General features: G+C 68.9%; 50 protein-coding genes (2 of these 50 cut by a window edge). 21 read left to right on the forward strand and 29 right to left on the reverse strand.

What is annotated here, in order from left to right; all coding sequences use genetic code 11:
- The 8 genes from U9J39_RS23810 to U9J39_RS23845 form a co-directional block, all read right to left on the reverse strand.
- On the reverse strand, positions 1-698 hold the 5' portion of the coding sequence (locus U9J39_RS23810; protein ID WP_326348254.1) for an acetate/propionate family kinase. 493 nt of this gene lie to the left of the window's left edge; only the first 698 of its 1,191 coding nucleotides appear in the window; it begins with the start codon at positions 696-698; the stop codon falls past the left edge of the window.
- A gap of 4 nt (positions 699-702) precedes the next feature.
- Entirely contained in the window at positions 703-1,641 is a 939-nt protein-coding gene (locus U9J39_RS23815) for a phosphate acetyltransferase (RefSeq protein WP_115713697.1), read from the reverse strand.
- A 75-nt stretch (positions 1,642-1,716) separates the two neighbouring features.
- On the reverse strand, positions 1,717-4,032 hold the full coding sequence (locus U9J39_RS23820; RefSeq protein ID WP_116314120.1) for a DUF3141 domain-containing protein: 2,316 nt from the start codon (positions 4,030-4,032) through the stop codon (positions 1,717-1,719).
- Positions 4,033-4,335: 303 nt separating this feature from the next.
- The gene (phaZ, locus tag U9J39_RS23825) at positions 4,336-5,169 is read right to left on the reverse strand and encodes a poly(3-hydroxyalkanoate) depolymerase (protein WP_116314761.1); all 834 of its coding nucleotides are present in this window, start codon (positions 5,167-5,169) and stop codon (positions 4,336-4,338) included.
- Positions 5,170-5,232: 63 nt separating this feature from the next.
- Positions 5,233-5,673 (reverse strand): phasin family protein, encoded by a 441-nt coding sequence (locus U9J39_RS23830; protein ID WP_116380529.1) that lies wholly within the window; start codon positions 5,671-5,673, stop codon positions 5,233-5,235.
- Between the two features lie 84 nt (positions 5,674-5,757).
- A complete protein-coding gene (locus U9J39_RS23835; RefSeq protein WP_326348285.1) occupies positions 5,758-7,476 on the reverse strand; it encodes an alpha/beta fold hydrolase in 1,719 nt (572 codons plus the stop codon).
- A 125-nt stretch (positions 7,477-7,601) separates the two neighbouring features.
- Positions 7,602-8,066 (reverse strand): MaoC family dehydratase, encoded by a 465-nt coding sequence (locus U9J39_RS23840; protein WP_115701686.1) that lies wholly within the window; start codon positions 8,064-8,066, stop codon positions 7,602-7,604.
- Between the two features lie 263 nt (positions 8,067-8,329).
- The gene (locus U9J39_RS23845) at positions 8,330-9,349 is read right to left on the reverse strand and encodes an AraC family transcriptional regulator (RefSeq protein WP_326348286.1); all 1,020 of its coding nucleotides are present in this window, start codon (positions 9,347-9,349) and stop codon (positions 8,330-8,332) included.
- A gap of 248 nt (positions 9,350-9,597) precedes the next feature.
- On the opposite strand from U9J39_RS23845, the gene U9J39_RS23850 reads away from it, so the two are divergent.
- On the forward strand, positions 9,598-10,356 hold the full coding sequence (locus U9J39_RS23850) for a DsbA family oxidoreductase (RefSeq protein ID WP_326348255.1): 759 nt from the start codon (positions 9,598-9,600) through the stop codon (positions 10,354-10,356).
- A gap of 105 nt (positions 10,357-10,461) precedes the next feature.
- Here U9J39_RS23850 and U9J39_RS23855 read toward each other — a convergent pair whose 3' ends face one another.
- Positions 10,462-12,213, reverse strand: coding sequence for a SulP family inorganic anion transporter (locus U9J39_RS23855; protein WP_326348256.1), 1,752 nt, complete (start codon positions 12,211-12,213; stop codon positions 10,462-10,464).
- A 221-nt stretch (positions 12,214-12,434) separates the two neighbouring features.
- Here U9J39_RS23855 and U9J39_RS23860 point away from each other — a divergent pair, with 221 nt between their 5' ends.
- Positions 12,435-12,782: a hypothetical protein gene (locus U9J39_RS23860; RefSeq protein ID WP_116314759.1), complete on the forward strand. Its 348-nt coding sequence runs from the start codon at positions 12,435-12,437 to the stop codon at positions 12,780-12,782.
- 46 nt (positions 12,783-12,828) lie between these two features.
- Here the strand turns inward: U9J39_RS23860 and U9J39_RS23865 are convergent, their stop codons facing one another.
- The 3 genes from U9J39_RS23865 to U9J39_RS23875 are packed head-to-tail and all read right to left on the reverse strand — an operon-like array spanning position 12,829 to position 15,554.
- Positions 12,829-13,227 (reverse strand): hypothetical protein, encoded by a 399-nt coding sequence (locus tag U9J39_RS23865; RefSeq protein ID WP_240991358.1) that lies wholly within the window; start codon positions 13,225-13,227, stop codon positions 12,829-12,831.
- A 20-nt stretch (positions 13,228-13,247) separates the two neighbouring features.
- Positions 13,248-14,165, reverse strand: coding sequence for a DUF2950 domain-containing protein (locus U9J39_RS23870; protein ID WP_326348257.1), 918 nt, complete (start codon positions 14,163-14,165; stop codon positions 13,248-13,250).
- 18 nt (positions 14,166-14,183) lie between these two features.
- The gene (locus U9J39_RS23875; RefSeq protein ID WP_116314116.1) at positions 14,184-15,554 is read right to left on the reverse strand and encodes a DUF3300 domain-containing protein; all 1,371 of its coding nucleotides are present in this window, start codon (positions 15,552-15,554) and stop codon (positions 14,184-14,186) included.
- Positions 15,555-15,892: 338 nt separating this feature from the next.
- Between U9J39_RS23875 and ppk2 the strand changes: the two genes are divergently transcribed.
- Positions 15,893-16,804 carry a polyphosphate kinase 2 gene (ppk2, locus tag U9J39_RS23880; RefSeq protein WP_115713706.1) on the forward strand — a complete coding sequence of 304 codons (912 nt, stop codon included), beginning with the start codon at positions 15,893-15,895 and terminating at the stop codon, positions 16,802-16,804.
- Positions 16,805-16,838: 34 nt separating this feature from the next.
- Here ppk2 and U9J39_RS23885 read toward each other — a convergent pair whose 3' ends face one another.
- Both U9J39_RS23885 and U9J39_RS23890 read right to left on the reverse strand, forming a co-directional pair.
- A complete protein-coding gene (locus tag U9J39_RS23885) occupies positions 16,839-17,225 on the reverse strand; it encodes a hypothetical protein (RefSeq protein ID WP_326348258.1) in 387 nt (128 codons plus the stop codon).
- A 9-nt stretch (positions 17,226-17,234) separates the two neighbouring features.
- Positions 17,235-17,489 (reverse strand): RNA-binding protein, encoded by a 255-nt coding sequence (locus tag U9J39_RS23890; RefSeq protein WP_111516891.1) that lies wholly within the window; start codon positions 17,487-17,489, stop codon positions 17,235-17,237.
- Between the two features lie 300 nt (positions 17,490-17,789).
- On the opposite strand from U9J39_RS23890, the gene U9J39_RS23895 reads away from it, so the two are divergent.
- Positions 17,790-18,812 carry a hypothetical protein gene (locus U9J39_RS23895; protein ID WP_115713708.1) on the forward strand — a complete coding sequence of 341 codons (1,023 nt, stop codon included), beginning with the start codon at positions 17,790-17,792 and terminating at the stop codon, positions 18,810-18,812.
- 33 nt (positions 18,813-18,845) lie between these two features.
- Here the strand turns inward: U9J39_RS23895 and U9J39_RS23900 are convergent, their stop codons facing one another.
- From U9J39_RS23900 to U9J39_RS23910, 3 genes are all read right to left on the reverse strand, one after another.
- Positions 18,846-19,358 carry a GAF domain-containing protein gene (locus U9J39_RS23900; RefSeq protein WP_326348259.1) on the reverse strand — a complete coding sequence of 171 codons (513 nt, stop codon included), beginning with the start codon at positions 19,356-19,358 and terminating at the stop codon, positions 18,846-18,848.
- 1 nt (position 19,359) lies between these two features.
- Positions 19,360-20,304 (reverse strand): Bug family tripartite tricarboxylate transporter substrate binding protein, encoded by a 945-nt coding sequence (locus tag U9J39_RS23905; protein ID WP_373429596.1) that lies wholly within the window; start codon positions 20,302-20,304, stop codon positions 19,360-19,362.
- An 89-nt stretch (positions 20,305-20,393) separates the two neighbouring features.
- On the reverse strand, positions 20,394-22,223 hold the full coding sequence (locus U9J39_RS23910) for a gamma-glutamyltransferase family protein (RefSeq protein ID WP_326348260.1): 1,830 nt from the start codon (positions 22,221-22,223) through the stop codon (positions 20,394-20,396).
- 126 nt (positions 22,224-22,349) lie between these two features.
- Here U9J39_RS23910 and U9J39_RS23915 point away from each other — a divergent pair, with 126 nt between their 5' ends.
- Positions 22,350-23,300, forward strand: coding sequence for a LysR family transcriptional regulator (locus tag U9J39_RS23915; RefSeq protein ID WP_115683436.1), 951 nt, complete (start codon positions 22,350-22,352; stop codon positions 23,298-23,300).
- Between the two features lie 48 nt (positions 23,301-23,348).
- Here U9J39_RS23915 and U9J39_RS23920 read toward each other — a convergent pair whose 3' ends face one another.
- The gene (locus tag U9J39_RS23920) at positions 23,349-25,559 is read right to left on the reverse strand and encodes an amylo-alpha-1,6-glucosidase (RefSeq protein ID WP_326348261.1); all 2,211 of its coding nucleotides are present in this window, start codon (positions 25,557-25,559) and stop codon (positions 23,349-23,351) included.
- Between the two features lie 32 nt (positions 25,560-25,591).
- Positions 25,592-26,671: a glycosyltransferase family 4 protein gene (locus tag U9J39_RS23925; protein WP_326348262.1), complete on the reverse strand. Its 1,080-nt coding sequence runs from the start codon at positions 26,669-26,671 to the stop codon at positions 25,592-25,594.
- A 374-nt stretch (positions 26,672-27,045) separates the two neighbouring features.
- Here U9J39_RS23925 and U9J39_RS23930 point away from each other — a divergent pair, with 374 nt between their 5' ends.
- From U9J39_RS23930 to U9J39_RS23955, 6 genes are all read left to right on the forward strand, one after another.
- A complete protein-coding gene (locus U9J39_RS23930; RefSeq protein WP_277343545.1) occupies positions 27,046-27,177 on the forward strand; it encodes a hypothetical protein in 132 nt (43 codons plus the stop codon).
- A gap of 111 nt (positions 27,178-27,288) precedes the next feature.
- Complete coding sequence (locus tag U9J39_RS23935) at positions 27,289-28,152, forward strand: branched-chain amino acid ABC transporter permease (protein ID WP_111516884.1); 864 nt, start codon at positions 27,289-27,291, stop codon at positions 28,150-28,152.
- A gap of 10 nt (positions 28,153-28,162) precedes the next feature.
- Positions 28,163-29,194 carry a branched-chain amino acid ABC transporter permease gene (locus U9J39_RS23940; protein ID WP_326348263.1) on the forward strand — a complete coding sequence of 344 codons (1,032 nt, stop codon included), beginning with the start codon at positions 28,163-28,165 and terminating at the stop codon, positions 29,192-29,194.
- Positions 29,187-29,951, forward strand: a complete 765-nt coding sequence (locus U9J39_RS23945; RefSeq protein WP_012356559.1) for an ABC transporter ATP-binding protein — start codon at positions 29,187-29,189, stop codon at positions 29,949-29,951. The genes U9J39_RS23940 and U9J39_RS23945 overlap by 8 nt, the downstream gene beginning before the upstream one ends.
- Positions 29,938-30,645, forward strand: coding sequence for an ABC transporter ATP-binding protein (locus tag U9J39_RS23950; protein WP_115713715.1), 708 nt, complete (start codon positions 29,938-29,940; stop codon positions 30,643-30,645). The genes U9J39_RS23945 and U9J39_RS23950 overlap by 14 nt, the downstream gene beginning before the upstream one ends.
- A gap of 217 nt (positions 30,646-30,862) precedes the next feature.
- Entirely contained in the window at positions 30,863-32,035 is a 1,173-nt protein-coding gene (locus U9J39_RS23955; RefSeq protein ID WP_326348264.1) for an ABC transporter substrate-binding protein, read from the forward strand.
- 94 nt (positions 32,036-32,129) lie between these two features.
- Here U9J39_RS23955 and U9J39_RS23960 read toward each other — a convergent pair whose 3' ends face one another.
- Together U9J39_RS23960 and U9J39_RS23965 are read right to left on the reverse strand one after the other, a co-directional pair.
- Positions 32,130-34,760 (reverse strand): DUF6600 domain-containing protein, encoded by a 2,631-nt coding sequence (locus U9J39_RS23960; protein WP_326348265.1) that lies wholly within the window; start codon positions 34,758-34,760, stop codon positions 32,130-32,132.
- A gap of 286 nt (positions 34,761-35,046) precedes the next feature.
- A complete protein-coding gene (locus U9J39_RS23965) occupies positions 35,047-36,375 on the reverse strand; it encodes a putative bifunctional diguanylate cyclase/phosphodiesterase (protein ID WP_116314108.1) in 1,329 nt (442 codons plus the stop codon).
- 210 nt (positions 36,376-36,585) lie between these two features.
- On the opposite strand from U9J39_RS23965, the gene U9J39_RS23970 reads away from it, so the two are divergent.
- From U9J39_RS23970 to U9J39_RS24005, 8 genes are all read left to right on the forward strand, one after another.
- Complete coding sequence (locus tag U9J39_RS23970) at positions 36,586-38,280, forward strand: methyl-accepting chemotaxis protein (protein ID WP_115713718.1); 1,695 nt, start codon at positions 36,586-36,588, stop codon at positions 38,278-38,280.
- 38 nt (positions 38,281-38,318) lie between these two features.
- Positions 38,319-38,792 carry a chemotaxis protein CheW gene (locus tag U9J39_RS23975; protein ID WP_115683445.1) on the forward strand — a complete coding sequence of 158 codons (474 nt, stop codon included), beginning with the start codon at positions 38,319-38,321 and terminating at the stop codon, positions 38,790-38,792.
- Positions 38,789-40,102: a CheR family methyltransferase gene (locus U9J39_RS23980; RefSeq protein ID WP_326348266.1), complete on the forward strand. Its 1,314-nt coding sequence runs from the start codon at positions 38,789-38,791 to the stop codon at positions 40,100-40,102. The genes U9J39_RS23975 and U9J39_RS23980 overlap by 4 nt, the downstream gene beginning before the upstream one ends.
- A complete protein-coding gene (locus tag U9J39_RS23985; protein ID WP_116314106.1) occupies positions 40,095-40,805 on the forward strand; it encodes a chemotaxis protein CheW in 711 nt (236 codons plus the stop codon). Before U9J39_RS23980 ends, U9J39_RS23985 begins: the two co-directional genes overlap by 8 nt.
- A complete protein-coding gene (locus U9J39_RS23990; protein WP_326348267.1) occupies positions 40,802-43,123 on the forward strand; it encodes a hybrid sensor histidine kinase/response regulator in 2,322 nt (773 codons plus the stop codon). The genes U9J39_RS23985 and U9J39_RS23990 overlap by 4 nt, the downstream gene beginning before the upstream one ends.
- Positions 43,120-44,157 carry a chemotaxis response regulator protein-glutamate methylesterase gene (locus tag U9J39_RS23995; protein WP_116314104.1) on the forward strand — a complete coding sequence of 346 codons (1,038 nt, stop codon included), beginning with the start codon at positions 43,120-43,122 and terminating at the stop codon, positions 44,155-44,157. Before U9J39_RS23990 ends, U9J39_RS23995 begins: the two co-directional genes overlap by 4 nt.
- A 53-nt stretch (positions 44,158-44,210) precedes the next feature.
- Positions 44,211-45,236 carry a diguanylate cyclase gene (locus U9J39_RS24000; RefSeq protein ID WP_414248659.1) on the forward strand — a complete coding sequence of 342 codons (1,026 nt, stop codon included), beginning with the start codon at positions 44,211-44,213 and terminating at the stop codon, positions 45,234-45,236.
- Positions 45,237-45,573: 337 nt separating this feature from the next.
- Entirely contained in the window at positions 45,574-46,356 is a 783-nt protein-coding gene (locus U9J39_RS24005; protein WP_115683450.1) for a DUF4397 domain-containing protein, read from the forward strand.
- A gap of 74 nt (positions 46,357-46,430) precedes the next feature.
- Here U9J39_RS24005 and U9J39_RS24010 read toward each other — a convergent pair whose 3' ends face one another.
- From U9J39_RS24010 to U9J39_RS24025, 4 genes are all read right to left on the reverse strand, one after another.
- On the reverse strand, positions 46,431-46,757 hold the full coding sequence (locus tag U9J39_RS24010) for a helix-turn-helix transcriptional regulator (protein ID WP_115713724.1): 327 nt from the start codon (positions 46,755-46,757) through the stop codon (positions 46,431-46,433).
- Positions 46,758-46,977: 220 nt separating this feature from the next.
- Positions 46,978-48,480 (reverse strand): tripartite tricarboxylate transporter permease, encoded by a 1,503-nt coding sequence (locus U9J39_RS24015; RefSeq protein ID WP_092310851.1) that lies wholly within the window; start codon positions 48,478-48,480, stop codon positions 46,978-46,980.
- Positions 48,481-48,493: 13 nt separating this feature from the next.
- Complete coding sequence (locus tag U9J39_RS24020) at positions 48,494-48,955, reverse strand: tripartite tricarboxylate transporter TctB family protein (protein ID WP_115713725.1); 462 nt, start codon at positions 48,953-48,955, stop codon at positions 48,494-48,496.
- Positions 48,956-49,389: 434 nt separating this feature from the next.
- Entirely contained in the window at positions 49,390-50,880 is a 1,491-nt protein-coding gene (locus U9J39_RS24025; RefSeq protein ID WP_326348268.1) for an MATE family efflux transporter, read from the reverse strand.
- Between the two features lie 297 nt (positions 50,881-51,177).
- On the opposite strand from U9J39_RS24025, the gene U9J39_RS24030 reads away from it, so the two are divergent.
- Together U9J39_RS24030 and U9J39_RS24035 are read left to right on the forward strand one after the other, a co-directional pair.
- Positions 51,178-51,972, forward strand: coding sequence for an MHYT domain-containing protein (locus U9J39_RS24030; RefSeq protein ID WP_326348269.1), 795 nt, complete (start codon positions 51,178-51,180; stop codon positions 51,970-51,972).
- Between the two features lie 138 nt (positions 51,973-52,110).
- Positions 52,111-53,538: an NAD-dependent succinate-semialdehyde dehydrogenase gene (locus tag U9J39_RS24035; RefSeq protein WP_018008347.1), complete on the forward strand. Its 1,428-nt coding sequence runs from the start codon at positions 52,111-52,113 to the stop codon at positions 53,536-53,538.
- Between the two features lie 66 nt (positions 53,539-53,604).
- On the opposite strand, the gene U9J39_RS24040 is transcribed toward U9J39_RS24035, so the two are convergent.
- The 4 genes in view from U9J39_RS24040 to ctaD are tightly spaced (at most 23 nt apart) and all read right to left on the reverse strand, a layout consistent with a single transcriptional unit that may run on beyond the window.
- Positions 53,605-53,979, reverse strand: coding sequence for a cytochrome C oxidase subunit IV family protein (locus U9J39_RS24040; protein WP_111516868.1), 375 nt, complete (start codon positions 53,977-53,979; stop codon positions 53,605-53,607).
- An 8-nt stretch (positions 53,980-53,987) separates the two neighbouring features.
- Entirely contained in the window at positions 53,988-54,695 is a 708-nt protein-coding gene (locus tag U9J39_RS24045) for a heme-copper oxidase subunit III family protein (protein ID WP_115683456.1), read from the reverse strand.
- A 23-nt stretch (positions 54,696-54,718) separates the two neighbouring features.
- Positions 54,719-55,366, reverse strand: a complete 648-nt coding sequence (locus tag U9J39_RS24050) for a bb3-type cytochrome oxidase subunit III (RefSeq protein WP_115713728.1) — start codon at positions 55,364-55,366, stop codon at positions 54,719-54,721.
- On the reverse strand, positions 55,363-56,758 hold the 3' portion of the coding sequence (gene ctaD, locus U9J39_RS24055) for a cytochrome c oxidase subunit I (protein ID WP_115713729.1). It continues 362 nt past the right edge of the window; only the last 1,396 of its 1,758 coding nucleotides appear in the window; its start codon lies off the right edge, out of view; the stop codon is at positions 55,363-55,365. Before ctaD ends, U9J39_RS24050 begins: the two co-directional genes overlap by 4 nt.

Raw genomic sequence — 56,758 nt, forward strand, 5'->3', positions numbered from 1 at the left:
ACGGCGGTGAAGCCCATGGTGCTGGCCACGCTGCGCCCCGCCACCAGTGCGCACATGCTGCTGCCATTGCCGAGATGGGCGACGACGGTGCGGCCCGCGGCCGCGGCGGCGTCGATGCGCGGCAGGACGCTGGCAATGTACTCGTAGGACAATCCATGGAAGCCATAGCGCCTGACGCCGCGTCCGGTAATCTCCACCGGCAGCGCGAACGCCTGCGCCGCTTCGGGCTGCGCGCGGTGGAAGGCGGTGTCGAAACACGCCACTTGCGGCAAGGCCGGACGCCGCTGCGCGAGAATGCGGATGGCTTTGAGATTGTGCGGCTGGTGCAACGGCGCGAGCGGGCAAAGCGTGTCGAGCTCCGCCAGCAGCGCATCGGTCACCCTTGCCGGCTGCGTGAAGCGCACGCCGCCGTGCACCACCCGGTGCCCCACCGCGGCGAGCGTATGCCCTTCCCCATGGCCGCGCAGGAAATCCGCCAGGTAGGCGATAGCGCCTTCGTGCCCGAGCTGGGTGCCGGCATCCCACTGCCTGGCTTCGACTTCGGCGCCGGCCGCATCGGCCGCGCGAAACGCCGGAGCGGTGTAAAGCCCTTCGATGCTGCCGCGCAGTACCAGCCTCAGTGCGTTGTCATGGACATCGTAGGCGCGGTACTTGAGGCTTGACGAGCCTGCGTTCAGGACCAGGATGATCTCTGCCATGACGTCACCCCGCCACCTGGGTGGACTCTCGCCGCGCCTTGGCGACCAGGGCAGCCACCGCGCACGACGCCAGCCGCGTCGTCACCGTGTCGGCACGGCTGGTCAGGATGATGGGCACGCGCGCGCCCAGCACGATGCCGGCGGCATCCGCGCCGGCAAGGAACGTCAGGCTCTTGGCGAGCATGTTGCCGGCGTCCAGGTCGGGCACCAGCAAGACGTTGGCGCGCCCGGCCACCGGCGAATCGATCTTCTTGATGCGTGCCGCATCCAGGTTGATGGCATTGTCCAGCGCGAGCGGGCCGTCGACCACCGCGCCGGTGATCTGGTGGCGGTCGACCATCTTGCACAGCGCGGCGGCTTCGATGGTGGATGGCACCTTGGGATTGATGGTCTCCATGGCCGACAGGATCGCCACGCGGACTTCCTTCAGTTGCAGGGCGTGGGCCAGGTCGATCGCGTTCTGGAGGATATCGGCCTTTTCGGACAGGGTCGGGGCGATATTGACGGCGGCGTCGGTCACGATCAACGCGTCCTCGTGCCCGGGCACGTCCATCACGAAGCAGTGGCTGATGCGCCGGGCGGTGCGCAGGCCGCTGTCGGCCCCGACCACCGCCCCCATCAGCTCGTCGGTGTGCAGGCTGCCCTTCATGATGGCCTCGGCCTTGCCTTCGCGCACCAGTTGCACCGCGGCCGCAGCCGCCGCGTGGCTGTGCGGCGCATCGACGATCGGGTACGCGCCGAGGTCGATGCCGCTGGCACGCGCGGCGTCCTCGATGCGGCTGCGCGGCCCGACCAGGATCGGCGCGATCAGGCCCATGCGGGCCGCCTCGGCTGCGCCTTCCAGCGACGCGTGATCGCATGGATGCGCCACCGCGGTCGGGGTGGGCGGGATGGTCTTGCAATAGTCGATCAGCCGCTGGTACTTCTCATGTCTGGCGTTCACGGCATGCTCCTGCTCTGGTTTCAGCGTGGTCGGCGGGCGGCGCTGGGTACCCACGTGGTCTCGTACCGCATCGCCCTAGGACGCACGGGTGAGCGGTGCGCCCGCGGCGCGGCCGCGCTCGGGTTTCGGCGCCAGCACCGCGCGGATCCGCCCCAGCATTGCAGCCTGCTCCGCCGTGGGGCTGGTGCCAAGCAGGCGCTCGTCGGTGCGCAGTTTTTCGGCCAGCGCATGCAGCCGCTGGCGGTCAGCCTGGTGCCTGAGCAAGGCCGGCAGCGTCTCCAGCGCCTGCTCGGGCGCGTACCGGGTGATCAGCTCCTGCTGGCCCCGGGTCTTGCGCCAGGCGTCAGGGGGCAGTTCGGGCAGGAAGTCCGCGTAGTCCGTCACCAGCTCCTTGCGCAGTTCCAGCCGGGACAGCGGCAACGGCTCGCCCTTGCGATTGAGCAGGCAGGCCAGCCGGGCAATCGCCTCGGTGTAGCCGCCCTCGCCGACCGAGGCCAGCGCGGCCCTGACTTCCGGCGGTTCCTGCGGTGCCATGGCTGCCGGCGCGGAAGGCTTGTCCAGCGACAGGAACGAGAACAGGTTGGCGTACAGGTTGAAGAACGATGCCTCCGTCATCGCGTCGCGCACGGCGCGGTAAGCGTCGAGGCCGGCACTGAGCATTTCCGCCCCCGCCTGTTCCTGCTGCCTCAGCGGATGGTCATCCGCCATGGCCTGGCGGTTCGCCCTGACCGCCTCGGCCGCGGGCTTCAGCCAGGCCATCCAGGGATTCAGGTCCGAGAACGCCCAGTTCTGCACCCGCAGCGGATGGAACTCGCGCAGCATCCGTGCCGACGCCTCGTTCGACATGGCCTGGACCAACGGTTGCGCGAACAGTTCATAGGCGCGCTGGTTGAAGTCCGACAGCGCGGCAACGGCCTCGAACGGTTTCTCGTCGGCCCGCTCGAAGCGGTTGAGCCGGCCGGCGAGCTCCTCCAGCGAATGTTCCTCGAACTCGACCTCGTATTCGATGCCATCGCCGCGCTTGTGTTCATGGATGACCATGCCGTAGAGGCCCGGGGGCAGCAGTTCGATGCTCTTGAGCACCGAAACGATCTGGGCATGCTCCTTCTTTGCGACCTTGCCGGAGACGAAGATGCCAAGATGGCCCACGCTCCGGTGCATCATCCCGACGATCACCTGGCCGCGCGCCTTGATTTCATCGGTACTGCCATAGACGTCAACGACCCAGTTGAAGGCCTGCTGCGGCGGCGTGATGTTGTCGCCCATCGAGGCAAACAGAACGATCGGCGCCCGGATCTCGCGCAGGTCGAAGCCCTTGCCGCCTGCCGCCTTGACGTCGCCGCTCCACAGCTTGTTGCCGACGAACAGGTTGCGCGTGATCCATTCGATCTCCTCGCGGTTCATCAGGTAGTAGCCGCCCCACCAGCGCTCGAACTCGAGGAAGCGCGGCGGCTCGGTGTCGGCCTTGCGGTACAGGTTGTAGTACTTGTCCCACAGGCTGTTGGCCGGGTTCAGGTTCTCGAAGTTCTGGACCAGCCAGGCGCCGTCGAACTTGCCGTTGCCGAGGTCCGCCGTAAGCGATGCCAGCCAGGTGCCGCCCAGCAGGCCGCCGGAATAGCGCATCGGGTTGTCGCCCTCGCCCGCGCTCCAGGCACCGCTCCAGTACGACATCGGCGCACCGTTGATGACGATCGGGCCGGTGTCGTCCGGGTCCGATGCACCGAGCATCATCGCGGCCCAGCCCCCCTGGCAATTGCCGATGATGGCCGGCTTGGCGCTGTCCGGATGCAGGGCGCGCACCTTGCGGATGAACTGTTGCTCCGCCTCGCATACGTCGAGCAGCGTCTGCCCCGGCTCCGGGTCACGGAAGAAGATAACAAAGTAGACCGGGTGGCCGGCACGCATCGCCACGCCCACCTGCGAATCGTCCTTGAACCCGCCGATACCCGGGCCATGCCCGGCACGCGGATCGATGATGACATAGGGACGGCGGCTGTCATCGATGGTCACGCCTTCGGGCGGCGTGATTTTCAGCAGTGCGTAGTTGACTGGCCGCGCGAACTGGCGCCCATCCATCACGGTTTCGTAGTCGAAGTGCAGGACCGGCTTGAGGCCGTGCGTAGCGTTTTCCACAAAGTGGTTGCCCCGCTCCCTGAGCGTGTCCCAGAACAGGATGGCACGCTGCATGCTGTCGACCGCGTAGGCATAGCCGTTCATCGGATCGAGGCCGGCGGTCCACTTTGCCGGCGCGGGGGCCGCGTTGTCCTCGCCCATGGCCTGCTGCACACGATGTATGTAGGCCTCCTGCGCGTTCCTCAGCCGCTTTTGCAGCACGACGCCCGTCTTGACGCCCACTTCACGCGCGTGAGCCAGTTGCTTGCCTGCATCCATGCCGTCCTCCGCCAGGAATCCTGCAATATCCAGTGCCTATGGTGGATACACCCCCTCCAGCCTGCCCGGGTTGTGCCGCCACACCCTGGACCGGCCCCGCGGGTGTATCCCGGGTGCCTACATATTCTTGCTCTGACCAACTTTAATGGGAGCCGGTCCCGCGGCAGAGATGAAATTTTTCCAAATGCGAGATAAGTAAAACCGCCCACCCGACAGGGTGATGCCCAGCTCACGAATCACACCATGCGCCCCCCATCCGGGGGGGCGTGCTGCGTGCGTCAAGGCGTGCGCTGAAGCGGTTGACTATGCGCGCAGGAAGCGGCCGATGGTTCTGGCCGCGCTGTCGGCGCCGGTCACAAGAAAGAGGTGGCCGTCGTCGACCAGCTGCAGCGCCGCGTGGGGAATGGCCGCGGCCAGGATCCTGGCATTGACCGGCGGCACGATCGGGTCGTCGGTCCCGTGCATCACCAGCGTAGGCTGCTTCAGCGCGCCCAGCCAGGGCAGGCTGCTCCAGCCCCAGGCCGCCAGCAGCTGGTAGAGGTAGCCGCGTCCGCGCGGCGGCTGCATGTGCCGGCCGTGCTGGTCGAGCCATGCGGGGTCATGGCGCAAGGCGCCGCCATACAGGTCGGCGCCAACGCGGCGCAGGTACTGCGGATCGGTATAGCGGCGCAGGCCGATCATCTTGGTCAGCACTGACAGCCTGCCGGGCACCATGATGACGCCGGGCGAGGTCGCCGCCAGGACCAGGCGCCTGCAACGGTGGGCCTGAAGCCGGGCAAACTCCTGCGCCAGCGCTCCGCCCCACGACACGCCCAGCGCATCGACCTGGCCATCGTAGCCAAGGCGCGACAGCAGCCGGTCGGCCAGCACGCAGAGACTGGAGAAGCGGTAAGGCATCAGCGGCGCGGGCGAGCCGCCCACGCCGGGAACGTCGAAGAGAATCACTTCGATGTCGGGCAGTGCGTCGACAAAGGGCCTGAGCAGTTCGAAGTTGGCGCCGATGCCGTTGAAGACCAGCAGCGGCGGGCCTGCGTCCCGGCCCGGCCGGATGCCGGCCCGCAGTACCTGGCCGTCCAGGTCCACGGTCCGGACCCGGAGCTTGTGGCCGGCTGGCGTGCCGGCATTGATGGTTGTCATCGGTTCGTCCTGGAGACGTTGGCGCGCGGGCATGGCCGGCGCGCCGGCCTTGCCCGCCTGCGTTCATGCCTTGGGGCGCAGGATGCCCTTGACCTCCTCGACGTTCTCCGCGATGCGCCGGCCGACCGTGGCGATGCTGTCCGCCTGGGTCTTGTAGAGCGTATCGCTCAGCCCGCGCAGGCCGGCCACGGCCTTGTGCAGCGAGCGCGGCAGCGCTTGCGCCACCGTGGCGGAAGCCTTGCCCTCGGCGGCCTGGCCGCCGCGCGCCAGCGCCTGCAGGTCGGCGGCGGTGTCGCACAGGTACTCGGCCTGCAGGCGCACCACCGATTGCAGGCCGCTCAGCAGCGTGATGTTGATGCTGGCCAGCGCCTCGATGTCCTTGCGGCGCGACTCGAGGATCGCGGCCGGGTCCAGGCGATTGTGCCGGACGAAGTCAAGCAGCTTGCGGTGCGGGGCCTGGGACGCCTGCCGGGCGGCGGCGTCCGCGGTGTTGGTCGATTCCATCTGGGTATCTCCTCACGGTTGGGTTGCAAAAATCGAAACTTGGGTTGGCCGCTGCGGCATGGGCCGGCGTCCATGGGCTGCGCATCACGCTTCGGTCACATAGCGTCCGGGCGCATCGCCACAGGGTGCGAATTGCGCGCTGCCGGGAACGTCGGGCGCGCGGCGCTTTGGTCCCGAGCGCGCCTGCAGCCACTGGCTCCAGTGTTCCCACCACGAGTCCTGCACGGCGGTCGCGTCGTCAAGCCAGGCCTGCGGATCGGCGGCCGGCGCGCCGCCGCGGAAGAACTTCGCCTTCGGGTTGCCGGGGGGATTGACCAGGCTCTGCACGTGGCCGCTGGAACTCAGCACGAACTCGGTGCGCCCGCCAAAGGCGCGCATCGACCGGTAAACCGCCTTCCATGGCGTGATGTGGTCGGTCATGCCGGCCAGCACATACTTGTCGCAGGTCACGTCCGACAGCGTGATGGCGTGGCCCAGCACGTGCAGCGTGCGCGGCGTGGCGAGCTGGTTCAGCGTGAGCATGTCGAGGAACTGGCCGTGCAGGCCGGCGGGCAGCCGCGTGGTGTCGTTGTTCCAGTAGAGGACATCGAAGGCCGGCGGCGCATTGCCGAGCAGGTAGTTGTTGACCCAGTAATTCCACACCAGGTCGTTCGGCCGCAGCCAGGCAAAAATGCGTCCCAGCGCCGCGCCGTCGAGCACGCCGAGCGCCTGGCTGCCCTGCCGCGCTGCGGTGACGGCCTCGGGCGTGCTGAACAGCCCGAGCTGCGACTGCGCATCGAGTCCGAACACCGATACCATCAGCGTCGCGGCATGCACCAGCTTTTCGCCGCTGGCGGCGCAATAACCCATCAGCGCCGCCATGGTCATCGCACCGGAGCAGGCGCCATGCAGGTTGACGTCGGCACTGCCGGTGATGTCGCGGATCGCCCCGATCGCCTCGATCAGCGCGCTGACATAGGTATCCAGGTTCCAGTCGCGCTGCGCCGCGGTGGGATTGCGCCAGCTGACGATGAATACCTGCAGCTCCCGCGCCAGCAGGTACTCCACCATGCTCTTGCCGGGGGCCAGGTCGAACACGTAGAACTTGTTGACCTGCGGCGGCACGATCAGCTGCGGCCGCGCATGCACGCGGGCCGTGGACGGCGCGTACTGGATCAGTTCCAGCAGTTCGTTGCGGAACACCACCGCGCCCGGCGTCGTCGCCAGGTTCTGGCCGACGCTGAAGGCTTCCTTGTCCACCTGGGCCGGCATGCCGCCGTTGCCCAGGGTATCGGCAACCAGGTTGGCCAGCCCGCTGACCAGGTTCATCCCGCACGACTCCACCGTCTTTCTCAGCGCGGCGGGGTTGCCTAGCAGGGTATTGGTCGGGGCCAGCGCATCGATCACCAGCTCGGTGAAGTACTGCGCGCGGTGCTTGCTGCGCGCGTCCATCACCGAGCGCCGCACCAAGCCGCCCAGTGCGTCTCGCCAGGCCTGGTAGCCCTGCAGCGACATCCGGTACAACGGGTTGTCGCGCCAGGCGGCATCGCCAAAGCGCCGGTCCCGCGCCGACGGCAACGGCGCCGAACCATCCAGGACGCTGACGAGATCGTGCGCCAGTTGCGCCTGCTGCTCGAGCACGAGCACCGGCTCCTGTACGCACTGGGCGCCGATCTGCTGCGCGGCGCTGACGAAGTCCTCCGGCCTCAGGCCGACGAATGGATTGGGACCGGCCAGCGCCGGGTTCGCGTCGATGGCTTCGACGGCTTCGACGGCTTCGACGGCTTCAATGGCTTCGATGGCCCCGGCCGCGGTGGCGGCCATCACCGTCGCGGCCTGCCGGTTCCTGCCGGCTTTGCTGGCCGGCGCGCGCGCCCTGGATGCGGTTGTCATGTTGCTGCTCCTGCCTCTGCCTTGTTTTCTGCCCTGTTCCGGTGTCGTGTCCCGCTTCATGCCATGACAAGCGCGAGGGCTTCCGCCACCATTGCCGGCCTGGCTTCACCCTCGACTTCCATCGTGTTCTCCATGCGCAACAGCACGCGGCCGTCGCCCTTGTCATCGACGGCCAACAGCCTGACGCGGTTGCGCACGCGCCCGCCTGCCCTGACCGGCGCCAGGAAGCGGGTCTTCTCCAGGCCGTAGTTCACCGCGGCGCGCGCGTCGCCCGGCACCACGCCCATGCCGGTCAGCTTTCCCGCCAGCAGCGACAGCGTCAGGTAGCCATGGGCGATGGTGCCGCCGAACGGGCTTTCCTTGCGGGCGCGCTCGACGTCAACGTGGATCCACTGGCGGTCCTCCGTGCATTCCGCGAACGCGTTGATGCGCGCCTGGTCCACTTCCATCCACTCGGACACGCCGAGTTCCTTGCCGACGAACGCGCAGAGCGTTGCCATGCTGTAGCCTTCGATTGCCATATGTCCCCTCGCTTGATTCGGTGCCGCGCGTTGGCCCGCGCGGATCTGATGCCGGCATCGTAGTGGCGGCGCGCGCCAGCGCGGCTACCAAATCCGGCCCAATCGCTGACAAAACCTGCCGCTTTGCGCGCGTGTGCCGCGGCAGCCGCGCAATGCGCTCGCGAAGCCGCCCGTGATGGCGGAAACGGTCAGTCGCCGGCCGGCATAGTCGGCACATTGCCTGGCTGCGATACTCGGCTGTGATACGCGGCTGTGATACGCGGCTACGGCGCGCGGCGGTAGGCATTCGGCGTGCTGCCGGTCCAGTGGCGAAAGGCACGATGGAACGCGGTGGGATTGTCGAAGCCCACGTCGAAGGCAATGGCCGCGATCGGATCCGCCGAGCGTGTCAGGCGCTGAATGGCGATATCGCGCCGGACATCGTCCTTGATGGCCTGGAAGGTGGTGCCTTCCGCGGCAAGGCGGCGGCACAGCGTGCGCACCGAACAATGCAGCGCCAGCGCCGCGGCCTCGATCGTGGGCGGTTCCGGCAGGCGCTCGGCCACGTACTGCCGCACGCGATGACAGGTCATCTGCTCGTCGAACGAGACAAAGATCCAGTCCTCGGGCGCGCGCGCCAGGAATTTCTCCAGATCCGGCTTGCGTTGGCGCACCGGCATGTCGAGGTAAGCCGCGTCAAAGATCATGCGGGTCCGCTGGCAGCCGAAATGCACCGGACCGGGAAACAGGTAGAGATGGTCGCTGGCCAGCGGCGGCCGGCCGGATGGCAGTTCCACCGCCTGCAGCGCAATCTCCTTGCGAACCAGCCACGACGTGACGCCATGCACCAGCTTCAGCATCAGTTCGCGGCCCAGCATGCTCACGGCGGGCGACGCCGGATACTCCATCAGCTCCACATAGCCCGAAGCCCCATCGCGCCGCGACTCGACGCGGAAATCGTCGAGGATCAGGTGGAAGAACTGCCCGAACCGGTGCAGCGCCACTTCCAGCCTTGGCGCATCCAGCAAGCTCAGGCACAGGTACTTGAGCGTGCCATTGCGCAGCGGGCGGCTGAAGATGCCCGGCATTTCATCGTCGTGTTCGTGCGCGAGCAGCCGGTACAACGTGGCGAACTGCTCTTGCGTCACGCGCGCCGCCGGCTCCGCCAGCAGTTCGGCCGCAATGCCGGAGCGCTCCGCCAGCCGCGCGATCGCCATGGGGTTGGCGCCGCAAAGAAAGCCGTTGACGACGGAGATGGGGACGGTAGGAGACAAAGCGTTCACGCTAGCGCGCCGGCAATGCATGCCGCGGGAAATAGGTCGGCGCATTCTGCGGCTGCCGCCGGCGAACGCGCAAGCTGCCACGGGCCCGCCGGACATCGTGTTTTCCCTGCCTGTCACGAAATGTCAATTGATCGTCCCGTATTGTCAAAAATTCGTCGGACCCCTGGACCAAACTCCGTGCTCACCGCAGACGGCAACAAAAGCCGCCGGACCGCGCCGCCGGAGACCCGGCAGGCGCGCGCACCGATGACATGATCAGGAGCCAACGCATGCAATGCCCCGACAATTCCCCACACCCCGACAACGGTTCCAGGCGCCAGTCGTTTGCCCTGGAACAACCGGCGACGCTTTCGGTCGAGGCCTATTTCGACCTGATCTGCCCCTGGTGCCTGATCGGCAAGAAGCACCTGGAAACCGCCATCGATTGGCTTGGCCGCGAGCGCCCGGACGTCGCCGTGCAGGTGGCGTGGCGTTCTTATCCGCTGATCCCCACGACCCCGCCTGCCGGCCTGCCGTACCGCGAGTTCTACCTGGCGCGGCTGGGCAGCCCCGAGGCCGTGGCGATGCGCCAGGCGCAGGTGCGTGCCGCGGCAAAGGATGCCGGCCTCACGCTGGCACTGGAGCGCATCGAAACCTTCCCGAACACGCTGCTGGCCCACCGGCTGGTGCGCCATGCGCGCCAGCAGGCGGGCGCTGGCGTGGCTGGCTTGCTGATCGAAGAACTGTTCCAGCGCTACTTCATTCGCGCCGAAAATATCGGCGACCCGCAGGTACTGCGGCAGGCCGCGGCTTCGTGCGGCATCGCCTTGCCGGAGCATGCCGACAGCACCGGCGCGCATGACCTGGACTGGCTGCCATCGGTGCACGGCCCGCTCGACCCGCCGGCGCGCCCCGGTCTCGGCGTTCCCTGTTTTATGTTCAACGGCACGCACAGCGTGTCGGGTGCGCGGCCGCCCGAGGTGCTGCTCCAAACCATGCACCAGGCGCTGGCACGTGCCAAACGGCGCGCCACGTTGGCGGCCGGCTAAGGACTTGAGCGCTGGCCGCAAGGCCAAGGCCCGACAAATCCTCCCACCCCTGATACGCGAAGACACCCGGAAAAGCGGCGCACCTCGTTGCCGAACGGCCGCGGCTCACCCCGCGCCGGCCGCAGGCGCCCTGCCCTTGCCGACGTAGTCATCCACCGCGCCGCCGACGGTGGCGTGGAAGTTCTTCTCGCCGATCAGCTCCAGCAGCTCGAAGCGCTTCAGCTTGTCGCGCACCGGATCCTTCATCTCGGCCAGGTGCACCGCGATGCCACGCTCGTGCAGCGTCCGGATCAGCTCGCGCAGCATGTCGGCCGAGGTCACGTCCACGCTGGTGACAGGCTCGGCGGCCACCACCACGCGGCGCACCGGCGTGGGCGAGTCCTCCACCGCCTCCATGAGCCGCTCCTGGAACAGCTCGGCATTGGCAAAGAACAGCGGCGCATCCCAGCGGAACAGCAGCAGGCCGTCGATGCGTTTCGCATGCGGATAGCGTTGCACGTCATGGTAGCCACGCAGCCCTTCGACGCGGCCGAGCACGGCAAAATGCGGCCGCCAGCCATCCCACAGGAACTCGATCACGGCAATCACCACGGCCAGGCAAATGCCCGGTATCGCGCCAAACACCGCCACCGCGGCAAAGCACACCATGGACAGCCAGAACTCCCATTGCTGGATGCGATAGATGCGCCTGAGATCTGCAAACTCGAACAGCCCGAGCGCGGCGGCAATCACCACTGCCGCCAGCGCGCTGCTGGGCAGGTACTGCAGCAGGTTGGGCGCCACCAGCAGCAGCAGCGCCACGGCCAGCGCGCCGACCACGCCGGTCAGCTGCGTCTTCGCCCCGGCGGCCTCCGCCACCGGCGTGCGCGAGGCGCTGCTGCTGATCGGGAAGCCCTGGAAGAAGCCCGCGGCCAGGTTGGCGGCGCCCAGGCCCACCATCTCCTGGTTCGGGTCGACCCGGGTGTGGTAGCGCGCCGCATAGGTGCGCGACAGCACGCTGGTATCCGCGAACGCAATCAGCGCCACGGCGCAGCCGCCCAGCACGATCTTGACCAGGTCGGCGCCGCTGAGCCACGGCAGCGCCAGTTGCGGCAGGCCCTGCGGGATCGGGCCGAGCACCTTCACGCCGGCCCGGTCCAGGCCGAACACGCTTACCGCGATGGTGGCCAGGACCACCGCGATCAGGATGCCGGGCAGCCGCTCAAAGCGCTTGAGGAGCAGGATCAGCACCAGGCTGCCGGCGCCGACTGCAAAGCTGTACCAGTTGGTCTGGCCGTCCAGGATGGCCCGGCCCAGCGCCAGGATCTCGCGTAGCGGCCCGCCCTCGTCGACCGAGATGGCAAACAGCTTGGGCAACTGGCTGACCAGCACCGTCAGCGCGATGCCATTCATGTAGCCGTAGCGGATCGGCTTGGACAGCAGCTCGGTGATAAATCCCAGCCGCAGCAGCCCCATCACGATGCAGACCACGCCCGAGACCACCGCCATCATGCTGGCCGCGGCGATCGCGCGCGCGGGATCGCCAGCGGAGACCTGGATCACCACGGCGAGGATCGGCGCCGCCAGCGCGGAATCCGGCCCCAGCACCAGGACCCGGCTGGGACCGAACACGGCATAGACCAGCAATGGCACGACCGTGGCATACAGCCCGTACACGCCGGGCACGCCCGAGGCCTCGGCATAGGCAATGCCGACCGGCACGAGCATGGTGGTCAGCACCAGGCCGGCCGCCAGGTCGCGCGGCAACCAGGCGGCCTGGTAGGTCCTGAGCATGGTCAGGCCGGGCAGCCAGCGCCACCAGCCAGGCTCGCGCCGTGCGCTGCGCTCGCCGGGCGGGGTAAGCGGTTCAGTCTGCATGGGGGCTGTCCTGGGTGAAGGCGCGCTACCGCTTGCGGGGACTACAGGCGCCGGATGCGTGTCGGGGCCGTGCCGGACCAGGAGGCGCGTGCGCCGGCAACAAGGCACTGGCAATCCACGCCTTGGCACATATCATGGTTGTCGGGCCGGACGATCGGGCAATAGTGCTCGCGGCCCGCGGCACCGCCATGCGGCATCGCCGATCGCAACCGGGGTCTTTCATGCTGATCTCCAGACAATGCATGGCCGTGGCGCTGCTGGCGCTGGGCTGCACCGCCGCAAGCGCACAGCATGCCTCGGCGCCGGATGCCGCCGGCGCCATCGCCGAGGCCGTGCAGGGCGGCGCCAGCCCCTACCGCCCGCCGGCTGCCGCCAGCGAAGACCCGGACCAGGCCAGGCGGGCCAAATGCGAAGCGCTGAAGGCGCAGTACAACGCCACCCCGAAACAGCGCTCCTACCAGTCTTCCGGGCCGGCCACGCAGACAGCCCAGGGACGCACGATCCCCAAGATCGAGCGCGACAAGTCCCGCAAGTCGTTGCAGGAAGCCTACCGGGCCAACTGCACGTAGCCGCGCCGCGGGCCGCGCGCGCGCTGGCGTGGCAAGGGAGGCCGGCTCAGCGCCCCATGCGCGCGTCATAGCTGCGCGAGATGCGCTGCATCAGGCCCGGGTCATCAGGGTCGCCGCCGTCGAACTGCACCCGCACCGTGCCGTCGGCCTGGCGCCGCACGCTTGCCGACACCGGCCGGTTGTTGCGGCTGCCGGCGATGGTGCCGGCGGTTGCGTCCTGCACCCGGATCGTGACGCCCTGGTCTTGCAGGGCGCCGGCCGCGGCGTCAAAGGCGCGGTCGTAGCGCGTGGGCTGCGAGCCGGGGTAGGTGGTTGGCACCATCGCCACCGGCTCGACCGGGTAAGGGTAGGCGCACGCCGACAGCCACAGCACCACGCCAGCCGCGGCCACGACACCCGGCACAGCGCCCGCGCGCTTGATGGCGCGCTTGATGGCACGCTTCATGGCCCCCCTTGTAGCGCACGTCATGGCGTCACCCGGCTCCAGCCGGGGCCGGGGTCGAACGACCGGATCTTCGCGGCCTGGGCCGCACTGTCGGGCCCGAGGTCGCGCTCGAAGAGCTGGCCGTCGTGGCTGACCATAAAGCTCTGCACGCCGGTATCGCCGTACTTCACCGGCCAGGCCAGCACCGCAAACCCGCCGAAGAGCTTGCCGTTGACCACATAGTTGTAAGCGCCGCCGGGCGCATGCGGGCCCTGCGCGGTCAGCAGCTTGTAGTGGTAGCCATAGTAGCCCTGCCCCGCCTTGCCCTTGCCGGCCGTGAGGAAAGCTGCACCCAGCGGGCTGGGCGGCTCGCCGTCGCGAGTCGGGTAGTACAGGCCATCCCGCTTGCCGGCGGTGCTCGCCAGCTGGCCCGCATAGACCAGCACGCCATCGCCGTCGTGGTCGGTCTGGGCATATTCGTTCTGGGCATCGTAGATCGCCAGCATGGTCTGCATCACCGCGAGTTCATTGCGCCCGACGCGGCGCAGGCGCATCTCCTCGACCCCGGCGCGGGTATCGAACTGCCAGCCCCTGGCGCCCTTTACCAGCGGCACCGGCAGCGTCCAGCCGTCGTTGCCCACGGCGATGCGGGCGTGGCTGTCGTCGACCGGCTGGAGCGCGTGCGCGACCTGCCATTGCTCCAGGAAGCGTTGCCGGACTTCCGCGCCCACAGGCGGGATCAGCTGGCGAAAATCATTGCCCAGCAGCACTTTCATGGCAGTGTCGTCCTGGCGGGCAACAGCGTCGCCGAACGCGTTCATCGCTGCCTCGGCCGATTCGAAGGGCTTCTGCGCGCGCGCCGCCGGCCCGTACGCCATGGCAAGCACGAGGAACAGGCCGGGCAGCCAGCCCAGATACCGGACCGGATGGCGCAAGGCAAGCGCGAGAGGTGAGGTCATGATCGAGGCTCCCTGCACTTAGCGCCTGCCGCCGCGGCCACCGCCGCCAAAGCCGCCGCCGCCGCGGCCGCCACCACCGCCGCCGAAGCCGCCGCCACCGCGGTGCGCGCCGGCTGACTGCATGCTGGACCGGCCACGGTCGAAGTCGCGCTGCGAAGCAGCGCCACCGCCCACGCCCTGGAAGGCGTTGTCGCGCCCGCCTCCGCCCCCGCCGCCGCGGGAGCGGTCGGAAGCCCCGGCGCGGTCGGAGACGCCGGCGCGGTCGGAGACGCCGGAACGGTCGGAGACGCCGGCGCGGTCGGACGCGCCGCCCCGGTCGCCACCGCCGGGACGATCCGACAAGGCCGCGCGCTCGCCGCCGCCAGTACGCTCGAGACCGCCCGAGCGATCGCGCTGGCCACGATCGGCGACCTCGCCGCGGCCGCCGGCTCCGCCTTCGCGGCCCCGAAAATCATTGCGGCGGTCCGCGCCCGGCACATCGCGCGAGAATTTCTCGCGCGTGGCGTTGTCCCGGTAGGCCACGCCCTGGCGGTGGCTGGCGTCGTGCTGCCAGCGTCCGCCGGCCTGCACCTTGGTGCGGTCGAAATTGCGGTCGATATTGGTGGCGCGGTTGACGTTGATATTCACGTCGCCCCCGCCCCAGTTGCAATTGCCGAAGATGGCGCCGGCCGCGGCCAGCCCGACGCCCCAGGCAAGGCCGGTGGCCAGCGCCGCGCCCGGATAGTAGGCGGGATACGGCGGCCAGTAATACGGCGGGTAGGCCGGATAGCTCCAGGCCCCGTAGACCACCGTGGGGTTGTACGCCGGCACGTAGATCACCTGCGGGTCGGCCGGCTCGATGCGCACCACGCTCTGCGTGCCGGTGGCGCTGCTGGTGGCGGGCTCGACGATGACCGTCTGCTGCTCGGTGCTCTTGAGGTTGCCCGATTGCTGCGCCCGCGCGCGCAGGCGCTGCACCGCGGCAAGCACGTCCTTTTCCTGCGCCAGGAAGGCATCGCCCAGCTTCTGGGTCCAGTCGAGCTTGTCGTTCATGGGCTCGAGCGCCTGCGGGAATGCCACCAGGGACTTCACGCTGACATCCCATGGCTGGTCGGCCACCGCCTTGACCGCGGCATCGCCCTTGATGCCGGGATTGGCCTTGAGCCAGCGCGCAGCGTGAACGATTTCCAGTGGATAGGTGGAGGCCATCAGCACCTGCGAAAGCACCGAATCGGGATACAGTGCGATCGGCGCGACCAGCGCCTCGATCTCCTCGGGCTTGAAGGAAGGGGTCTGTCCCTGGCCGCCCGCCGGCGCGCCCTGCGCGCCGGCGCCAGCTGCCACGGCCATCAGCGCCGCCAGCAGCCATGCCCGGCCGGACCCAAGCAGCCGTTTCACCAGAAAGGCCATATTCCCTCCTCGCGACCGGGTGCGGCGCTTGTGCGGCATGGGCGTGCGGCGCATGCCGTTGTCGAATGCGATGGGTGCGGGCTACCGCTGCGCGCCGATGCGACGCGCGCGTTCATGCTGAATACGCGATATGAAGGTAGTACGACATTTATGGGATTTCAACCGATTTACGGCGCGCACCGCCACTACCAGAAATTTGTACATAAAATTGATTCGCGTCTGATTCCGTGGACGCCTGGCTTCCATTGCGAAAAAGATCCGCCATTCCGCGCCGGATGACTGCGCGCGCGGCGGCACGGCGGAAACAGAAAGCAGCATTGCAAGGCGGAGGAAAAACCATGGCCAAAGGCAAGGGCAAGGGCAAGCACCACGACAAGCACGACATCGACGAGCCGTTGCGCGAGACCGATAGGGACAACCCCGCGACCGGTGCAAATGAGGCCACGGACGAGCCTGCCGAGCCCGGCAAGGAGACCGGGCGGCTGTCCGAGAAGCAATACCGCAAGGAGTTGTTTGCGCTGCATGTCGAGCTGGTCAAGCTGCAACAGTGGGTGCAGGCGCGCGGCATCAAGGTGTGCATCGTGTTCGAAGGGCGCGATGGTGCCGGCAAGGGCGGCACCATCAAGGCGCTCACGGAGCGCGTCAGCCCGCGCGTGTTCCGCGTGGTCGCCCTGCCCGCGCCTACCGAGCGCGAGAAGACCCAGATGTATGTACAACGCTATCTGCCTTACTTGCCCGCGGCCGGCGAGGTCGTGATCTTCGACCGCAGCTGGTACAACCGCGCCGGCGTCGAGCGCGTGATGGGTTTCTGCACCGAAACCCAGGCCGAGGAATTCCTGCGCGCCGTGCCACTGGTCGAGCGCGCGATCGTGAATTCCGGCGTCATCCTGATCAAGTACTGGCTCGAGGTCAGCCAGGAGGAGCAGACGCGCCGGCTACAGGCGCGCATCCACGACGGGCGCAAGCTGTGGAAGCTCACCGACATGGACCTGCGCTCATACAGCCGCTGGTACGACTATTCGCGCGCGCGCGACGCCATGTTTGCCGCCACCGATACCGACTACGCGCCGTGGCACGTGGCCAATTCCAATGACAAGCGGCGCGCCCGGCTGAACCTCATCACCCACTTGCTGGCGCAGATCCCGTACGAGCAGATCCCGCGCAAGGCGGTCAAGCTGCCTGCCAGGCAGAAAGCCGGCGGCTACCGCGAGCCGAATTACCCATACCGCTACGTGGAGGAACGCTACTAGCCACGCGCGCCCCCGGGGCTGACCCGGCCCAGCGCTAGTCCGGCAGCTTGCGCGACTTCCAGCCGCCCTGTTCCTTGCAATACCAACCGGTCCACGATTCCGACTGCCCGGCGCGGCGGAACTCGCTGCGCACCTGGCGACAGGCGTCGCCGCGATCCGTGCGCGTCTGCAACGGCGTGAACGATCCTTCCACCGCGCGATGGCGCTGGTCGGCCGGCAAGCTGAACGCAACGCTTGCGCCGTCGGCGGCCTCGTCCATGGTCTTGCCAAAGACGCCCCACGCGGAATTCAATTGGGCCTGGCCCAGCGTGCCGACGATGGTGCCTGACAGGTAGTGGTCAAAGTAGCCCCAGGCCGGCCACGCCGACACGGCCGCGGCAAGCCCGGTGGCGGCGGCTACGCGCCGGCAGCGCATGGCCATGGCGCCTCCTTACTCGAAGCGCTCGGCCAGCACCATGGCGTCGACCTTGCGCTGCTTCCAGAAAATATGGTTGATACGCGGCACCAGTCCGCGCAACGTGCCGGCATCGACTTCGTTGAAATGCAGCGTCACGGCCGGCCGCGAGCCATCGCCCTCCACCCGGGTGATGTCGTCGAATGCCGGCAGCCCGTAGCGCACCAGAAAGTCGCGGATTTCGTCATCGGTGGTCCCCGCGTCGATATTCACCAGCATCATTGAACTCATGGTCAACTCCTTGGCGTTGCGCGACCGCTACCGCGCCGGTCTGCCCGAAGACATGCCAGGACGGATCGGCCGGTGCACTTTGATGCGCGAAAAGCCATAGCCTTGCATACGCATCGTCATCAAAGTCCTGGCGCACTGCGTCAATGAATCATAGATTGAACAGGCAATCAAGGCACGGCATCGCCGCATAACCCCCTGCCAACGGAGGGGTACCTGCGGCTGCCACGACATGCTGGCCAACCGGACCGCCGGCACGAAACCGCGCGAGCGGCATGGGCGGGACAATGCAGGAGCATGCTGATGGGCTTCCTGGGGTGGATGCGCCGGCGCAAAACGCAGGTCCCCGCACGCGAATCGCGGGAGCTTGCCGAACTGACGGAACGCGTGACCTGTCTCAGTCCGCGCCTGCGGCTGGTGCCGCGCTACCAACAGCGGATCCGGCCCGCGCTGGAACAGGCACTCGATTATGTGCGGGCACTCGTCCAGCAACTTCCCGCCGCGCGCGACGCCAGCAAGGAAGCCTGGGCCAGCGACCCTTATATTCACGCCTTTTTCGGCACGCCCCATGACGTGGAACTGGGCTTCAGCCGGTCTCCCGAATTGCGCGAATTCTTTGCGCAGTCGGCCGATTCGGCGCAGGCCTATGCTGTGCTCGGCATGGCAATGGCCGAGCGGCGCACGCTAGGCGTGGCGCTGGAAGGCGATGTCATGCGCTCGGACGTGCCCCAGACCGTGATCAGTTTCAGCGATCACAAGGTCAGGATCATTGCCTGCACCGAAGCGGCCCTGCGCGAGGAAATCGTGCGGCGGCTGTTCGACCAGTTGACCCTGGAGAGCCTGGCCCGCGTCGCAGCCGGCAAGTCGCGCCGCAACGTGCTCGAGCGCGAACAGGCGCTGCTCGTGGCGCGCCTGCGCCTGCTCGAGCGGCAAGGCACCGGCATGCGCTCGGTGCTCGGCGGCGATGGCGATGGCGATGGCGGACCCGAGCAAGCCACGCTGCGCGCACAGGTCGCCGAGAATGACCGCGAACTGGCGCAGCTCGGCAAGGATGCCGGGGCGCTTGAACGCCAGCTGGAATGCCTGGCCGAGGTACTGACGAACGCGCGCGACTTCCTGTCCATTGAGTCGAGACACCTGCGGCTCAGCGCAATGAACGTGCTGCTGGCAGCGGAAAGCACGGCGCCGGCGCACGAGATCGAGCTGCTTACCGCACGCATCCCGGGCGATCCGCCGCTGGTGCGATCCTTTGCGCTGGTGCGCTTCGACCGTGGCGACATGCTGTCATCCGGCGCCCTGCTCGATGAGGCGGCACGGCTGCTCTGAAGGCGGGGAAGCGCGTGGATCAGATGGCCGCGTTCATGCCCGCGCCTCCAGGCAGTCCCGTACGGCGGAACCGGCCAGCGCCGCCAGCATACGCAACGCTGCCACCTCCGCCGGCGACCATGCGGAGCGATCCGCCAGATAGTTGAAGGTCCCGATCACGCGCGACTGGCAGCACAGCGGCACATTGACCACCGCCGTGCAGCCAAGCGCGCGGATAATCTGCACGTCATCGAACACCGCCGCCAGCGCGGCATCGCCCTCGCCGACAAAGACCTCGCCGCGCTCGAGCAACTGGCGCCGCCATGGGCTGTCGCCCTTCTGCTTGCGTCCGCCGACCGGATAAGCGGATGGGTGGGACGACCACAGGCGTTCGATCTGGGCCGGCCCGGCGTGCCAGGCATTGATGGTCAGCAAGCCGGGGCCCAGCGCCTGCAGCGTGGCGGTGCCGATCGCATCGAACGCGGCGCCGGGATCGCGGGCCTGCTGCAGCTGGTCGCACAGCACATTGGCCGCCGCCACCAGCGAGGCGGTGCGCAGCAGGCTCATGTCATTCCCCCTTGATGCCGAGTTCGCGGATCAGCTTGCCGTAGCGGTCGGCATCGCGCTGCAGGATGGCGCCGAACTGCTGCGGCGTGGAGGTCGCGGTCTCGACGCCGATGGCGTTCATCTTGGACTTGACCTCGGGCAGCGACATCACCGCGTTGATCTCGCGGTTCAGGCGCGCGGCCAGCTCTGCCGGCATGCCCTTAGGACCGAAGGCACCGTACCAGACCGCCAGTTCATAGCCGGGCACGGTTTCGGCCACGGTCGGCACATTGGGCAGCAACGGCGAGCGCTTGCCCTCGGTGACGGCCAGCAGGCGCAGCTTGCCGCCCTTCACGTGCGGCAGCGTCTGGGTGCCGGCCGAGAACAGCAGCTGGGTCTGTCCCGCCACGGTGTCGACCACGGCGGGCGCGCCGCCCTTGTACGGCACGTGCAGCATCTGCACGCCGGCCATCTTCTCGAACAGCACCGCGCTCAGGTGGTTGGTCGAACCCGGGCCGGCGCTGGCATAGGCCAGCTTGCCCGGATTGGCCTTGGCGTAGGCGATCAGCTCCCTGACGTTCTGCGCCGGCACCGACGGATGCACTACCAGCGTGTTGGTGACGTAGGCCAGCAGGCCCAGCGGCGTGAAATCCTCCACACCGCGGAACGGCATGTTCGGCATCAGCGCCGGGTTCATCGCGTGCGTGCTCATCGAGCCGACCAGCAGCGTATAGCCGTCGGGCCTGGCACGCGCCACCATGGCCGAGCCGATATTGCCGGAGGCCCCGGGCTTGTTGTCGACGATCACCGGCTGGCCGAGCGAGCGGGTCAGGTGTTCTGACAGCACGCGCGCCAGGATATCGGTCGAGCCGCCGGCGGCCCACGGCACGATCAGCGTGATGGGCTTCTGCGGCCAGCTGTCCGCGGCGCGTGCGGCGCCGCCCAGGCACATCGCCAGCGCGGCCATGCCGCCCAGCAGGGTCTTGGTCATCCATCGCATGGTGTTACTCCTCCGTCTTCGTTGCTGTCTGTCTATTGATTGAAACAGTTGGATCGTCAGCGTCCGGCGGCATAGCCTTGCATGCCGCGCGGATTGGCGCCGGCGCGCAGCACCAGCCGGCCGCGGGCGTCGAACTGGCGCGAGCAGGCCGACATGCGGCCCTCGGACCACGGCTCGCCCACGCGCACGTCGTGGCCGCGCTCGCGCAGTGCCGCCAGCGTGCTGTCCGGGAAGCGCGATTCGATGCTGATGCGGTTGAGCACGGTCTGGCGCGGCCAGAACGAAGCCGGGAAGTGGTCGACATGCCAGGCCGGCGCGTCGATCGCCTCCTGCAGGTTCATGCCATGCACGGCATGGCGCAGGAAGAATGCCAGCGACCACTGGTCCTGCTGGTCGCCGCCGGGCGTGCCGAACACCATGTAGGGTTCGCCGTCGCGCAGCGCCAGCGATGGCGACAGCGTGGTGCAGGGCCGCTTGCCGGGCGCCAGGGTATTGGGCAGGCCCGGCTCCAGCCACGTCATCTGCAGGCGGGTATTGAGCGCAAAGCCGAGCGCCGGGATGGTCGGGCTCGACGACAGCCAGCCGCCCGACGGCGTGGCCGCGACCATGTTGCCGTGGCGGTCGATCACGTCGATATGGCAGGTATCGCCGACAAAGATCTCCTGTTCGGCCCACTCGGCCACCGGCGGCAGTTCGGCAAAGGTGGGCTCGCCCACGCCGAAGCGCACGTCGGCGCGCTGCAGCGTGCGCGCGGCCGCGGCCAGGTCGGGCAGGCGCGGCGCAATGCCGTTGACCGTGCCGGGCTCGAGCGACAGCGCCGCCTGCGCGCCGATGCGCTGTGCGCGCGCAGCCAGGTAGCCATCGTCCAGCAAACCCGCCAGCGGGCTCGCAGTGAAATGCGGGTCGCCGTACCACGCCAGCCGGTCGGCCATGGCGAGCTTGGCGGCCTCGGCAATGCGGTGCACGAACTCGGGTGAATCCGCCGCATGCTGCTCCAGGCCGGCATGGCGCAGCATGCCCAGTTGCTGCAGGAACACCGGACCCTGGCTCCAGATGCCGCACTTGGCCACGGTATAGCGGCCGAAATCCAGGGTCGCGGGCGCCTCGATCCCGGGCGTCCAGCTTGCCATGTCTTCGAGGCGCAGCAGTCCGGCGTGCTTGTCGCCGGTGGTGTCGCGCACCGGCGTATGGCGGCAATACGCATCGATTTCCTGCGCCACGAAGCCGCGGTACCAGCAATCCAGCGCCGCGTCGATCTGCCCGGTGCGGGTATCGCTGCGGCGCTGGGCCTCTTCGACGATGCGGGTGTAGGTGGCCGCCAGCACCGGCAGCGTGTGCAGGCTGCCGGGGCGCGGCACCTTGCCGTCGGGCAGCCAGGTCTGGGCCGAGCTGTGCCATTCGTCGCGGAACAGCGCCTGCACCGCCAGGATCGCGCGCGCGATGCGCGGCACCAGCGGAAAGCCGTCGCGCGCATAGCCGATGGCGGGCGCCAGCACCTCGGCGAGGGTCCAGCTGCCATGCTCGCGCAGCATGGTCAGCCATGCGCCGAAGGCACCGGGCACGGCGGCCGGTATCAGGCCGATGCCGGGCACCAGGTCCAGCCCCATCGCGCGCAGCGCGGCGGGATCGGCCAGCGCCGGCGCCGGGCCCTGCCCGCACACCGAGCGCATGGCGCGCTCGCGCTCGCTCCAGTACAGGATCGGCACTTCGCCGCCGGGGCCGTTCAGGTGCGGCTCGACCACCTGCAGCACGAAGCCCGCGGCGACCGCGGCATCGAAGGCGTTGCCGCCGCGCTCCAGCACGCCCATGGCGGTCTGCGTGGCCAGCCAGTGCGTCGACGCCGCAACGCCAAAGGTGCCAACAATCTCGGGACGGGTGGTGAACATGGGCAAGGCTCCTGTGATGCCGGCCAGTATAGGTTTGCGGAATAACCAGCCGTGCCTGTTTGGTTATTGTGGTATTACCATGTGGTAATACCGTTATCGCGTCCGCCCCCGGCGCAGCAAGCCCCCGTGTCCATCGCCCCCGACAAGCTGGTCCACAACCTGGTATCGCGGCTGCGCCTGCGCCACCTGCCGCTGCTGCTCGCGCTGGCGCGGCAGCGCTCGGTGTCGCGCGTGGCGGCCGAGCTCAACCTGTCGCAGCCCGCCGTCACCAAGACCCTGCGCGAGATCGAAGACATCTTCATGGTGCCGCTGTTCACCCGCACCCGGCGCGGACTGGAGCCCACGCCCACCGGCCTGGCGGTGCTGGCGCACGCCCGGCTGACACTGGCCGATGCCGATGCGCTGGGGCGCGAACTGGCGGCGATCGAAGCTGGCCTGTCGGGCCGGCTGCGCCTGGGCGTGATTCCCTACATCAGCCGCGGCGTGCTCGATGCGGCCTGCACCTTCGGCCTGGCGCAGACCCCGCGGGTGTCGGTGCTGGTGCGCGAAGGCACCACCGACGAGCTGGTCGGCGCACTGCGCGAGCATGAACTGGACTGCGTCATCGCGCGCACCTTCTTTGCGCCGGGCGCGGACATCGTGCAGCAGCCGCTGTATCGCGAAGAGCCGGCGCTGGTCGTGCCCACCGCGGCCGCCACCCGGCTGGCGCGCGGCGCGCTCGACTGGCACCGGCTGGCCGAACGCGACTGGATCCTGCCGCCGCCCAACACGCCGATACGGCGCACCATCAACACCATCTTCGCGGTCGCGGGGGTGGCGCAGCCGACGCCGATGGTCGAGACGTATTCGATCAAGACCATGGCCACGCTGATGCGCAGGCATCCGGCGGCGACGACCATCGTGCCCAGGGCCGTTGCCAGCGAACTGGCCGAGGCCAGGGGCGCGGCGGTGCTGCCGCATGCGCTGAGCTGGGACCTGCCGCCGGTGGGCGTGATGTGGCGGCGCCAGCCGGTGGAGGACGATGTGGTCGCGGCGCTGGTGGCGTGCCTGCGCGCGCTGCCGGCAGACCTCGCGTAGCGCGCGGCGCGCGCCCCGGCAAGGCCCGCGCCCGCTCACCGCCAGAGCCTAATTCCGCGTCAATACCCGCACCGGCCCGCGCCGCTCCAGCACGTCTACCACCACGCGCTCGCCGGAACGTCGCACCGCGACGTCGGCGCTGCCGCCGCCGACGCCGAGGTTGCGGAACACCACCTCGTCCAGGAACGGCGGCAGCGACGGGTTCTCGAACGTGATCGCCGGTTCCTGCGTGTCGAAGTCCAGGCCCAGGCAGGCCTGCAGCATCAGCAGCGGCGCGGCCGCGGCCCAGGCCTGCGGCGCGCACGCCACCGGATAGAAGGTCGGTCCCTGGCTGCGTTGCCGCGCGAAGCCGCAGAACAGTTCGGGCAGGCGGCGCAGGTCGATATAGCTCGAGGCCGCGAACAGGCCCTCGAAGATGCGGCTCGCTTCGGGGTGGTAGCCGTAGCGCGCCATGCCCGCCGCGATCAGGGCATTGTCATGCGGCCAGACCGAGCCGTTGTGGTAGCTCATCGGGTTGAAGCGCGCCGCGTCCGCGGCGACGGTGCGGATACCCCAGCCACAGAACGACGTACTCTGCATCAGCGTGCTCACGACCGAGGGCGCGCGCTCCGGCAGCGCGATGCCGGTAAACAGCGTATGCCCCGCGTTGGAGGCGCGGATGCGGCACGGCTGCTTCTGGCCATCCAGTGCCAGCACGTAAGTGCCCAGCGCGGGGTCATAGAAGTGCTTGTCGAAGGCGTCGCGCAGCACTTCCGCCCTGGCGGCATAGCGAGCGGCGCCCTCGCTGTCGTCCAGCGCCGCGCGGATCTGCGCCGCGGCCTGCCAGGCGCCGTAGGTGTAGGCCTGGACCTCGGCCAGCGCGATCGGGCCGGCGGCGAGCCGCCCGTCCTCGTGGAACACCGAATCGCGGCTGTCCTTCCAGCCCTGGTTGATCAGGCCCTCCGGCGACTGCCGGCCGTATTCGACGAACAGGTCGCCATCGCGGTCGCCGTACTCGCCGATCCAGTCCAGCGCGGCCTGTAGTCGGGGCCACAGCGCGCGCACGGTGTCGACATCACCGGTGCGCCGCAGGTAGGCGCCGGCCAGCAGCACGAACAGCGGCGTGGCATCGACGCTGCCGTAGTAGAGCGCGAACGGCACCTCGCCCAGCCGCGCCATTTCGCCATGGCGCATCTCGTGCAGGATCTTGCCGGGCTCGGCATCGGCGCCAGGATCGACGGTCTCGGCCTGCATCGCGGCAAGGTACTGCAGCACGCCGCGCGCGATCTCGGGATCGAGCCATAGCGTCTGCAACGCGGTGATCAGCGCATCCCGGCCGAATACCGTACTGAACCACGGGATGCCGGCATACGGGTAAGGTCCGTGCACGGTGTTGGTCAGCAGCATGTACAGGTCGGAGATGCTGCGCCGCGCGACTTCGTTGAACAGCTCGTTCGAGGTGGTGATCGACGCCGCGCGCCCGGACGAGCGCCGCAGCTCGCGCCGGGACTGCAGCAGCGCGCCGAGAAAGGACTGGGCCCCGCGCTCTTCATGCTCCACCGACTGGCAGCGGATCTCCATGCGCAGCAGCTGCATGCACGACGGCTTGAGCAGCAGCGTGAAGCTGGCGCGGCTGCCGCTCAGCTCCTGCGGCTTCGGATCGAACGAGAGCCGGGTTTCGCGCCGCGCCTCGTCCAGGCCGGTATAGCTGAGCGTGACCGCGGCGCCGTCGACTTGCGGCGGGTGCAGGGTGCCGCGCCGCAGCCGCTGCGTGCCGCGTACTTCGAACAGGTCGGCAAAGTCCGCATCGAAGGCGATGTCGATGCACACGCGCCGCGGCCGGTCGTCGAAGTTGCGCACGCTCAGGCGTTCATAGCAGGCGCCGTTCCACAGGAAGCGCGAGCGGCGCAGGTGGATCAGGTCGTGCTCGAGCCACAACGCGCCCTCCTGGTCGAACAGGTCCGGGTTGGTCAGGTCGCACGTCAGCGCGGCATTGTCGTCACGCAGCGTCGACGACAGCAGCATCGGACGCTGCCCTTCCACCGTCAGCCGCAGGAAGGACAGGTGGCGCGTGTCGAAATGGAACAGCCCCTCGGGGCTGCCCGGCGCACCGATCGCGTCGCCGTTATGGTCGAACAGCGCGAAGGTGTCGCCATGCTTGAGCGTGCGCGGGCGCCGCTCCTGCAGCGACGCCGCCGCGGGGATATAGAACTGCGCGACGTCGCCGGCGCCGGCGACCGCCACCGAGCGGTTGGGATGTTCCGAGGATTCTGCAGGCATGAGGGGGTCTCTCCAGCAGTGGTCGTGTGCGGTTATGCGAGCGCCAGTCCGTCGGCCTCGCCATGTGTCTCGCCCGCGTCGCCGGGGTTGGGCAAGCCCTGGTAGATGCGCACGTAGTCGCGCGCCATCCGCTCCGCGGTAAAGCGCGCTTCGAACGCGGCGCGCACGCCGGCGCGCGGCAGCGTCGCCGCGCTGGCGACAGCGGCCACCGCTTCGTCGACGCTGTGCACGATATAGCCGCTGATGCCCGGCTCGATCACCTCGGGCACCGAACCGCAGTCGAATGCAATCACCGGCGTGCCGCACGCCATGGCCTCGATCATCACCAGGCCGAACGGCTCGGGCCAGGCGATCGGGAACAGCAGCGCGCGCGCATTGCCGAGGAACGCCGACTTGGCAGACTCGTCGATTTCACCGATGTATTCGACTTCGGCATGCGCCGCCACCAGCGGGCGGATCACTTCCTGCCAGTAGGTGCGGTCGACCCGGTCGACCTTGGCCGCCATCTTCAGCGGCAAACCCGCGCGCGCGGCCACCTCGATGGCATGGTCGGGCCGCTTTTCCGGCGAGATGCGGCCAAGGAATGCCAGGTAGTCGCCCGCCGGACTGGCGCAGTAGTCCAGCAGCGTCGCCGGGATGCCGTGGTGGACCGTGCCTACCCAGTTCACCGGCGGCATCGGCGCGCGCTGCGCGTCGGAGACCGACACCAGCGGGAATTGCGGGAAATGCGCATAGAAGGGCTGCAGCTCCGGCAAGTCCAGCCGCCCGTGCAAGGTGGTCACCGCGCGCACCGGCAGGCGCCGCAGCAGCGGGCATTGCAGCATGTCGATATGGAAATGCAGGACATCGAAGCGCGCGGCGGCCGCCATCACGCGGTCCAGCATCATCACGTAGTAGGGCAGATGGTCGCCGACGTCCGCATCGAGGCGCAGCGCCATGTCGCAGCACGGCACCAGTTCGGCGCCGGTGACCGAGTCGCCGCTGGCGAACAGCGTGACCTCGTGGCCCTGGCACACCAGTTCTTCCGTCAGGTACGAAACGATGCGCTCGGTGCCGCCATACAGGCTGGGCGGGCAGCGTTCGGCTAGTGGTGCAATCTGCGCAATCTTCATCGGCTCTCCCCCCTGGTCATCAGCAAACTGCAGGGTGGATAGCCGCGACAGTGCCTTGGGGCTGATGAAGGCACCATAGAAAGCGGCGGGGGCTTTTTCAAGCTGGTCCGGACCATGCAGGCGCGGCATGGAAACCATGTAGCGCAGCGATGATGACGGCCCTGCCCGTCAGGGCTTACCCGGAGGCGCGGCCACTGCTATTTCGCGGTGCGGAATAGCGGGCCGCTTTCCTTGACGGTGCCCGCGCGCCTATGCAAAAGTCGGCGAAAACGAACGATCGTGCGGGAACGCTTTCCCGACACGGCGTCACCGGACGGCAAGGTCGTCCGGCTTGCCGGGCGGCCATCGCGCCGCATCGCACAGGAGACACCGCCATGCAGCATCCGCAGCACCGCATTGCGCACCACCATTGCCTCGACCCGCACGTGGACGTGGCGCTTCCGCGCAACAACGCCCGCACCGTCGCACGCACTCCGGCACGACAACCCGCGCTGCCGTCGGCCTGACCCACAGCGCCCGAGTTTCACCTGCGCGGCCGCACCTGGCGTCGCCGCGACGGAACACGCACGGCCATTGCCGGCGCGTGCCTGCTTTCCCGAACCGTAAGAGGTACCCCCGTGGCATTGTTCCTTCAACAGTTCCTGAACGGCCTGACGCTGGGCGGCGTGTACAGCCTGGTGGCGCTTGGCCTGACGCTGGTCTACGGCATCCTGCACGTGCCCAATTTCGCGCACGGCGCCTTCTACATGGCCGGCGCCTACGTGTCGTACTACCTGATGACGGCGCTGGGCGTGAACTACTGGCTGGCGATGCTGGGCGCGGCGCTGGTGGTGGCGGTGCTGTCGATGCTGGCCGACCGGCTGGTGTTCCACCCGCTGCGCAACTCGCCCGAGCTGCACGACATGATCGCCGCCATCGGCATCCTGCTGTTCCTGGAGGCCGGTGCGCAGGCGCTGTGGGGCGCGGACTTCCACCGCATGCCCACGCCCTATGGCCAGATCGTCGACGTGTTCGGCCTGACCGCGCCGCTGCAGCGCCTGCTGATCATCGGCGCCGCCTTTGCGCTGATGGTGCTGCTGCACCTGTTCCTGACCCGCACCATGACCGGCGCCACCATCATGGCGATGGCGCAGAACCGTGAAGGCGCGGCGCTGGTCGGCATCGATGCCACGCGCGTAACGCTGCTGGTGTTCGCCATCTCCGGCGCGCTGGCCGCGATCGCCGCCACGCTGTACGCGCCGATCAACCTGGTCTACCCCAGCATGGGCAACCTGGTGATCACCAAGGCCTTCGTCATCATCATCCTCGGCGGCATGGGCAGCATCCCCGGCGCCATCGTCGGCGGGCTGATCATCGGCATGGCCGAGAGCTTCGGCGGCTTCTACGTTTCCACCGACTACAAGGACATCATCGCCTTCGTGCTGCTGGTGGTGATCCTGTCGATCCGGCCGCAGGGCCTGTTTGCCGGCAAGGCAGCCTGAGGAGCAAGACATGAAAGCACTGCAAGGAAAGACCGGCTGGATGCTGTTGCTGGCGCTGGCGATCGCGTTCCCGCTGGTCACGCCCAACAGCTACTACCTGACCGTGATGACGCTGGCCTTCATCTATGCCATTGCCACGCTCGGGCTGAACCTGATCACCGGCTATACCGGTCAGCTGAACCTGGCGCACGGCGGCTTCATGGCCATCGGCGCCTACACGCTGGGGATCCTGACCGTCGACTACCAGGTGCCGTTCTGGCTGGCCTTCGTGCTGGCCGGGGTGCTGTGCATGGTGCTGGGCTATGTGGTCGGCGTGGTGTCGCTGCGCCTGAAGGGCCATTACTTCTCGATCTTCACCATGTGCGTGGGCTACATCATCTACCTGCTGATCGAGAAGTGGGAAAGCCTGACGCACGGCACGGTGGGGCTGATCGGCATCCCGGTGCCGGCGGCGATCGGGCCGCTCGGCTTCGACAGCGTGCAGGCGCAGTATTACCTGGTGCTGGCCTTCCTGGCGGTCGGCGTGTTCCTGATGCACCGTATCGTCACCTCGCTGCTGGGCCGCAGCTTCATGGCCGTGCGCAACAGCGACGCGCTGGCCGAGGCGCTGGGCATCAACCTGATGCGCACCAAGGTGCTGTCGTTCGTGCTGTCGGTGGGCTATGCCGGCTTTGCCGGCGCGCTGTACGCGGGACAGGTGCGCTTCCTGGGCCCGGACATCGCCCGCACCGACCTGACTTTCGACATGGTGATGTCGATGCTGGTGGGCGGCATCGGCACGCTGTTCGGGCCGCTGCTGGGCGCGGTGCTGGTGCCGTGGATCACGCAGTCGCTGCAGTTCATGCAGGACTACCGCATGCTGGTGTTCGGGCCGGTGCTGGTGCTGCTGATCATCTTCGTGCCCGACGGCATCGTCGGCTCTTACCTGAAGAAGCAGGCGCGCAAGGCCGCCGCCGAGCGCCGCGGCAAGCTGGCCCAGCCCACTGCCGCGAGCCACACCGCCGCTGTACCAACCACCCGCGCCGGAGCCGACCATGCTTGAGATCCGCAACCTGACCAAGAAATTCGGCGGCCTGACCGCCGTGCACGATGTCTCGGTGACCTTCGAGCAGGGCCATATCAACGCCATCATCGGTCCCAACGGCGCCGGCAAGACCACCTTCTTCAACCTGGTCGCGGGCACCCATGCGCCCTCCTCCGGCCAGATCCTGTTCAAGGGCCAGGACGTGGCCGGCCTGCGCGCCGACCAGATCGCGCGCCTCGGCGTGGCCCGCACCTTCCAGGCGACCGCGCTGTTCGACCGCGCCACCGTGCTCGACAACCTGATCGTCGGCCACCGGCTGCGCACCCGTTCCGGGCTGGGCGACGTGCTGTTCAACACCCGCCGCCTGCGCGAGGAAGAGCGGCTGTGCCGCGACAAGGCCGAGGCCGCGCTCGACTTCGTCGGCCTGTCGCACCTGGCGCACGAAGTCGCGGCCGACATCACGCAGGAGGCGCGCAAGCGCGTGGCGTTCGCGCTGGCGCTGGCGACGGACCCGGAACTGCTGCTGCTCGACGAGCCCGCCGGCGGCGTCAACCCCGAAGAGACCGTCGGCCTGGCCGAGCTGATCCGCAAGATGGTGCGCCATGGCAAGACCGTCTGCCTGATCGAACACAAGATGGACATGATCATGCGCCTGGCCGACAAGATCATGGTGCTGAACTACGGCGAGAAGATTGCCGAAGGCACCCCCGCGCAGATCCAGCAGGATCCGCATGTCATCGAGGCCTACCTGGGAGCCGACCATGTTGCAGCTTGAACGCGTCTCGCTGTCGTACGGCAGCTTCCGCGCGCTGGACAACATCACCCTGCATGCCGGCGCCGGCGAGCTGGTGGTACTGCTGGGCGCCAACGGCGCCGGCAAGAGTTCGATCTTCCTGGCGATGAGCGCGATCCACCGCATCAGCGGCGGCAGCATGCGCTTCGACGGGCGCGAGCTGTCCGGCATGAAGCCGTCGCAGATCGTGCAGGCGGGACTGGTGCATTGCCCCGAGGGACGCAAGCTGTTCCCGGCCATGAGCGTGGAGAAGAACCTGGTGCTGGGCGCGTATGTGCACCGGCGCGACGGCGCGGGCATCCGCAGGACGCTGGAAGAGGTCTATGAACTGTTCCCGATCCTGCGGCAGAAAAAAGACGATGCGGCCGGCTCGCTGTCCGGCGGGCAGCAACAGATGGTAGCGCTGGGACGCGCGCTGATGAGCCGCCCGCGCGCGCTGCTGCTCGACGAACCGTCGCTGGGGCTGGCGCCGCTGGTGGTCAAGCAGATGTTCGAGATCATCCAGCGCATCAACCGCGCGGGGACCACGGTGCTGCTGGCTGAGCAGAACGCTTATGCGGCGCTGGGGATTGCGCATCGCGCTTACGTGATCGAGAGCGGCAGGATCGTGATGGAGGGGGATCGGGATGCGTTGCTGAAGGATGAGGGGATTCGCAAGGCGTACATCGGGGGATAGAAGCGAAGGCCTTTTCCATCCCGATTGGGTACTCCCTCTCCCGCTTGCGGGAGAGGGTTGGGGTGAGGGCCGGCGTCGCAACGAAGTTTCGCGTTGGCATAACCACTGCCTGCCCTCACCCCCTGCCCCTCTCCCGCGAGCGGGAGAGGGGAGCAAACAGGCGGTCGAGCACTACACAGCAGACAAGACAAGCGCAGTACTTTCAGGAGACAACACCATGCAACACAACCTCATGCGCCGCATCATCCCGCTGGCCGCCACCGCCGTGGCCGCGATGCTGGCTTCGGGCGCCGCGCTGGCGCAGGAAGTAGTCAAGATCGGCTATACCGGACCGCTGTCCGGCGGCGCCGCGCTGTATGGCAAGAACGTGCTGTCGGGCGTGCAGATGGCGGTGGACGAGATCAATGCCTCCGGCCTGGAAGTCAAGGGCAAGAAGGTCAAGCTGGAGGTGGTGGCGCTGGACGACAAGTACTCGCCCGCCGAGGCCGCCATCAACGGGCGCCGCCTGGTGCAGCAGCACAAGACCCCGGCGGTGTTCGTGCCGCATTCGGGCGGCATCTTCGCGCTGCAGGCCTTCAACGAGCAGGAGAAGTTCCTGGTGATGGCCTATTCCAGCGTGCCGCGCATCACCGATGCCGGCAACAAGCTGACCATCCGCATCCCGCCGGCCTATACCGGCTATATCGAGCCGTTCATCAAGGCGCAGATGAAGCGCTACGGCAAGAACGTGGCGCTGGCCCCGGCCGACCACGACTACGCCAAGGCCTGGGTGCAGGCCTTCCTGCCGGCGTGGGAAGCCGCCGGCGGCAAGGTGGTGGCGAACAACCCGATGTCGTACACCAAGGCCACCGACTTCTACAGCGGCGTGTCGCGCGCCATCAGCGAGAAGCCGGACGTGATGTTCGTCGGCGGCCCGTCGGAGCCGACCGCGCTGGTGGTCAAGCAGGCGCGCGAGCTGGGCTTCAAGGGCGGCTTTATCGTGATGGACCAGGCCAAGATGGACGAGATGGCCCGCGTCACCAACGGCCTGGGCATGCTGGAGGGCTCGATTGGCGTGCTGCCACTGGTCAACGACAGCCGCCCCGCCACGCAGGCCTTCAACGCCCGGTACAAGAAGCTGCACGACGGGCGCGATGCCACCACCGAGATGTCGCTGAACTACACCATGGTGTATGCGCTGGCCGGGGCGATGAAGCTGGCCGGCACCACCAGCGACGCCGCGGCGATCCGCGCGAAGATGCCGGATGCGGTCAAGGGCCTGGCCAAGGAGGTCAATCCCAACGAAGTCGACGGCATCGACGCCAAGGGCGGCTCGATGGCCGACACCGTGGTCGGCTGGGTGCAGAACGGCAAGATCTCGCAGGTCCGCTTGTCCGAACTGGCGAAGTAAGGCGGCACACGCTGCCGGTACGGCACCGCGCCAGCACAAACCCCGGCATGCCTCGCGGCATGCCGGGGTTTTTCATTGCGACGGCCAGGCGTGACTAGCGGCGATCGCCGTCGCGGCCCTGGCGCGCCTCCATCTGGCCACGCTCGTGCTGCGCGCGCTGCTGCTGTTGCATCTGCCGCTGCTGGTCCATTTGCTGGCGCTGGTGCTCCTGCATCTGGCGTTGCTGCTCGTGCATCTGCCGTTGCTGCTGCTCGGCCTGGCGCTGCATGGCCTGCTGGCGCTGCTGCTCATGCATCGCCCGCTGCTGCTCCTGCATATGGCGCTGCTGCTGCTCGGCCTGCCGTTGCATGGCCTGCTGGCGTTGCTGCTCCTGCATGGCCCGCTGCTGCTCCTGCATATGGCGCTGCTGCTCGGCCTGGCGCTGCATGGCCTGCTGGCGCTGCTGTTCCTGCGCCGCGCGCTGCTGGTCCTGCATCTGGCGCTGCTGCTCCGCTTGCCGCTGCATCGCCTGCTGGCGCTGCTGTTCCTGTGCCGCGCGCTGCTGGTCCTGCATCTGGCGCTGCTGCTCCTGCACCGCGCGCTGCTGGTCCTGCATCTGGCGCTGCTGGTCCGCCTGCCGCTGCATGGCTTGCTGGCGCTGCTGCTCCTGCATCGCGCGCTGCTGCTCCTGCATCTGCCGCGGCTGCTGTTCGGCCTGGCGCTGCTGCGCTTCCTGCATCTGGCGCTGCTGTTCGAAGCGCTGGCGCTGCATCTCCTGCGACTGGCGCGCCGGGTCGGGGCGTTCCTGACCGTCGGCCCACTGGCGCGGCGGCATGCGCTGCTGGCGCTGCTCTTCCAGCTGCCGTTGCTGCTCGCGCAGGGCGCGCTGCTGCTCCATTTGCTGGCGCTGCTGTTCGCGCTGCATGGCCTGTTGCTGCCGCTGGGCGTCGCCGGGCACGTCCTGCTGCCCGGCAAAGCCGCGCGCCTCGTCGGGCCGGGTGCTCTGGCCGCGGCCAGGACCACGCCACGGCTCGCCCCGCGCATGCGCATCGTTGCGATCCGCGCGGCCGTCGCCGTCGGCATCGATACGTCCGGGGCGCTGCTGGACTGGGGCGTGGTCGCGCGATGCGATCGCGGCCTGGCTCATGCGCACGTCCGGCACCGGTCGTGCGTCGCGGCCGGGCCGGCGTTCGTTGCCGCCGCGCCAGGCCGGTCCCGCCCCGGGCACGACCCCGCCCTCGCGCGCAAAGCGCCGCGCCAGGTCTTCCGGGGCCGGGCGGCCGGGCGCGCGCGCGGCGATGGCCTGGCGCTCGAAGCCGTGGCGCGCCTGCGGCGGCAGCGGCCGCGGCGGCGCCGCGCCCACCAGGCTGCCCTTGACCGGCGCCACCGGCGGCGCGCCGTGGGCCTCGCCCGCCGGCACGTTGCGCCATTCGGGGCGGTGCAGGCCACGCGCCGGCCGTCCTTCGACAAAATTGCGCGCCGGCATGCCGGTGATGGCGCCGGGCACGTTGCGGTTGGCATAAGGCGGCGGGCGGCGGTCGCCCATCACGAAATTGTTGACCGTAACCCGGTTGATGCGGGCGACGTAGGTCGGGCTGGCGCGATAGACCGGCCGGTAGGCGTCGCGCGGTCCCAGCGGATACCAGGCCACGCCCGGTCCGCTGCCGACGCGCACACTCCAGTTGGGCCCGGCGGCGCCGACAAAGGCCACCAGCGCCGGGGCATAGCAGGGGCGCACGCGCGGCCCGGGGACCCAGCCCCAGCGCGAGCCCACATACGCCCAGCGGCCATAGTGCGAGGGCGCGAACCCCCACGGCGCATCATCGATCCAGGTCCAGCCCCAGGGCGCAATCCAGGCCCAGTGGCCGGCGCTGTACGGCACCCATCCCGCGCTGACCACGCGCGGGAACCAGATCGCGCCGTAGCCCGGGTCTTCCTGCCAGTCGCCATAGCCGTCCAGCGCGGCGTAGCCCGGCATCTCGCGCGGCACATAGCGGGCCGACTGCGAAGCGTCCTCGCGCGCGTCGCGCGCCGCGGTCCAGCGGTCGAACGCGTCTTCGGGCACCGCTCCGCCGCCGGCATCGGCCAGGTCGGTGCCGGCAAAGCGCATGCGGTCGCCGCGCTGCAGCTCGATGGTGCGGCTGTCGCCGTAGACCACCGCGCTGCCATGGCGCATGGTGACGGTGGTGGTGCTGCCGTCGGGCGCCACGTCGAGGCGGTAGTCGCCGGGCTCGCGCGGCACGAAGGCCAGGTTGGGGGTATCGATCTCGACGGTCTGGCCCGGCGGCAGCGCGCGCACCCGCACCTGCAGCGTGCCCTGGGTCAGCTTGACCTGGGCGGTGCTGTCGTCCAGGTTCAGGATGCTGGCGGCGGTGGCGCCGCCCATGCGCAGCGCCACCGTGCCGGCGTGCAGTTCGGCGCGTCCACCCTGGTCCAGCCAGAGCCGGTCGCCGGTGGTGACCGGCCGGTTCAGCCCGGCCGCGGCCCAGGCGTCCGAGCCGGCGGGCGCAAAGCTGAGATTGCCGTCGACCGCGGTCAGCGTGGCGATGCGCGAGGAAGGATCGGCCTGCTGCTGCGCGGCGTCGGCCACGGGGGCATCGAGATAGGGTTCGCCCGGCGCGGCGGGCACCTGCGCCAGTGCAGCAGCCGCCACTGCGAGGCCGGCTGCGGCCGCCAGCGCGGTCAGCGCCAGCCGGCCGCCAAGGCGACCTGGATAGCGGCCAGCGGATTGGAAAGGATCAGACATGGAAGGGGCAGGAGCGGGACCCGGCATGGGTCGGCGGGCAGGCCGGCCCACGCCGGCGGCCACCCTATTGTCACCATACATGGCCCCGGGTGCCGCGGCGCGTCCGGGGCGGGCACAGTTTGTAAGCTCGTATTTCGCCAGGCGCTGGCACCAGCCGGCCCGGCCGGTGTGGGCGGCAGGCTGCGGGCGGGCCGGCGGGCGGCACCGCCGTGGCCAGCGGGAATCGGCCGTCAAAGGTGGAAACAACTTCGGTGCGCGGGCGGACGGGCCCAAACTCGCTGCCGGCTCAGCCGGAGGCTTGCTGGCGCAGTATCTCGGTCAGGCGCTCGGCCGGCATCGGGCGCCCGTACAGGTAGCCCTGCGCCTCATGGCAGCCGTTGGCGAGCAGGAAATCGCGCTGCTCGGGGGTTTCCACGCCTTCGGCCACCACGCCGATGTGCAGGCTGGCGCCCACATTGATCACCGAGCGCACGATCGACGCGTCGACCGGGTCTTCGGTCACGTTGCGGATAAAGGACTGGTCGATCTTGAGCCGGTCCACCGGGAACGACTTGAGGAAGCTGAGCGAGGCATAGCCGGTGCCGAAGTCATCGCAGGTCAGCGTGATGCCGTCGCGGCGCAGCGCCTGCAGCTGGTCCGAGACCTCGTCGCCCTGCTGCAGGGCGATGGTCTCGGTGATCTCGATCTCGAGGCAGTCGGGCGCCAGCTCCAGCGCCCGCAGTACGTGGCGGACCTCGGTCAGCAGCCGGCTCTCGGACAGCTGGGCCGCGAACAGGTTGATCGCCACGCGCGGCGGCCGCGGAAACGCCAGCGCCCAGGCACGAGCCTGGGCGCACGCGGTCTGCAGCAGCCACATGCCGACATCGCTGGCGATGCTGCTGCCGGCCAGCGCGTCGATGAAGGCGGCCGGCGACAGCAGCCCGCGGGTGGGATGGCGCCAGCGCATCAGCGCCTCGGCGCCGTGGACGCGGCCGTCGCGCAGGTCGACCTGGGGCTGGTACAGCAGCTCGAACTGGCGCTGGGCGTAGGCTTCGTGCAGGGCCTGCACCAGCGACAGCCGCGTGGTCACGTCCGAGCGCATCTGCGGCTTGAAGAAGCGGATGGTGCGGCCGCCGTCGTGCTTGGCCCGCGCCAGCGCCAGGCTGGCCGCCGCCAGCATGTCCGAGCCCTGCTCGCCGGCCGCGGGCGCGACGCACGCGCCGATGCTGGCCAGCACGTGATGGCGGCGCCCGGCATGTTCGTGGGGAGAGGACAGCATCGACAGGATCGCGGCGCTGACGTGGCGTACCAGCGTGGGATCGGCAATGGAGGGCAGCATCACGCCGAATTCGTCGCTGCCGATGCGGCCGATGATGGCGTCGCGGGGCGACGCATCGCGCAGGCGGCGGGCCACGCGCTGCAGGACGATGTCGCCTTCGGCATGGCCATGCATGTCGTTGAAGGCGCGGAAGTCGTCAATGCCGATCAGCAGCAATGCGCAGCGCGGCACAGCCTCGCTATGCAGGCGTGCCTCCAGCCGTTTCAGAAAGCCCTGGCGATTGTCAACGCCGGTCAGCGGATCGAGATCCGAGCCTGGCGAGGCGCCAGCCGACTTCGCCCCCGACTTGGCCACCATCCCTGCCCCATCTGTAATTGTCGACATTGTTACCTGCTAGCAATTTAGCAAGTGTGACGAAAACTTGGAAAAAATCAAGCAGTTCCGATACTCGCCAAAACCCCTAGGCGCCGGCGCAACGCCGGCCGCGCCGCGATCCTGCTGCGCGTTGAATCGGGCGGCCGCATACAGTACCCTACCGCGCATTGGGGGCGCGCCCCTGCCCACCGCATGGTCTCACTCCGCCCCCGCGGCCCGCCTTGCCGGCATCGGCCACACCCTGAACAAGAACATCACCGGGATCTCACCGTGAATGAATGGACCATCCGCACGCGCATCCTGGCAAGCTTTTCACTGATCCTGCTTGTCATGGCACTGATGGGCGTGGTTGCCTATACCCGCCTGGTCGCGATCGAGCGCGGAACCGCGCTGATGCTGCAAGACGCGCTGCCCGGCCTGAACTACAGCACCGGCATCCGCGGCGTGTGGGGCGAGCGCTATGTGCTGGCGTGGCAGACCATCAACGCCACCGACGAGGCCGAGCGGCGGCGCTTCCAGCAGCAGGGCCAGGACGCCGCCGGCCGCCTGGACAAGCTCGAGCAGCAGTACGAATCCTCGATCACCCGCGACGACGACCGCGCTGCCTTCAAGGCCTATCGCGAGCTGCGCGCGCGCTACGAGCAGGCAGCCCAGGTCCTGTCCCGCCAGGCGGACTGGAACGGTGCCACCGCCGCGGCGGCGCTGCGCGGCGAGGCACATGACCGCTGGCTCGATGCGCGCCAGGCGACCCAGCGCCTGGTGGACGACAACAGCGCGGTCAGCGCGCGCGCCGCGCAGGGCATCGACGATGCCGTCAATGCCGCGAAGCTCGGCATCGAAGCGGCGCTGATCGTGGCGGTGGTGGTGGCGCTGGTCTGCGGCTACCTGCTGCTGCGCGCGATCACGGTGCCGATGCAGTCGATCGTCGGCCTGCTGGCCGGCATCCGCGCCGGCGACCTGCGCCTGCGCATGGCGCTGCGCCGCAAGGACGAATTCCACGAAGTCGAGGAGGGCTTCAACCAGATGACGGGCGAACTGACCTCGCTGGTGGGCCAGGCCCAGCGCACCGCGATCCAGGTCACCACCTCGGTCAACGAGATCGCCGCCACCGCGCGCCAGCAGCAGGCCACCGCCACCGAGACCGCCGCCACCACCACCCAGATCGGCGCGACCTCGCGCGAGATCTCGGCCACCGCGCGCGACCTGGTGCGCACCATCCACGAAGTCTCCAGCGCCGCCGAGCAGGCCGCGGGGTTGGCGGGCACCGGGCAGGTCGGGCTGTCGCGCATGGAAAGCACCATGCAGCATGTGATGGATGCCGCCGGCTCGGTCAACGCCAAGCTGGCCACCCTCAACGAGAAGGCCGGCAATATCAACCAGGTGGTGACCACCATCGCCAAGGTGGCCGACCAGACCAACCTGCTGTCGCTGAACGCCGCGATCGAGGCCGAGAAGGCCGGCGAATATGGCCGCGGCTTTGCCGTGGTGGCCACCGAGATCCGCCGCCTGGCCGACCAGACCGCGGTGGCCACCTACGACATCGAGCAGATGGTGCGCGAGATCCAGTCGGCGGTGTCGGCCGGAGTCATGGGCATGGACAAGTTCTCGGAGGAAGTGCGCCGCGGCATGTCCGAGGTCACGCAGGTGGGCGACCAGCTGTCGCAGATCATCGCCCAGGTGCAGTCGCTCGCGCCGCGCGTGCTGATGGTCAATGAAGGCATGCAGGCCCAGGCCGGGGGCGCCGAGCAGATCAACCAGGCGCTGATGCAGTTGTCCGAGGCCGCGCAGCAGACCGTGGAATCGCTGCGCCAGTCGAGCCAGGCGATCGACGAGCTGACGCTGGTCGCCAACGACCTGCGCAGCGGCGTGTCGCGCTTCAAGGTCTAGGCTGCCGGTTCCCGCACCGGCCGTTGCGCGCCACCGCCATGAAACTCTTCCTGCTGTTCCGCCTCGGCGCCGACCACTACGCGCTCGATGCCGCCGAGGTGGCCGAGGTGCTGCCGCTGACGCGCCTGAAGCAGATTCCCGGCGCGCCGGCGTGGGTGGCGGGACTGATGCAGCGGCGCGGCCAGCCGGTGCCAGTGGTCGACCTGCCCGCGCTCGCCACCGGCGTGCCCGCGGCGCTGCGCACCAGCACGCGCACGGTGCTGGTCCATTACCGCCGCGCTGAAAGCGAGCCGGTGCGGCTGCTCGGCCTGCGCCTGGAGGCGGCCACCCAGACCCTGCGCTGCCCGGCGGAATCGTTCGTCGATGCCGGCATCGCCGGCGCCAGCCCGCGCTATCTCGGTCCGGTGCGGCATGACGCGCGCGGGCTGGTGCAATGGGTCAGGGTCGGCGCGCTGCTGCCGGACGACGTCCACGCCATGCTGTTCGCCGACGCTGCCGGGGAGCCCGCGTGAGCACCGCCGCGCATATCGAAGCGCTGCTCAAGGCCCGCATCGGGCTCGATGCCGGCGCCATCGGCAGCGGTGCGGTGGCGCGCGCCGTGCGCGAGCGCCAGCAGGCGCGGCAGGCGCCCGATACCGAGGCCTACTGGCAGCTGCTGCAGGGCACCGCCGACGAATTCCAGGCGCTGATCGAGGCCGTGGTGGTGCCCGAGACCTGGTTCTTCCGGCATCGCGAGGCCTTGCTGGCGCTGGGCCGCTTTGCCGCCGAGCGCGCCTTTGCCGACGGCAGGCGCACGCTGCGGCTGCTGAGCCTGCCCTGCTCCACCGGCGAAGAGCCGTATTCGATCGCCATGGCGCTGCTCGACGCGGGCGTGCCGCCGGGGCGCTTCTATATTGACGCGGTCGACATCAGCGCATGCGCGCTGGCGCGCGCGCGCCAGGCGCAATACGGCCCCAATGCCTTCCGCAGCGCGCCGCTCGACTTCCGCGACCGCTATTTCACCGCCACGCCCACGGGCTATGTGCTGGACCCGCGCGTGCGCGCGCAGGTGCGGCTGCTGCAGGGCAACCTGGTCGAGCCCGGCCTGCTGGCGGGCGAAGCGCCCTATGACTTCGTGTTCTGCCGCAACCTGCTGATCTACTTCGACGCCGCCGGCCAACGCCAGGCGGTGCAGACGCTGGTGCGCCTGACCATGGCCGACGGCCTGCTCTTCGTCGGGCCGGCCGAGGCCAGCGTGCTGAGCGCGCAGGGGCTGGAGCCGGTCGGCATCCCGCTGTCCTTTGCCTTCCGCAAGCCAGCGGCAGCAGTGCCGCGCGCCCGGGCCCCGTCCCAGCCGCCGGTCCACGCCGCCCAGCCGCCGCGCATGGCCGCGCCGCCGCGCATGGCCGCGCCGCCGCGGCTGCCGCGCCCGCCCGTGACCATGCGTCCAGCTGTGGTGCGCGCGCCCGCGCCGGCCGCAGCACCGGCCGCAAGGCCTGTGGCCGGCGCGCATGCCGACGCGCTGGCCGCCATCGCGGCCATGGCCGACCGCGGCGAACTGGACGCGGCCACCGCCGCCTGCCTGGCGCTGCTCGACCGTGCCGCGCCCGATGCCGATGGCAGCGCCCTGGCCGATGCCTATGGCATGCTCGGCGTGCTGCACGACGCCGCCGGCCGCACCGCCCAGGCGCACGCGGCCTACCGCAAGGCGCTATACCTGGATCCGTCGCACCAGGAAAGCCTCTATCACCTGGCCGCGCTGCTCGACACCGAAGGCGACCACGACGGCGCCACCCGCCTGCGCCAGCGCGCGCAGCGCCACACCCGCAAGCACCATGGCTGAGACCCAGGCCCATCCCTTTGCCACCGTGGTGCGCGCCGCGGGCGTGGACGACTGCTGGCGGCGCATCGGCGTGCGCGGCGACGGCAGCTGCCCGGCGCTGGCCGAGCACGCGCACTGCCGCAACTGCCCCACCTACGCGCAGGCCGCCGCGATGTTGCTGGACGCGCAGCAACTGGACCAGGCCCTGCAGGAACTGCCGGATGCCGCCGCCGACAGCGCCGACGACAGCGGCGACGACAATGCCCAGGACGCCAACGCGCTGGCATGCCTGGTGTTCCGCATCGGCGAGGAATGGCTGGCGCTGCCCACCGCCGCGCTGGGCGAAGTCACCGCGCCAAGCCCGGTGCATTCGCTGCCCCACCGGCGCGACGCCGCGGTGCTGGGGCTGGCCGCGGTGCGCGGCAACCTGCTGGCCTGCCTGTCGCTGGCGCACCTGTTCGACACGGGCGCGGCCCAGGCCGAGCCCGATGCCGCGGGCAGCCGTTTCCTGATCCTCGGACAAGGCCGCGCCGCGATCGCCCTGCCGGTGGCCGAGATCGCCGGCATCGTGCGTGTGCGGCGCGCCGCGTTGCAGCCGCTGCCCGCCACGCTGGCACGGGGCTCGGCCCGCTATACGCAGGCGCTGTTCGTCGACCAGGGCCGCAGCGTCGGCCTGCTCGACGCCGCGCAAGTCCGCCAGGCGCTGGCACGGAGCCTGGCATGAACCCCGAACAACTGCGCGACGCCTCGCTGCTGGAACTGTTTGCACTCGAGGCCGACGCCCAGGCCGAGATCCTCAATGCCGGCCTGCTGGCGCTGGAGCGCTCCCCCGGCGCGTCCGGGCAGCTGGAGGCGTGCATGCGCGCGGCCCACTCGCTCAAGGGCGCGGCCCGCATCGTCGGCCTCGATGGCGGCGTGCGGCTGGCGCATGCGATGGAAGACTGCCTGGTCGCCGCGCAGGGCGGCATGCCGCTCGCCGCCGCGCATATCGATGCGCTGCTGCAGGGCACCGACCTGCTGCTGCGCATCGGCCATCCGCCCGGCGGCGACCCGGACTGGTCCGAGCAGGCCGGCCGGGCCGAGATCGACGCGGTGATACAACGGCTGAGTTCGCTCGACGGCGGCGGCGCGCCGGCACAGCCCGCGGCAGCGGACGCGCCCGCATCCGTGGCGGCGCCGGTCCGCACCCCTGCCCCGCCGCTTCCGCCCGAGCCTGAAGCGGCACCATCGGCACCATCGGCACCGATGGCCGCGCACGCCGCCGACGGCCCCGAGCGCATGCTGCGCATCAATGCCGATGCGCTGGACCAGTTGCTGGCGCTGTCGGGCGAGGCCATGGTCGAATCGCACTGGCTGCGGCCCTTCGGCGCATCGCTGCAAAAGGCGCGGCGCCAGCAGGCGCGCGCGCTGCGCGCGGCCGACACGCTGCAGCAGGCCCTGCGCGAAACGCAGGATGGCGACGGCGCGCATGCCTTGTCTGCAGCCTACGCGGCGCTGGCCGAACTGCGCCAGCTGCTCGACGATGGCCACCAGCAACTGGCGGCGCGGCTGGACGAGTTCGAGCAGTACGACCATCGCGCCACGCGGCTGGCGCGCCGGCTCTACGACAGCGCGCTGGCCTCGCGCATGCGCCCGCTGTCCGACGGCCTGGCCGGCTACGCGCGCATGGTGCGCGACCTGGGCCGCGCGCTGGGCAAGTCCGTGCACCTGGAACTGTCCGGCGCCGGCACGCAGGTAGACCGCGACATCCTCGAGGCGCTCGACGCGCCGCTGGCCCACCTGCTGCGCAATGCCGTCGACCATGGCATCGAGGCGCCGGCGGTGCGCGCGGCGCAGGGCAAGCCGCCCGAGGGCGTTGTCACGCTGCACGCGCGCCACAACGCCGGCCGGCTGCAGATCGAGATCTCCGATGACGGCGCGGGGGTCGACCTGGATGCGCTGCGGCGTGCCATCGTGCGGCGGCGGCTGGCCTCCGAGGACACGGCGGCGCGGCTGTCGCAGGCCGAGCTGCTCGACTTCCTGCTGCTGCCCGGCTTCAGCATGCGCGACACCGTCTCCGAAGTCTCCGGGCGCGGCGTCGGCCTCGACGCGGTGCAGGAGATGGTGCGGCGCGTGCGCGGCAGCCTGCGCCTGACGCAGCAGCCTGGCCACGGCCTGCACTTCAGCCTGGAACTGCCGCTGACGCTGTCGGTGGTGCGCACGCTGCTGGTGGACGTGGCCGGCGAAGCCTATGCCTTCCCGCTGGGCCGCGTGCTGCGCGCCACCTCGGTGGCGCGCGGCGAGATCGAACAGACCGAAGGCCACCAGCATTTCCGCCACGAGGGCCGCGCCATCGGCCTGGTCAGCGCGGCGCAGGTGCTGCAGCCGGCCGGCGCCGACGCCGCGCCGGCCAGCGAGCAGGTCCCGGTGGTGGTCATCGGCGAGGGCGAGCGCACCTATGGCATCGCGGTCGACCGCATGCTGGGCGAACGCCTGCTGGTGGTGCAGCCGTTGCCGGCGGCCCTGGGCAAGATCCGCGACATTGCCGCCGGCAGCCTGACCGACGACGGCACGCCGGTGCTGATCTTCGATGTCGAGGACATGATCCGCTCGGTCGAGAAGCTGGTCTCCGAAGGCCGCATCGAAGGCGTGCGCCAGGGTGCGGCGGCGAGCGTGCAGGCGCGCGCGCGCCGGGTGCTGGTGGTGGACGATTCGCTGACCGTGCGCGAGCTGCAGCGCAAGCTGCTGGCCGGGCGCGGCTATGACGTGACGGTGGCGGTCGACGGCATGGACGGCTGGAACGTGCTGCGCGCCGAAGCTTTCGACCTGGTCATCACCGACATCGACATGCCGCGCATGGACGGCATCGAGCTGGTGCGCAGGATCCGCCAGGACGCCGCGCTGCGCCAGCTGCCGGTGATGGTGGTGTCGTACAAGGACCGCGAACAGGACCGCCAGCGCGGCCTCGAGGCCGGCGCGGACTATTATCTGGCCAAGGGCAGTTTCCACGACGCCGCGTTGCTCGACGCGGTCCAGGACCTGATCGGCGAGGCACGTCCATGAAAATCGGCATCGTCAATGATTCCGCGCTCGCGGTGGCCGCGCTGCGCCGCGCGCTGGCGCTGGATCCGTCGTTCGAGATCGCATGGATCGCCGGCGACGGCGCCCAGGCGGTGCAGATGGCCGCGCACCAGACCCCGGACCTGATCCTGATGGACCTGCTGATGCCGGTCATGGACGGGGTCGAGGCCACGCGCCGGATCATGGCCGCCACGCCGTGCGCCATCGTGGTGGTGACCATGGACCTGGGCCGCAACGCCACGCAGGTCTTCGACGCCATGGGCCATGGCGCCATCGACGCGGTCGACACCCCCACGCTGGCCGAGGCCGACGCGCAGCTTGCCGCCGGGCCGCTGCTGCGCAAGCTGCGCAATATCGCGCGCCTGCTGGCCGGCCGGGTAGCACCGCAGCATGCACTGGCGGTGGCACCGCGCGCCGTCAGCGCGGCGCGGCTGGTGGCGATCGGCGCCTCGGCCGGCGGCCCGGCCGCACTGGCAGCGCTGCTGGGCGCGCTGCCGGCGGACTTCGGGGCCGCGGTGGTCACGGTGCAGCATGTCGACGAGGCCTTCGCCGCCGGCATGGCCGAGTGGCTCGACGGACAGTGCGCGCTGCCGGTGCGCATTGCGCGCGCCGGCGAGACTCCGCAGGCCGGCACCGTGCTGCTGGCCGGCACCAACGACCACCTGCGCCTGTCCAGCCCGAGCCGGCTGGCCTACACCGAACAACCCTGCGATTACCTTTACCGCCCCTCCATCGATGTGTTTTTCGAAAGCGTGGTGGAACACTGGCGCGGCGACGTGATCGGCGTGCTGCTCACCGGCATGGGGCGCGACGGCGCGCTGGGCCTGAAGGCGATGCGCGACCGCGGCTTCCTGACCATCGCCCAGGACCGCGCCACCAGCGCCGTGTACGGCATGCCCAAGGCCGCCGCCGCGCTCGGCGCCGCCGCCGAGATCCTGCCGCTGCCGCGCATCGCGCCGCGGCTGGTGCAGGCGTGCGGCCCGGCGGCACTGACGTGGCCTGCGCCGCCCGCCTGAAAGAATGCAACCGGTCCCAGGCCGTGCCGGGACCGCGAGAACAGGAATTGAACATGCAACCCGAATCCTCCAACCCCGCCGGCATGCCCGCCGCGGCCGACAAGCAAGAGTACCTGGCCATGGTGCTGCTGGTGGACGACCAGGCCATGGTCGGCGAAGCGGTGCGCCGCGCGCTCGCCACCGAGCCCGATATCGACTTCCACTACTGCTCGCAGCCCGATGAAGCGGTGGCGGTGGCGCAGCGCACCAAGCCCACGGTGATCCTGCAGGACCTGGTGATGCCGGGCGTGGACGGGCTGACGCTGGTGCAGCGCTACCGCGACAACCCGGCCACGCGCGATATCCCGATCATCGTGCTGTCGACCAAGGAAGAAGCCGCGACCAAGGGCGCGGCCTTTGCCGCCGGCGCCAACGACTACCTGGTCAAGCTGCCCGACAGCATCGAGCTGATCGCGCGCATCCGCTACCACTCGCGCTCGTACCTGAACCAGCTGCAGCGCGACGAAGCCTACCGCGCGCTGCGCCAGAGCCAGCAGCAATTGCTGGAGACCAACCTGGAGCTGCAGCGCCTGACCAACTCGGACGGGTTGACTGGCTTGTCCAACCGACGCTATTTCGACGAATACCTCGGCGCGGAATGGCGCCGGGCGCTGCGCGAGCAGACCGAGCTGGCGCTGCTGATGATCGATGTCGACGCCTTCAAGGCCTACAACGACACCTATGGCCACGTCGCCGGCGACGACGTGCTGCGCCGCGTCGCCGCGGTGATCCGCGACAATTGCGCGCGCGCCACTGACCTGCCTGCACGCTTCGGCGGCGAGGAGTTCGCCATGGTGCTGCCGGGCACCTCGCCCGGCAGCGTGCGGCTGCTGGCCGAAAAGGTGCGGCGCGCGGTGCAGGGGCTGGCCATCGCCCACAGCGGCTCGCCCGCACTCGACTGCGTCACCGTCAGTATCGGCGGTGCGGTGCTGGTGCCACAGCCCGACGCGCAGCCAAGCCAGCTGGTGAAAGCGGCCGATGCGGGCCTGTACCAGGCCAAGCGCAATGGCCGCAATCAGGTCATGATGTCGCAAGCCTGAGCCGCGGCCAACGCTCGAGGCAACCGCGCGGCAACAACCGGTTACACATCTGCGCAGGGGACAGGACGGCGCGCGGCCCCGCCCTGTCGCGCCGCCGCGCTCGCGCTGCCAAGGCACGCCGCCAGCAAGCTCCGCGCAGGCATCACTTCCTGTGGGAATCGTCCGACATTGAATTCGGAGCGTTGCGCCTGTCTGGCCCATCGGTTCAAACCTATCGTTGCATCACGGCAAGCGTGATCCCGCGCCTGCATACCAGATAGCAACTGGCCACGCGGCCGCCGCGATCCGCGCCGGCATGGGCCAGCTCGTCTCTGACTCCAACAGCAAGAGGTGACCCATGCTTCGATCCAAGACCCTTTTCCTCGGCCTGGCGCTGGCCGCGACCGCGGTGCTGACAGCGTGCGGCGGCGGCGATGACGGCATCGACGACCGCATCGGCCTGAGCAAGCCGAGCGTGCGCGTGATCCACGCCGTCACCGGCGGCCCCAATGTCGACGTGCTGCAGAACGGCTCGCTCACCAGCATGGTCAACAAGCCCTACAAGTTCGTCTCGACCTACTTCAACGTTGAAACCGGCAACCAGCTGATCTCGTTCAACGCCGCCGGCACGCAGACCGAACTGGCCCGCGGCAGCCTGGTGGCGGCCACCGGCCACAAGTACACCGTGGTGGCGGTGCCGGGTGCGTCGGTCGCGGAAACGGTGACGATCGACGATCCGTTCGGCAAGGGCCTGCTGTCGAACAAGGCGCGCGTGCGCTCGCTGAACGCCTCGTTCAATGCGCAGAACATCGACATCTACGTGACCCTGCCCGCGATCGACCTGAACTCGGTCGCGCCGACCTTCGCCGCGGTGGGCTACAAGCAGGCCTCACCGGCATCGGGCCAGGATTCGATCGACCTGGACGGCAACACCACCTACCGCCTGCGCATCACGCCAGCCGGCTCCAAGACCGTGATCTTCGACTCGGGCGCGTTGACGCTGGCCAATAACGCCGACTGGCTGATCACCACCATCCCGTCGGACGGCATTGCCGGCCTGACGCCTAACAAGATCAAGGTGCTGGTGGCGCGCGGCGACGACGAGTCGCAAGCCGGCCTGGAGCTGGTGACGACGCAATAACCGCTGTCGCGTTTGCCCGTGGCAGGCGGGCATCATGCGCGGAGGCCGGTCCGGAGGGACCGGCCTCTTTTTTCTTAAGGTTGGGCGTCGCGCCGCGCCGGCGTTTCGTCGCCCGGCTCCAGCTCCGCCTTCAGCACAGCCAGGTGCGAGATATACGACTCCAGTTCGGCCCGCCCCTGCGCGGTGATGCAATACACGCGGCCGCTGCCTTCGACCAGCTCGGCAGTGATGGCGCGGGCCATCATCAGGCTGCGCAGGATCGGCCGCAGCGAGCGGATGTTCTTGTCGATGCCGCGCTCGCGCAGCCGGTCGACCAGGCTGAGCACCGTCGACGGGCTCGACTGGACCAGCTTGAGCACATAGATTCTGGAGAAAAACCGGTCAAGGGTAGGCGGTTTCATGGGCGCTGTCGGCGCACCCGATGGTGCGGAAATCCTGATCATCATGCGCAGCCCATGACTGCTGCCGCAGTCGGGCACTCTCTGGGAAACAGGGCGGGCGGACGCGCGGCGCGCGCCGCGCCCGCGAAAGAAAACGGGGTGCGCGAAGGCACCCCGAAAGCTTGCGTTGCTTGCGCCGGCCGCTTGCCGGGCCGGCGCCATTCCGGGGCGCTCGCTGGCGCTAGTCTTCCTGGAACGCTTCCTCGCGCTTGGCCTTGATCGACGGCAGCGCCACCACCGCCACCAGCGCGGCGGCCGCGATCAGCAGGCCCACCGACAGCGGCCGGGTCACGAACACGCTGAAGTCGCCACGCGACAGCAGCAGCGTGCGGCGGAAGTTCTCTTCCATCATCGGCCCCAGCACGAAGCCGAGCAGCAGCGGCGCCGGTTCGCACTTCAGCTTCAGGAACAGGTAGCCGATCACGCCGAAGCCCGCGGCCATGAACACGTCGAAGGTCTGGTTGTTGACCGAGTACACGCCGATGCCGCAGAACACCAGGATCGCCGGGTACAGGAAGCGGTACGGCACGGTCAGCAGCTTCACCCAGATGCCGATCATCGGCAGGTTCAGGATGATCAGCATCAGGTTGCCGATCCACATTGAGGCGATCAGGCCCCAGAACAGCGACGGGTTGCTGGTCATCACCTGCGGGCCGGGCTGGATATTGTGGATGGTCATCGCCCCCACCATCAGCGCCATCACCGCATTGGGCGGGATGCCCAGCGTCAGCAGCGGGATGAACGAGGTCTGCGCCGCGGCGTTGTTGGCCGATTCCGGACCCGCCACGCCTTCGATCGCGCCCTTGCCGAACTCATGCGCATTCTTGGAAGTCTTCTTCTCCAGCGAGTACGCCGCGAACGAAGCCAGCGAGGCACCGCCGCCAGGCAGGATGCCCAGCGCCGAGCCCAGCGCCGTGCCGCGCAGCACGGCCGGGATCATGCGCTTGAAGTCTTCCCTGGTCGGGAACAGGTTGGTGACCTTGTTGGTGAAGGTCTCGCGGGCTTCCTTCTGCTCCAGGTTGGCAATGATCTCGGCAAAGCCAAACATGCCCATCGCCAGCGCGACGAAGTCGATGCCGTCGGTCAGCTCCGGCACATCGAACGAGAAGCGCGCGGCGCCCGAGTTCACGTCGGTGCCGATCAGGCCCAGCAGCAGGCCCAGCACGATCATCGCGATGGCCTTGGGCAGCGAGCCGGAGGCCAGCACCACGGCGCCGATCAGGCCCAGCACCATCAGCGAGAAATACTCGGCGGGGCCGAACTTGAAGGCGATTTCCGACAGCGGCGTGGCAAACGCGGCCAGGATCAGCGTGGCGACGCAGCCGGCGAAGAACGAGCCCAGGCCGGCGGTGGCCAGCGCCACCCCTGCCCTTCCTCGCCTTGCCATCTGGTAGCCGTCGATGGTGGTCACCACCGACGACGATTCGCCCGGCAGGTTCACCAGGATGGCGGTGGTCGAGCCGCCGTACTGCGCGCCGTAGTAGATGCCGGCCAGCATGATCAGCGCGGCCACCGGCGGCAGCGTATAGGTGATCGGCAACAGCATGGCGATGGTGGCCAGCGGTCCCAGGCCCGGCAGCACACCGATCAGCGTGCCCAGCACGCAGCCGAGGAAGGCGTAGGCCAGGTTCTGCAGCGACAGCGCGGTCGAAAAACCCAGCGCGAGGTGTTCAAACAATTCCATGATGCGGCGCTCCTTAACCGGTGATGAAGGCCGGCCACACCGGCATCTGCAGGTTGATGCCGTACACGAAGGCGCCCAGGCTGATCAGCACCAGCACCACCGCGTTGAGCAGCGCGCCCTTCCAGCTGAACTCGTGGCTGGCCATCGACGACACCAGCACCAGCACGAACACCGACAGCACCATGCCCAGCGGCTTGAGCAGCAGGCCGAACAGCACCACCGAGCCGAGGATCCACAGCAAGGTCTTCAGGTCCCAGCGGGCCAGGTGGTCCTGCTCGCCCTTGGGCGACAGCGAGGCCAGCAGCACCACCGCCCCCAGCACCGCGAGCACCAGGCCCAGCAGGAATGGAAAGTATCCGGGTCCCATCTTGGCGGCCGTCCCCATGGAATAGCCGCGAGCGACCCAGGAAAAGCCCAGCCCGACCAGAATGAACATCAGGCCGGAGGCAAAGTCCTTTTGGCTGCGTATGCGCAAAACGATTCTCCTCAAAGTTCACGAAATGCCGTGCCGGGGGCGCACTGGCTCAGGCGCAACAGACATGCAGGCGGGCATGCTTCCCGACGGTTGACCCGAACCTTAGAGACGTGATCTTTCAGGTGCCTTTCATTTGTCCTGTTTTAGGGGTATTTACCAATGAACCCTTAAAACAAGGCAAAGCCGGCGATGACGCACGCGCAAATGCATCACGTTGTGATGTAATTTTACGCAAGAAATACGAAGGGAAAGTCGACAGGAACGTCAGACGAAACAAGACGGCGCGCGCCCTTGCATCAACGCAGGGCGCGGCCGCAAAGACGCGTGCCGATGCCCTGGCGGCAGGGCACGCGTGTGCTGGGAAGGAGTGTCAGCGATGACACGATGACACATCGATCTTTCGGAAGGCTTTCAACGCGGGGCTCGCGGGGCAATCAGCGCGCGGCCTCGGCCGTTGGCCTGGCGCTGCTGGCCGCCTCGACGACCTCGCCTGCGTCTTCGCAGGGTGTGCCCATGCTGGTATCGGGCGCCTGCCCCACAGCCTCTGCCGGATGCGGCGCGACGGGCAGGATCTGGCTGCCGCGCCAGTTGCCGAAGCGGTAGTAGCCAAGCGCCAGCGCCAGCGACACCACCGAGCCGAGCGGAAAGCTCCACCAGATCGCGTCGGCGCCGAGGCGCGGGCCCAGCGCCCAGGCGAACGGCAGCCGGATCACCCACATCGACAGGAACAGGATCACCAGCGGCGCCATCACCGCGCCGGTGGCGCGCACCGTGCCGAAGATGACGATGGTGAAGCCGAACAGGACGAACGACCACAGCACCACCACGTTGATATGCTGCGCGATGCCGATGGCGACGCCGTCGGTGCCGAGGAACAGCCCCAGCGAATGGCGATTGAACAGGTAGATCAGCGCCACCAGCGCGCCGGTCATGGCGACGTTGAACAGCAGCCCCATGCGCGTGACGCGCGCCACGCGCTGCCACAGCCCGGCGCCGACGTTCTGCGCCACCATCGACGACACGCTCGCGCCCACCGCCAGCGCGGGCATCTGCACATAGGTCCACAGCTGCGACGCCACGCCATAGGCGGCAGTGGTCTGCGAGCCATAGGCGTTGACCAGCGCCATCATCACGATGGCGGACGACGAGATCACCACCATCTGCAGGCCCATCGGCAGGCCCTTGACCACCAGCGCGCGCAGGATCGCCGGGTCCGGCACCAGCAGCGCCAGCTGGCCGCGATGCAGCAGCAGGAAATGCCGGCGCCGGTACAGCAGCGCCATCATCGCCGCCAGGCTCGCCAGCTGGGCGATCAGCGTGGCCAGCGCCGAGCCGGCGATGCCCATGGCGGGAATCGGCCCCACGCCGAAGATCAGCACCGGGTTGAGCACCACGTCCAGCACCACCGACAGCAGCATGAACCAGAACGGCGTGCGCGAATCGCCGGCGCCGCGCAGCGTCATCATCACGAAGTTGTAGAAGTACATGAACGGCAGCGCCAGGAAGATGATGCGCAGGTAGGCCACTGCCAGCGGCGCGGCATCGGGCGGAGTCCGCATCGCCGCGAGGATGTCGGCGGTGTAGAAGTAGCCGAGCGCGGACGCCAGCACCGACAGCGCGACGAAGAAGGTGGTGCTGGTGCCGACCACGCGGCGCGCCTGGTCCACGTCGCGCGCGCCGACGGCCTGGCCGATCATGATGGTGTTGGCCATGCTGATGCCGAACACCACGCCCAGCAGGAAGAACAGGATGATGTTGGCGTTGGAGGTGGCGGTCAGCGCGGCCTCGCCCAGGAAGCGCCCGACCCAGACCGAATTGATCGAGGCGTTCAGCGACTGCAGGATGTTGCTGCCTAGCACCGGCAGCGAGAACAGCAGCAAGGTCCGGCCGATCGGGCCGGTGGTCAGTCTGGCATCGGGCTTCATGGGGCGTCGCGCGAGGGAAATCCGCCCAGTCTATTCCTGCCCCCCGGCGGCCTACAAGCGTGCCGCGGCGTCCGCACCGCCGCCAGTGCCGGCCGCCCGTGGCGTCTCGCCCGCCTTTTTACCTGAATGAGTTATTTCCGGCCGATGGCCGGCGACGCATACTCCGGCTGGGACCAGCGCGTCCCGGGCCGGCTGCCGGACGGGATTATCCGGGATTATCCGGGCTTATCCGGGCTTATCCGGATCGATCCGGCATGCGAGCGCCTTCCGCCGCAGTCAAAACAAGGAGGTGGGGTCATGTTTGTCGGTTTCGAGCCTGTTGCCGGCGCCCTGGTGCCGTTTGCCTATGACTGGCCGATGGTGGGCCTGTCGTTCCTGATCTCGGTGTGCGGCGCCTACGTGGGCCTGCGCTGGTCGCGCCGGGTGCGCCAGCCCGACGGGCGCCTGGACGTCGACCGGCTGCTGTGCGCCAGCGTGGCGCTGGGCGGCGGCGCGGTCTGGTCGATGCACTTCATCGGCATGGTGGCCTACCAGACCCCGACCCATCGCGAGTTCGGGCTGTTCACCACGCTGGCCTCGCTGCTGGTGGTGATGGTGCTGGCCGGGGCCGGCCTGGCGATCGCGTCGCGGCCGCGCGGCAGCCGCAGCGCCAACGTGGTCCAGGGCGGCGTGCTGACCGGGCTGGGCGTGGTGGCGATGCACTACACCGGCATGGCCGCGATCCGTTCCAACACCCGCTTCGACTGGGATCTCGCCATCATTGGCTTGTCGGTGGTGATCGCGGTGGTGGTGTCGGTGGTGGCGCTGTGGCTTGCCACCACGGTGAAGACCAGCGGCAAGCAGCTGGCGGCGGCCGTGGTGATGGGCGTGGCGGTCTGCGGCATGCACTACACCGGCATGTCGGCCGGCGCCATGATCTGCACCAGCCCGTCCTACGCGCCCAGCCTGTTTGCGATCGAGGGCGACAGCATCGGCTATGCGGTGTTCGGGCTGAGCCTGATCACGCTGCTGGTGATCCTGGTGGTGGAAGCCACGCGCACCGGCGCCGTGGCCGCCCCCGCCGCGATGGCACGCACGCGCGACCCCGCCTGACACCGGGCTCACGGGCCGGACGCTGACGGCCCGGCGGGCCCGTTTCCGCACATTCCTGGCAGGCACCCACCCGGCGCGCTGCATGAACGCGGCGGCCGGGTTAAGCTTGCGCTTTCACCGCCCACCAGGAGAACACGCATGTACCAGGATCTCGCCCTCTATATCGACGGAGAATTCATCAAGGGAGGCGACCGGCGCGAGCAGGAGGTCATCAACCCGGCCACGCAGGAAGTGCTGGGCCAGCTGCCGCACGCCACGCGCGCCGACCTGGACCGCGCCCTGGCCGCCGCGCAGCGCGCCTTCGAAAGCTGGAAGAAGACCTCGCCGCTGGAGCGCGGCAAGATCCTGCGCCGCGTCGGCGAACTCGCGCGCGAGCGCGCCCGCGACATCGGCCGCAATATCACGCTGGACCAGGGCAAGCCGCTGGCCGAGGCGGTCGGCGAGATCATGGTCTGCGCCGAGCACGCCGACTGGCACGCCGAGGAATGCCGCCGCATCTACGGCCGCGTGATCCCGCCGCGCCAGCCCAATGTGCGCCAGCTGGTGGTGCGCGAGCCGATCGGCGTCTGCGCCGCGTTCACGCCGTGGAACTTCCCCTTCAACCAGGCCATCCGCAAGATCGTCGCCGCGGTGGGCGCGGGCTGCACGCTGATCCTGAAGGGCCCCGAGGACTCGCCCAGCGCGGTGGTGGCGCTGGCGCAGCTGTTCCACGACGCCGGCCTGCCGCCGGGCGTGCTCAACATCGTCTGGGGCGTGCCGTCCGAGGTCTCGACCTACCTGATCGAATCGCCGATCGTGCGCAAGATCTCGTTCACCGGCTCGGTGCCGGTGGGCAAGCAGCTGGCGGCGCTGGCCGGCGCGCACATGAAGCGCGTCACCATGGAGCTGGGCGGGCATTCGCCGGTGCTGGTGTTCGACGATGCCGACATCGACCCGGCCGCCGAGATGCTGGCGCGCTTCAAGCTGCGCAATGCCGGCCAGGTATGCGTGTCGCCCACGCGCTTCTACGTCCAGGAGAAGGCCTATGACCGCTTCCTGGCACGCTTCACCGAGGTGATCGGCTCGATCAAGGTCGGCAACGGCCTCGAGGACGGCACCCAGATGGGGCCGCTGGCGCACGAGCGCCGGGTACTGTCGATGGAGCAGTTCCTGGACGATGCCAGCCAGCGCGGCGGCAAGGTGGTGGCGGGCGGCTCGCGCCTGGGCGACAAGGGTTACTTCTTCGCGCCGACCGTGGTCACCGACCTGCCCGACGACGCGCGCCTGATGACCGACGAGCCCTTCGGCCCGGTGGCGCCGGTGACGCGCTTCAAGGACACCGCCGAGGTGCTGCGCCGCGCCAACAGCCTGCCCTACGGCCTGGCGTCCTACGTGTTCACCAACTCGCTGAAGACCGCGACCGAGGTGTCCAACGGCCTCGAAGCCGGTATGGTCAACATCAACCACTTCGGCATGGCGCTGGCTGAAACCCCGTTCGGCGGCATCAAGGACTCGGGCATCGGCAGCGAAGGCGGCCTGGAGACTTTCGACGGCTACCTGGTGACCAAGTTCATCACCCAGGTCTGAGCGCCCGGGGGCGGGGCAAGGCGGCCTGCCGCCGGCGCCCTCCCCGGGGCCGGCGGCGCCTCCCCGTCAGCGGAAGAAGATGCCGCGCGTCAGGAACGTATGATTCGCTTCTTCCGCCATCAGCCACACCAGCACCAGCAGGCACAGCGGCGGGATCAGGATGGCGCAGATCAGCGCCATGCGCTCCCATGCCATGTGCATGAACACCGCCACGATCAGCCCCGCCTTCAGGCTCATGAACAGCAGGATCAGGGTCCAGCGCAGGTAGCCGCTGACATGGAAGTAATCGACCATGTAGGACAGCGCGGACAGCACGAACAGCAGCAGCCAGATCTTCAGGTACAGCCCGATCGGATGCTGCTGGCCGTGGTGCGCGGCGTCCGCACCAGTGGCATGCGGGGGCGTTGCCGGCGCCGCGGGGGTTGCAGGGTTCGATGCCATGGCCACTCTCACCAGAGATAGAACAGCGCAAAGATAAACACCCACACCAGGTCGACGAAGTGCCAGTACAGCCCGGCGATCTCGACGATCTGGTAGTTGCCGGTGGCCTCATAGCGCCCGCGCAGCACGCGCATGGCCACCACCAGCAGGTAGATCACGCCGCACGACACGTGCAGGCCGTGGAAGCCCGTGATCATGAAGAAGGTCGAGCCGAACTGCGCCGCCCCCATCGGGTTGCCCCAGGGCCGCACGCCCTCGTCGACGATCAGCTTGGTCCATTCGAATGCCTGCATGCCGACGAACAGCGCGCCGAAGGCCGCGGTGACGAACATCAGCGTCGCGCATTCGCGCCGCGCGCGCCGGTAGGCGAAGTTGACCGCCATCGCCATGGTGCCGCTGCTGGTGATCAGCACGAAGGTCATGATGGCGATCAGCAGCAGCGGGATGTCGGCGCCGCCCACGTGCAGCGCGAACACCTCGCTCGGGTTGGGCCACGGCACCGTGGTCGACATGCGCACGGTCATGTAGCCTGTCAGGAAGCAGCTGAAGACGAAGGTGTCGGACAGCAGGAAGATCCACATCATCGCCTTGCCCCACGACACCTTGAAGGCCTGCTGGTCCGACGACCAGTCGGCCAGCATGCCGCGCACGCCGCCCACCGGCGGCGCGGGCGCCACGCCGGGGGTTGCCGAGGGTGAAGACAGTTGCGTCGACATGCCGGTCCTCCTTGCCGCCGGCGCTAGGCCGTGCCGCAGATATAGCGCACCAGTTCGGGCGTGAGCCATCCCAGCGCCGCCAGCAGCACCGCCCACACCGCCAGCAGGAAATGCCAGTAGCGCGCGCACAGCCGCAGGCGCAGCACCGCGGCCGCGCCGCTGCCGCGCGCCGTCATGGCAAAGCCCCAGCCCGCCAGGCCGCCCAGCACGTGCAGCCCGTGCATCGCGGTCAGCAGGTAGAAGAAGCTGCCGGCCGGATTGCCGGCCGGCATCACCTGCATCGCGCCCAGCGCCTGCCACGCCCACAGCTGCGAAGCGACGAAAGCGGCCGCCCCCAGCCCGCCCAGGCGCAGCGCGCGCCGGGCCGCGGCCATCTCGCCCCGGCCCGCGGCGCGCGAGGCCACCGCCATCGCCACGCTGCCCGCGGCCAGCAGCGCGGTCGACAGCCATACCTGCCACGGCAGCGCGATGCGGTGCCAGTCCGGGCTGTCCATGCGCAGCGCATAGGCGGTCAGGAACAGCGCGAACAGCGACGTGACCACGCCCATGAACACCCACAGGCCGATGCTGGCCGGCGCGCGGCGCTGCGGGTGTCGGTTGGCGGCGTTCTCGCCCGAAGGGTTGCCGCCGAAGTCGTCGCGGCTGACCTTGTAGACGGCGTCGGCGTTCATGCTACGGCTCCGCGGCTGGCGTGCGGTTCAGGCTCGGCGCCGCCTTCTTCGGGCGGCGCGTTCTGCGCGATAAAGTCTTCGCGCGCCCCCGGCACGCTGTAGGCATAGGCCCAGCGGTACACCACCGGCAGGTGCGGACCCCAGTTGCCGTGCGCCGGCGGGGTCTGCGGCGTCTGCCATTCCAGCGAAGCTGCGCGCCACGGGTTGCCGTCGGCCTTGCGCCCGTGCCGCAGGCTCCAGAACAGGTTGAAGACAAAGATCAGCTGCGCCGTGGCAACGACGAACGCCGCCACCGAGATATACATGTTCATCACGTGCGCCGATTCCGGGATAAAGGCGTAGTTCTCCCATGCGTAGTAGCGCCGCGGCATGCCCAGCACGCCCAGGTAGTGCATCGGGAAGAAGATGGCATAGGTGCCGACGAAGGTCACCCAGAAGTGGATGCTGCCCATGGTGTCGTTCAGCATCCGCCCGGTCACCTTGGGATACCAGTGGTAGAGCCCGCCGAATACCACCAGGATCGGCGACACGCCCATCACCATGTGGAAGTGCGCCACCACGAAGTAGGTATTCGACAGCGGGATGTCGACGCTGACGTTGCCCAGGAACAGCCCGGTCAGCCCGCCGATGATGAAGGTGCTGATGAAGGCGATCGCGAACAGCATCGGCACGGTGAAGTGGATATCGCCGCGCCATAGCGTAATGACCCAGTTGTAGACCTTGATCGCGGTCGGGATCGCGATGATCAGCGTGGTGGTGGCGAAGAAGAAGCCGAAGTACGGGTTCATGCCGCTGACGAACATATGGTGCGCCCACACCACCACCGACAGCACGCCGATCGCCAGGATCGCCCAGACCATGGTGCGGTAGCCGAAGATGCTCTTGCGCGAATGCACGCTGATCAGGTCCGAGACGATGCCGAAGGCCGGCAGCGCGACGATATAGACCTCGGGGTGGCCGAAGAACCAGAACAGGTGCTGGAACAGCAGCGGGCTGCCCCCCTTGTACTGCAGCTGCTGCCCCATCGACACCATTGCCGGCATGAAGAAGCTGGTGCCCATGGTCTTGTCGAGCAGCATCATCACCGCCGACACGAACAGCGCCGGGAACGCCAGCAGCGCGAGGATGGTGGCCATGAAGATACCCCACACCGACAGCGGCATGCGCAGCAGCGTCATGCCTTCGGTGCGCGCCTGCAGCACGGTGGTGACGTAATTCAGCCCGCCCATCGTCGCGGCGACGATGAAGATCGCCAGCGACACCAGCATCAGGATGATGCCCCAGTCGTGCCCCGGCGTGCCGGGCAGGATGGCCTGCGGCGGATACAGCGTCCAGCCCGCGCCGGTGGGTCCGCCCGGCACGAAGAAGCTGGCCAGCAGCACGATCACCGAG

The sequence above is a fragment of the Cupriavidus sp. SS-3 genome (genome assembly GCF_035818815.1).
Taxonomy (GTDB): Bacteria; Pseudomonadota; Gammaproteobacteria; order Burkholderiales; family Burkholderiaceae; genus Cupriavidus; species Cupriavidus taiwanensis_C.

Excerpts from the sequence above, each read along its gene's own strand:
- U9J39_RS23930 (WP_277343545.1), top strand. The coding sequence starts at position 27,046 with ATGCAGCATCCGCAGCACCGCATTGCGCACCACCATTGCCTCGACCCG.
- U9J39_RS23820 (WP_116314120.1), bottom strand. The coding sequence starts at position 4,032 with ATGGATGCAGGCAAGCAACTGGCTCACGCGCGTGAAGTGGGCGTCAAG.
- U9J39_RS23870 (WP_326348257.1), bottom strand. The coding sequence starts at position 14,165 with ATGACCTCACCTCTCGCGCTTGCCTTGCGCCATCCGGTCCGGTATCTG.
- U9J39_RS23895 (WP_115713708.1), top strand. The coding sequence starts at position 17,790 with ATGGGCTTCCTGGGGTGGATGCGCCGGCGCAAAACGCAGGTCCCCGCA.
- U9J39_RS23835 (WP_326348285.1), bottom strand. The coding sequence starts at position 7,476 with ATGGCCGCCACCGCGGCCGGGGCCATCGAAGCCATTGAAGCCGTCGAA.
- phaZ (WP_116314761.1), bottom strand. The coding sequence starts at position 5,169 with ATGACAACCATCAATGCCGGCACGCCAGCCGGCCACAAGCTCCGGGTC.
- U9J39_RS23960 (WP_326348265.1), bottom strand. The coding sequence starts at position 34,760 with ATGTCTGATCCTTTCCAATCCGCTGGCCGCTATCCAGGTCGCCTTGGC.
- U9J39_RS24050 (WP_115713728.1), bottom strand. The coding sequence starts at position 55,366 with ATGAACGCCGACGCCGTCTACAAGGTCAGCCGCGACGACTTCGGCGGC.
- U9J39_RS23965 (WP_116314108.1), bottom strand. The coding sequence starts at position 36,375 with ATGGTGGCCAAGTCGGGGGCGAAGTCGGCTGGCGCCTCGCCAGGCTCG.
- U9J39_RS23890 (WP_111516891.1), bottom strand. The coding sequence starts at position 17,489 with ATGAGTTCAATGATGCTGGTGAATATCGACGCGGGGACCACCGATGAC.
- U9J39_RS23945 (WP_012356559.1), top strand. The coding sequence starts at position 29,187 with ATGCTTGAGATCCGCAACCTGACCAAGAAATTCGGCGGCCTGACCGCC.
- U9J39_RS23985 (WP_116314106.1), top strand. The coding sequence starts at position 40,095 with ATGGCTGAGACCCAGGCCCATCCCTTTGCCACCGTGGTGCGCGCCGCG.
- U9J39_RS23995 (WP_116314104.1), top strand. The coding sequence starts at position 43,120 with ATGAAAATCGGCATCGTCAATGATTCCGCGCTCGCGGTGGCCGCGCTG.
- U9J39_RS23955 (WP_326348264.1), top strand. The coding sequence starts at position 30,863 with ATGCAACACAACCTCATGCGCCGCATCATCCCGCTGGCCGCCACCGCC.
- U9J39_RS24025 (WP_326348268.1), bottom strand. The coding sequence starts at position 50,880 with ATGAAGCCCGATGCCAGACTGACCACCGGCCCGATCGGCCGGACCTTG.
- U9J39_RS23840 (WP_115701686.1), bottom strand. The coding sequence starts at position 8,066 with ATGGCAATCGAAGGCTACAGCATGGCAACGCTCTGCGCGTTCGTCGGC.
- U9J39_RS24040 (WP_111516868.1), bottom strand. The coding sequence starts at position 53,979 with ATGGCATCGAACCCTGCAACCCCCGCGGCGCCGGCAACGCCCCCGCAT.
- U9J39_RS23990 (WP_326348267.1), top strand. The coding sequence starts at position 40,802 with ATGAACCCCGAACAACTGCGCGACGCCTCGCTGCTGGAACTGTTTGCA.
- U9J39_RS23865 (WP_240991358.1), bottom strand. The coding sequence starts at position 13,227 with ATGAAGCGTGCCATCAAGCGCGCCATCAAGCGCGCGGGCGCTGTGCCG.
- U9J39_RS23860 (WP_116314759.1), top strand. The coding sequence starts at position 12,435 with ATGCTGATCTCCAGACAATGCATGGCCGTGGCGCTGCTGGCGCTGGGC.
- U9J39_RS23830 (WP_116380529.1), bottom strand. The coding sequence starts at position 5,673 with ATGGAATCGACCAACACCGCGGACGCCGCCGCCCGGCAGGCGTCCCAG.
- U9J39_RS23850 (WP_326348255.1), top strand. The coding sequence starts at position 9,598 with ATGCAATGCCCCGACAATTCCCCACACCCCGACAACGGTTCCAGGCGC.
- U9J39_RS24005 (WP_115683450.1), top strand. The coding sequence starts at position 45,574 with ATGCTTCGATCCAAGACCCTTTTCCTCGGCCTGGCGCTGGCCGCGACC.
- U9J39_RS24010 (WP_115713724.1), bottom strand. The coding sequence starts at position 46,757 with ATGAAACCGCCTACCCTTGACCGGTTTTTCTCCAGAATCTATGTGCTC.
- U9J39_RS24030 (WP_326348269.1), top strand. The coding sequence starts at position 51,178 with ATGTTTGTCGGTTTCGAGCCTGTTGCCGGCGCCCTGGTGCCGTTTGCC.
- U9J39_RS23885 (WP_326348258.1), bottom strand. The coding sequence starts at position 17,225 with ATGGCCATGCGCTGCCGGCGCGTAGCCGCCGCCACCGGGCTTGCCGCG.
- U9J39_RS23940 (WP_326348263.1), top strand. The coding sequence starts at position 28,163 with ATGAAAGCACTGCAAGGAAAGACCGGCTGGATGCTGTTGCTGGCGCTG.
- U9J39_RS23900 (WP_326348259.1), bottom strand. The coding sequence starts at position 19,358 with ATGAGCCTGCTGCGCACCGCCTCGCTGGTGGCGGCGGCCAATGTGCTG.
- U9J39_RS24015 (WP_092310851.1), bottom strand. The coding sequence starts at position 48,480 with ATGGAATTGTTTGAACACCTCGCGCTGGGTTTTTCGACCGCGCTGTCG.
- U9J39_RS23845 (WP_326348286.1), bottom strand. The coding sequence starts at position 9,349 with ATGCATTGCCGGCGCGCTAGCGTGAACGCTTTGTCTCCTACCGTCCCC.
- U9J39_RS23920 (WP_326348261.1), bottom strand. The coding sequence starts at position 25,559 with ATGCCTGCAGAATCCTCGGAACATCCCAACCGCTCGGTGGCGGTCGCC.
- U9J39_RS24035 (WP_018008347.1), top strand. The coding sequence starts at position 52,111 with ATGTACCAGGATCTCGCCCTCTATATCGACGGAGAATTCATCAAGGGA.
- U9J39_RS24045 (WP_115683456.1), bottom strand. The coding sequence starts at position 54,695 with ATGTCGACGCAACTGTCTTCACCCTCGGCAACCCCCGGCGTGGCGCCC.
- U9J39_RS23925 (WP_326348262.1), bottom strand. The coding sequence starts at position 26,671 with ATGAAGATTGCGCAGATTGCACCACTAGCCGAACGCTGCCCGCCCAGC.
- U9J39_RS23875 (WP_116314116.1), bottom strand. The coding sequence starts at position 15,554 with ATGGCCTTTCTGGTGAAACGGCTGCTTGGGTCCGGCCGGGCATGGCTG.
- U9J39_RS23855 (WP_326348256.1), bottom strand. The coding sequence starts at position 12,213 with ATGCAGACTGAACCGCTTACCCCGCCCGGCGAGCGCAGCGCACGGCGC.
- U9J39_RS23905 (WP_373429596.1), bottom strand. The coding sequence starts at position 20,304 with ATGGCCGCGCTGGCGATGTGCCTGGGCGGCGCCGCACGCGCCGCGGAC.
- U9J39_RS23970 (WP_115713718.1), top strand. The coding sequence starts at position 36,586 with ATGGTCTCACTCCGCCCCCGCGGCCCGCCTTGCCGGCATCGGCCACAC.
- ppk2 (WP_115713706.1), top strand. The coding sequence starts at position 15,893 with ATGGCCAAAGGCAAGGGCAAGGGCAAGCACCACGACAAGCACGACATC.
- U9J39_RS23950 (WP_115713715.1), top strand. The coding sequence starts at position 29,938 with ATGTTGCAGCTTGAACGCGTCTCGCTGTCGTACGGCAGCTTCCGCGCG.
- U9J39_RS23910 (WP_326348260.1), bottom strand. The coding sequence starts at position 22,223 with ATGTTCACCACCCGTCCCGAGATTGTTGGCACCTTTGGCGTTGCGGCG.
- U9J39_RS24000 (WP_414248659.1), top strand. The coding sequence starts at position 44,211 with ATGCAACCCGAATCCTCCAACCCCGCCGGCATGCCCGCCGCGGCCGAC.
- U9J39_RS23975 (WP_115683445.1), top strand. The coding sequence starts at position 38,319 with ATGAAACTCTTCCTGCTGTTCCGCCTCGGCGCCGACCACTACGCGCTC.